Origin of the sequence: Klebsiella planticola ATCC 33531, assembly GCF_000735435.1 — a bacterium.
GTDB lineage: Bacteria > Pseudomonadota > Gammaproteobacteria > Enterobacterales > Enterobacteriaceae > Klebsiella > Klebsiella planticola.
Genome location: NZ_JMPP01000017.1, coordinates 57,672 through 113,486 on the forward strand (window position 1 = coordinate 57,672; position 55,815 = coordinate 113,486).

59 protein-coding genes and 2 tRNA genes (2 of these 61 running past the window's edge) are annotated in these 55,815 nt (G+C 54.5%); 37 read left to right on the forward strand and 24 right to left on the reverse strand.

Annotated features, from left to right (window positions below; all coding sequences use genetic code 11):
* The 8 genes in view from hpf to GRPL_RS18540 are tightly spaced (at most 47 nt apart) and all read right to left on the reverse strand, a layout consistent with a single transcriptional unit that may run on beyond the window.
* A protein-coding gene (gene hpf, locus GRPL_RS18575; RefSeq protein ID WP_004868168.1) for a ribosome hibernation promoting factor crosses the window boundary here: on the reverse strand, positions 1–100 show its beginning. The gene continues 188 nt to the left of window position 1, outside the view; the window shows 100 of its 288 coding nt (coding positions 1–100); its start codon is at positions 98–100; its stop codon lies beyond the left edge, outside the window.
* A gap of 22 nt (positions 101–122) precedes the next feature.
* Positions 123–1,556, reverse strand: a complete 1,434-nt coding sequence (gene rpoN, locus GRPL_RS18570) for an RNA polymerase factor sigma-54 (RefSeq protein WP_032697433.1) — start codon at positions 1,554–1,556, stop codon at positions 123–125.
* 47 nt (positions 1,557–1,603) lie between these two features.
* Entirely contained in the window at positions 1,604–2,329 is a 726-nt protein-coding gene (lptB, locus tag GRPL_RS18565; protein WP_004206203.1) for an LPS export ABC transporter ATP-binding protein, read from the reverse strand.
* Between the two features lie 6 nt (positions 2,330–2,335).
* Positions 2,336–2,881 (reverse strand): lipopolysaccharide ABC transporter substrate-binding protein LptA, encoded by a 546-nt coding sequence (gene lptA, locus GRPL_RS18560; protein WP_032690564.1) that lies wholly within the window; start codon positions 2,879–2,881, stop codon positions 2,336–2,338.
* Positions 2,850–3,425 (reverse strand): LPS export ABC transporter periplasmic protein LptC, encoded by a 576-nt coding sequence (lptC, locus tag GRPL_RS18555; protein WP_032690565.1) that lies wholly within the window; start codon positions 3,423–3,425, stop codon positions 2,850–2,852. The genes lptA and lptC overlap by 32 nt, the downstream gene beginning before the upstream one ends.
* Positions 3,422–3,988, reverse strand: coding sequence for a 3-deoxy-manno-octulosonate-8-phosphatase KdsC (kdsC, locus tag GRPL_RS18550; protein WP_032690566.1), 567 nt, complete (start codon positions 3,986–3,988; stop codon positions 3,422–3,424). Before kdsC ends, lptC begins: the two co-directional genes overlap by 4 nt.
* A gap of 14 nt (positions 3,989–4,002) precedes the next feature.
* Positions 4,003–5,007, reverse strand: a complete 1,005-nt coding sequence (gene kdsD / locus GRPL_RS18545) for an arabinose-5-phosphate isomerase KdsD (protein WP_417657243.1) — start codon at positions 5,005–5,007, stop codon at positions 4,003–4,005.
* Positions 5,004–5,981, reverse strand: coding sequence for a calcium/sodium antiporter (locus GRPL_RS18540; RefSeq protein WP_032690568.1), 978 nt, complete (start codon positions 5,979–5,981; stop codon positions 5,004–5,006). Before GRPL_RS18540 ends, kdsD begins: the two co-directional genes overlap by 4 nt.
* Before the next feature lie 211 nt (positions 5,982–6,192).
* Here GRPL_RS18540 and mlaF point away from each other — a divergent pair, with 211 nt between their 5' ends.
* The 7 genes from mlaF (at position 6,193) to murA (ending at position 10,998) form a co-directional block, all read left to right on the forward strand.
* Positions 6,193–7,011, forward strand: a complete 819-nt coding sequence (mlaF, locus tag GRPL_RS18535; RefSeq protein WP_004868142.1) for a phospholipid ABC transporter ATP-binding protein MlaF — start codon at positions 6,193–6,195, stop codon at positions 7,009–7,011.
* A complete protein-coding gene (gene mlaE, locus GRPL_RS18530) occupies positions 7,011–7,793 on the forward strand; it encodes a lipid asymmetry maintenance ABC transporter permease subunit MlaE (protein WP_032690569.1) in 783 nt (260 codons plus the stop codon). The genes mlaF and mlaE overlap by 1 nt, the downstream gene beginning before the upstream one ends.
* 4 nt (positions 7,794–7,797) lie before the next feature.
* Complete coding sequence (gene mlaD / locus GRPL_RS18525; protein ID WP_032690570.1) at positions 7,798–8,349, forward strand: outer membrane lipid asymmetry maintenance protein MlaD; 552 nt, start codon at positions 7,798–7,800, stop codon at positions 8,347–8,349.
* Between the two features lie 18 nt (positions 8,350–8,367).
* On the forward strand, positions 8,368–9,003 hold the full coding sequence (gene mlaC / locus GRPL_RS18520; protein WP_032690571.1) for a phospholipid-binding protein MlaC: 636 nt from the start codon (positions 8,368–8,370) through the stop codon (positions 9,001–9,003).
* Complete coding sequence (gene mlaB, locus GRPL_RS18515) at positions 9,003–9,293, forward strand: lipid asymmetry maintenance protein MlaB (RefSeq protein WP_032690572.1); 291 nt, start codon at positions 9,003–9,005, stop codon at positions 9,291–9,293. The genes mlaC and mlaB overlap by 1 nt, the downstream gene beginning before the upstream one ends.
* Positions 9,294–9,429: 136 nt before the next feature.
* A complete protein-coding gene (gene ibaG / locus GRPL_RS18510; protein WP_015585657.1) occupies positions 9,430–9,684 on the forward strand; it encodes a BolA family iron metabolism protein IbaG in 255 nt (84 codons plus the stop codon).
* A 54-nt stretch (positions 9,685–9,738) separates the two neighbouring features.
* Complete coding sequence (murA, locus tag GRPL_RS18505) at positions 9,739–10,998, forward strand: UDP-N-acetylglucosamine 1-carboxyvinyltransferase (protein WP_032698730.1); 1,260 nt, start codon at positions 9,739–9,741, stop codon at positions 10,996–10,998.
* A gap of 79 nt (positions 10,999–11,077) precedes the next feature.
* On the opposite strand, the gene sfsB is transcribed toward murA, so the two are convergent.
* Both sfsB and ispB read right to left on the reverse strand, forming a co-directional pair.
* Positions 11,078–11,350, reverse strand: coding sequence for a DNA-binding transcriptional regulator SfsB (gene sfsB, locus GRPL_RS18500; RefSeq protein WP_032690574.1), 273 nt, complete (start codon positions 11,348–11,350; stop codon positions 11,078–11,080).
* 200 nt (positions 11,351–11,550) lie between these two features.
* Complete coding sequence (ispB, locus tag GRPL_RS18495; protein WP_032690575.1) at positions 11,551–12,522, reverse strand: octaprenyl diphosphate synthase; 972 nt, start codon at positions 12,520–12,522, stop codon at positions 11,551–11,553.
* A 260-nt stretch (positions 12,523–12,782) separates the two neighbouring features.
* On the opposite strand from ispB, the gene rplU reads away from it, so the two are divergent.
* The 4 genes from rplU to cgtA all read left to right on the forward strand — a co-directional run bounded on the left by rplU (position 12,783) and on the right by cgtA (position 15,626).
* Positions 12,783–13,094 (forward strand): 50S ribosomal protein L21, encoded by a 312-nt coding sequence (gene rplU, locus GRPL_RS18490; RefSeq protein WP_004106123.1) that lies wholly within the window; start codon positions 12,783–12,785, stop codon positions 13,092–13,094.
* A gap of 19 nt (positions 13,095–13,113) precedes the next feature.
* The gene (gene rpmA, locus GRPL_RS18485) at positions 13,114–13,371 is read left to right on the forward strand and encodes a 50S ribosomal protein L27 (protein ID WP_003861831.1); all 258 of its coding nucleotides are present in this window, start codon (positions 13,114–13,116) and stop codon (positions 13,369–13,371) included.
* A 95-nt stretch (positions 13,372–13,466) separates the two neighbouring features.
* Complete coding sequence (locus GRPL_RS18480; protein WP_015585658.1) at positions 13,467–14,432, forward strand: DMT family transporter; 966 nt, start codon at positions 13,467–13,469, stop codon at positions 14,430–14,432.
* Between the two features lie 15 nt (positions 14,433–14,447).
* Positions 14,448–15,626: an Obg family GTPase CgtA gene (cgtA, locus tag GRPL_RS18475; RefSeq protein WP_032690576.1), complete on the forward strand. Its 1,179-nt coding sequence runs from the start codon at positions 14,448–14,450 to the stop codon at positions 15,624–15,626.
* A gap of 118 nt (positions 15,627–15,744) precedes the next feature.
* Here cgtA and dacB read toward each other — a convergent pair whose 3' ends face one another.
* Positions 15,745–17,178 carry a serine-type D-Ala-D-Ala carboxypeptidase gene (gene dacB, locus GRPL_RS18470; RefSeq protein WP_032690577.1) on the reverse strand — a complete coding sequence of 478 codons (1,434 nt, stop codon included), beginning with the start codon at positions 17,176–17,178 and terminating at the stop codon, positions 15,745–15,747.
* 235 nt (positions 17,179–17,413) lie between these two features.
* Here dacB and greA point away from each other — a divergent pair, with 235 nt between their 5' ends.
* Entirely contained in the window at positions 17,414–17,890 is a 477-nt protein-coding gene (greA, locus tag GRPL_RS18465) for a transcription elongation factor GreA (protein WP_004868107.1), read from the forward strand.
* A 152-nt stretch (positions 17,891–18,042) separates the two neighbouring features.
* Here the strand turns inward: greA and yhbY are convergent, their stop codons facing one another.
* Positions 18,043–18,336, reverse strand: a complete 294-nt coding sequence (gene yhbY / locus GRPL_RS18460; protein WP_004139797.1) for a ribosome assembly RNA-binding protein YhbY — start codon at positions 18,334–18,336, stop codon at positions 18,043–18,045.
* Between the two features lie 124 nt (positions 18,337–18,460).
* Between yhbY and rlmE the strand changes: the two genes are divergently transcribed.
* The 7 genes from rlmE (at position 18,461) to GRPL_RS18425 (ending at position 24,687) form a co-directional block, all read left to right on the forward strand.
* Positions 18,461–19,090, forward strand: a complete 630-nt coding sequence (rlmE, locus tag GRPL_RS18455) for a 23S rRNA (uridine(2552)-2'-O)-methyltransferase RlmE (RefSeq protein WP_004106110.1) — start codon at positions 18,461–18,463, stop codon at positions 19,088–19,090.
* A 99-nt stretch (positions 19,091–19,189) separates the two neighbouring features.
* A complete protein-coding gene (gene ftsH / locus GRPL_RS18450; RefSeq protein ID WP_015585660.1) occupies positions 19,190–21,124 on the forward strand; it encodes an ATP-dependent zinc metalloprotease FtsH in 1,935 nt (644 codons plus the stop codon).
* A gap of 100 nt (positions 21,125–21,224) precedes the next feature.
* Entirely contained in the window at positions 21,225–22,073 is an 849-nt protein-coding gene (gene folP / locus GRPL_RS18445) for a dihydropteroate synthase (RefSeq protein WP_032690578.1), read from the forward strand.
* The gene (glmM, locus tag GRPL_RS18440) at positions 22,066–23,403 is read left to right on the forward strand and encodes a phosphoglucosamine mutase (RefSeq protein WP_032698731.1); all 1,338 of its coding nucleotides are present in this window, start codon (positions 22,066–22,068) and stop codon (positions 23,401–23,403) included. Before folP ends, glmM begins: the two co-directional genes overlap by 8 nt.
* A 305-nt stretch (positions 23,404–23,708) precedes the next feature.
* The gene (gene secG, locus GRPL_RS18435) at positions 23,709–24,038 is read left to right on the forward strand and encodes a preprotein translocase subunit SecG (RefSeq protein ID WP_004868090.1); all 330 of its coding nucleotides are present in this window, start codon (positions 23,709–23,711) and stop codon (positions 24,036–24,038) included.
* A 13-nt stretch (positions 24,039–24,051) separates the two neighbouring features.
* A tRNA-Leu gene (locus tag GRPL_RS18430) sits at positions 24,052–24,138 on the forward strand.
* A gap of 147 nt (positions 24,139–24,285) precedes the next feature.
* Positions 24,286–24,687, forward strand: coding sequence for a hypothetical protein (locus tag GRPL_RS18425; RefSeq protein WP_032698732.1), 402 nt, complete (start codon positions 24,286–24,288; stop codon positions 24,685–24,687).
* Between the two features lie 37 nt (positions 24,688–24,724).
* Here GRPL_RS18425 and GRPL_RS18420 read toward each other — a convergent pair whose 3' ends face one another.
* From GRPL_RS18420 to argG, 3 genes are all read right to left on the reverse strand, one after another.
* On the reverse strand, positions 24,725–25,276 hold the full coding sequence (locus tag GRPL_RS18420) for a YfaZ family outer membrane protein (RefSeq protein WP_004868084.1): 552 nt from the start codon (positions 25,274–25,276) through the stop codon (positions 24,725–24,727).
* A gap of 689 nt (positions 25,277–25,965) precedes the next feature.
* Positions 25,966–26,595, reverse strand: coding sequence for a winged helix-turn-helix transcriptional regulator (locus GRPL_RS18415; protein ID WP_032690581.1), 630 nt, complete (start codon positions 26,593–26,595; stop codon positions 25,966–25,968).
* 168 nt (positions 26,596–26,763) lie between these two features.
* A complete protein-coding gene (gene argG, locus GRPL_RS18410; RefSeq protein ID WP_032697437.1) occupies positions 26,764–28,107 on the reverse strand; it encodes an argininosuccinate synthase in 1,344 nt (447 codons plus the stop codon).
* A 454-nt stretch (positions 28,108–28,561) separates the two neighbouring features.
* Between argG and GRPL_RS18405 the strand changes: the two genes are divergently transcribed.
* From GRPL_RS18405 to mtr, 12 genes are all read left to right on the forward strand, one after another.
* Positions 28,562–28,638 (forward strand) — tRNA-Met (locus GRPL_RS18405).
* A gap of 206 nt (positions 28,639–28,844) precedes the next feature.
* Positions 28,845–29,297 carry a ribosome maturation factor RimP gene (gene rimP, locus GRPL_RS18400; protein WP_004868075.1) on the forward strand — a complete coding sequence of 151 codons (453 nt, stop codon included), beginning with the start codon at positions 28,845–28,847 and terminating at the stop codon, positions 29,295–29,297.
* A gap of 27 nt (positions 29,298–29,324) precedes the next feature.
* Complete coding sequence (gene nusA / locus GRPL_RS18395; RefSeq protein WP_032690584.1) at positions 29,325–30,812, forward strand: transcription termination factor NusA; 1,488 nt, start codon at positions 29,325–29,327, stop codon at positions 30,810–30,812.
* A 24-nt stretch (positions 30,813–30,836) separates the two neighbouring features.
* Positions 30,837–33,521: a translation initiation factor IF-2 gene (infB, locus tag GRPL_RS18390; RefSeq protein WP_004868071.1), complete on the forward strand. Its 2,685-nt coding sequence runs from the start codon at positions 30,837–30,839 to the stop codon at positions 33,519–33,521.
* 218 nt (positions 33,522–33,739) lie between these two features.
* Complete coding sequence (gene rbfA / locus GRPL_RS18385; RefSeq protein ID WP_004106092.1) at positions 33,740–34,141, forward strand: 30S ribosome-binding factor RbfA; 402 nt, start codon at positions 33,740–33,742, stop codon at positions 34,139–34,141.
* Positions 34,141–35,085 carry a tRNA pseudouridine(55) synthase TruB gene (truB, locus tag GRPL_RS18380; protein ID WP_032690585.1) on the forward strand — a complete coding sequence of 315 codons (945 nt, stop codon included), beginning with the start codon at positions 34,141–34,143 and terminating at the stop codon, positions 35,083–35,085. Before rbfA ends, truB begins: the two co-directional genes overlap by 1 nt.
* 147 nt (positions 35,086–35,232) lie before the next feature.
* The gene (rpsO, locus tag GRPL_RS18375) at positions 35,233–35,502 is read left to right on the forward strand and encodes a 30S ribosomal protein S15 (protein ID WP_004868066.1); all 270 of its coding nucleotides are present in this window, start codon (positions 35,233–35,235) and stop codon (positions 35,500–35,502) included.
* A gap of 242 nt (positions 35,503–35,744) precedes the next feature.
* On the forward strand, positions 35,745–37,880 hold the full coding sequence (gene pnp, locus GRPL_RS18370) for a polyribonucleotide nucleotidyltransferase (protein WP_004868062.1): 2,136 nt from the start codon (positions 35,745–35,747) through the stop codon (positions 37,878–37,880).
* Positions 37,881–37,988: 108 nt separating this feature from the next.
* On the forward strand, positions 37,989–38,873 hold the full coding sequence (gene nlpI / locus GRPL_RS18365) for a lipoprotein NlpI (RefSeq protein WP_004868058.1): 885 nt from the start codon (positions 37,989–37,991) through the stop codon (positions 38,871–38,873).
* A 102-nt stretch (positions 38,874–38,975) separates the two neighbouring features.
* Positions 38,976–39,056 carry a protein YrbN gene (gene yrbN, locus GRPL_RS27700; RefSeq protein WP_099001532.1) on the forward strand — a complete coding sequence of 27 codons (81 nt, stop codon included), beginning with the start codon at positions 38,976–38,978 and terminating at the stop codon, positions 39,054–39,056.
* A complete protein-coding gene (locus GRPL_RS18360) occupies positions 39,049–41,016 on the forward strand; it encodes a DEAD/DEAH family ATP-dependent RNA helicase (protein WP_004868054.1) in 1,968 nt (655 codons plus the stop codon). Before yrbN ends, GRPL_RS18360 begins: the two co-directional genes overlap by 8 nt.
* 142 nt (positions 41,017–41,158) lie before the next feature.
* Positions 41,159–42,403 (forward strand): tryptophan permease, encoded by a 1,245-nt coding sequence (gene mtr, locus GRPL_RS18355; RefSeq protein WP_032690586.1) that lies wholly within the window; start codon positions 41,159–41,161, stop codon positions 42,401–42,403.
* A gap of 84 nt (positions 42,404–42,487) precedes the next feature.
* Here the strand turns inward: mtr and GRPL_RS18350 are convergent, their stop codons facing one another.
* The 3 genes from GRPL_RS18350 to ubiU form a co-directional block, all read right to left on the reverse strand.
* Positions 42,488–43,495, reverse strand: a complete 1,008-nt coding sequence (locus tag GRPL_RS18350) for a luciferase-like monooxygenase (RefSeq protein WP_032697439.1) — start codon at positions 43,493–43,495, stop codon at positions 42,488–42,490.
* A 142-nt stretch (positions 43,496–43,637) separates the two neighbouring features.
* Positions 43,638–44,516 (reverse strand): U32 family peptidase, encoded by an 879-nt coding sequence (locus GRPL_RS18345; RefSeq protein ID WP_032698733.1) that lies wholly within the window; start codon positions 44,514–44,516, stop codon positions 43,638–43,640.
* 8 nt (positions 44,517–44,524) lie between these two features.
* Positions 44,525–45,520: a ubiquinone anaerobic biosynthesis protein UbiU gene (gene ubiU / locus GRPL_RS18340; protein ID WP_032698734.1), complete on the reverse strand. Its 996-nt coding sequence runs from the start codon at positions 45,518–45,520 to the stop codon at positions 44,525–44,527.
* Between the two features lie 221 nt (positions 45,521–45,741).
* Here ubiU and ubiT point away from each other — a divergent pair, with 221 nt between their 5' ends.
* Both ubiT and GRPL_RS18330 read left to right on the forward strand, forming a co-directional pair.
* The gene (ubiT, locus tag GRPL_RS18335; protein ID WP_032690592.1) at positions 45,742–46,266 is read left to right on the forward strand and encodes a ubiquinone anaerobic biosynthesis accessory factor UbiT; all 525 of its coding nucleotides are present in this window, start codon (positions 45,742–45,744) and stop codon (positions 46,264–46,266) included.
* Entirely contained in the window at positions 46,260–46,763 is a 504-nt protein-coding gene (locus GRPL_RS18330) for a GNAT family N-acetyltransferase (protein WP_032690593.1), read from the forward strand. Before ubiT ends, GRPL_RS18330 begins: the two co-directional genes overlap by 7 nt.
* Here the strand turns inward: GRPL_RS18330 and GRPL_RS18325 are convergent.
* A complete protein-coding gene (locus GRPL_RS18325) occupies positions 46,750–47,043 on the reverse strand; it encodes a GIY-YIG nuclease family protein (RefSeq protein ID WP_172619961.1) in 294 nt (97 codons plus the stop codon). The two genes, GRPL_RS18330 and GRPL_RS18325, sit on opposite strands and share 14 nt — an antisense overlap.
* A 46-nt stretch (positions 47,044–47,089) precedes the next feature.
* Here GRPL_RS18325 and GRPL_RS18320 point away from each other — a divergent pair, with 46 nt between their 5' ends.
* From GRPL_RS18320 to GRPL_RS18310, 3 genes are all read left to right on the forward strand, one after another.
* A complete protein-coding gene (locus GRPL_RS18320; protein ID WP_032690595.1) occupies positions 47,090–47,527 on the forward strand; it encodes a YhbP family protein in 438 nt (145 codons plus the stop codon).
* A 93-nt stretch (positions 47,528–47,620) separates the two neighbouring features.
* A complete protein-coding gene (locus GRPL_RS18315) occupies positions 47,621–48,265 on the forward strand; it encodes an NAD(P)H-binding protein (protein WP_032690596.1) in 645 nt (214 codons plus the stop codon).
* 42 nt (positions 48,266–48,307) lie between these two features.
* Positions 48,308–49,345: a permease gene (locus tag GRPL_RS18310; RefSeq protein WP_032698738.1), complete on the forward strand. Its 1,038-nt coding sequence runs from the start codon at positions 48,308–48,310 to the stop codon at positions 49,343–49,345.
* A gap of 81 nt (positions 49,346–49,426) precedes the next feature.
* Here GRPL_RS18310 and dolP read toward each other — a convergent pair whose 3' ends face one another.
* The 4 genes from dolP to GRPL_RS18290 are packed head-to-tail and all read right to left on the reverse strand — an operon-like array spanning position 49,427 to position 53,077.
* Positions 49,427–50,002, reverse strand: a complete 576-nt coding sequence (gene dolP, locus GRPL_RS18305; RefSeq protein WP_032690598.1) for a division/outer membrane stress-associated lipid-binding lipoprotein — start codon at positions 50,000–50,002, stop codon at positions 49,427–49,429.
* Between the two features lie 9 nt (positions 50,003–50,011).
* Complete coding sequence (gene diaA, locus GRPL_RS18300; RefSeq protein WP_004868024.1) at positions 50,012–50,602, reverse strand: DnaA initiator-associating protein DiaA; 591 nt, start codon at positions 50,600–50,602, stop codon at positions 50,012–50,014.
* 22 nt (positions 50,603–50,624) lie between these two features.
* Positions 50,625–51,011 (reverse strand): YraN family protein, encoded by a 387-nt coding sequence (locus GRPL_RS18295; protein WP_004868021.1) that lies wholly within the window; start codon positions 51,009–51,011, stop codon positions 50,625–50,627.
* Positions 50,969–53,077, reverse strand: a complete 2,109-nt coding sequence (locus GRPL_RS18290; protein WP_032698739.1) for a penicillin-binding protein activator — start codon at positions 53,075–53,077, stop codon at positions 50,969–50,971. Before GRPL_RS18290 ends, GRPL_RS18295 begins: the two co-directional genes overlap by 43 nt.
* A 63-nt stretch (positions 53,078–53,140) precedes the next feature.
* On the opposite strand from GRPL_RS18290, the gene rsmI reads away from it, so the two are divergent.
* The gene (gene rsmI / locus GRPL_RS18285; RefSeq protein WP_032698740.1) at positions 53,141–54,001 is read left to right on the forward strand and encodes a 16S rRNA (cytidine(1402)-2'-O)-methyltransferase; all 861 of its coding nucleotides are present in this window, start codon (positions 53,141–53,143) and stop codon (positions 53,999–54,001) included.
* A 32-nt stretch (positions 54,002–54,033) separates the two neighbouring features.
* Here the strand turns inward: rsmI and GRPL_RS18280 are convergent, their stop codons facing one another.
* Positions 54,034–55,815 carry the 3' portion of an alpha-galactosidase gene (locus GRPL_RS18280; protein WP_032698742.1) on the reverse strand. Its footprint extends 108 nt past the window's final position, so only the last 1,782 of its 1,890 coding nucleotides appear in the window; the start codon falls outside the window, past its right edge; the stop codon is at positions 54,034–54,036.

Genomic DNA, 55,815 nt, shown 5'->3' on the forward strand with positions numbered 1-55,815 from the left:
TCCTGTCGAAAAACTGCTCCAGCTTGCTGAACTTCGCATTAACGAATTCACGCAGTGCAGGGGTGATCTCGACGTTGTGTCCTGTAATGTTGAGCTGCATAGTGTCTTCCTTATCGGTTGTATCAAACCAGTTGTTTACGCTGGTTAGATGGCGGAATGGATAAAGACTCTCGGTACTTAGCGACGGTACGACGTGCCACCATGATACCCTGTTCGGACAGGATGGTGGTCAGCTTACTGTCACTCAACGGCTTCGCGGGATTCTCCGCGGCGATTAACTTCTTCACCAGCGCACGAATGGCCGTCGACGATGCCTCGCCGCCGCCTTCCGTATTCACGTGGCTGGAAAAGAAATATTTCAGCTCAAAAATACCGCGCGGACTGTGCAGATATTTTTGGGTGGTAACGCGTGAAATGGTGGATTCATGCATTTCGACGGCCTGAGCAATATCCGCCAGCACCATCGGTTTCATGAACTCTTCACCCTGATCGAAGAAGGCCTGCTGCTGTTCGACGATGCAGCGGCTGACGCGCAGCAGCGTATCATTGCGGCTTTCCAGACTCTTGATCAGCCAGCGAGCTTCCTGCAGGTTGCTGCGGATAAACTGGCTGTCTGCATCATTGCGCGCGCTGTTGCCCATGGCCGCGTAATGCTGATTAATCTTCAGGCGTGGGATGCTGTCGGAGTTAAGCTCCACTACCCAGCGACCGCTGACCTTACGTACCAGTACGTCGGGAATGACGTATTCCGGTTCGCTGGTCTGGATCGACTGACCGGGGCGCGGATCGAGGGACTGGATGAGATTAACGGCTTCTTTCAGCACCTCTTCTTTCAGTCGGGTGACGCGCATCAGGGAGCGGAAATCATGGTTGGCGAGCAGATCGAGATGATCGCTGATGATCAGTCGCGCTTCATCCAGCCACGGCGTCTCTTTGGCATATTGGGAAAGCTGAACCAGCAGACAGTCGCGCAGATCTTTTGCCGCGACGCCGACCGGGTCAAAGCGCTGAATACGCTTTAGCACCGCTTCAACTTCTTCGAGACCAATTTCGTCATCGTCGATACTCTCGACAATATCTTCCAGCCGAATGGTGAGATAGCCGGTGTCATCAACGGCATCGACAATCGACGTGGCGATGGCGCGGTCGGTGTCGGTAAACGGCGTCAGTTCAACCTGCCACATCAGGTAATCCTGCAGGCTTTGGGTCGTTTCGCCTTGATAGACAGGCAGTTCGTCGTCCTGGTAGTCAACGCCGTTTCCGGACGGGGTGCCAGCGGTGTAGATTTCATCCCAGCTGGCGTCGAGCGGCAGCTCTTCCGGCATATCTTTTTGTTCAAGAGCGTCGACGGTGTCCAGCGATTCGCGGTCCTCGACCTCTTTGGTTTCTACCTCTTCGTGAAGATCGGTTTGCTCAAGCAGCGGATTACTCTCCAGCGCCTGCTGGAGTTCTTGCTGGAGTTCTAACGTGGACAGCTGCAGCAAGCGAATAGCCTGTTGCAGTTGTGGCGTCATGGCAAGCTGTTGGCTTAGCCTTAATTGCAAACCTTGCTTCATATTCAGGGCTAATATCTCCGGCTAAAACGTCTGTAACCTCTACCCTATCAGAGTCTGAAGTCTTCCCCAAGATACACGCGCTTAACCTGCTCGTCTTCAAGGATTTGCTGCGGGGTGCCGTGGGCGATCAGATGACCCTGGCTGACGATATAGGCGCGTTCGCAGACGGCCAGCGTCTCCCTGACGTTATGGTCGGTGATCAGCACGCCAAGACCACTGTCGCGCAGATGCTCGATGATGCGTTTGATATCAATAACGGAAATGGGGTCAACCCCGGCAAAAGGCTCATCCAGCAGAATGAATTTCGGATTAGCGGCCAGCGCGCGGGCGATTTCAACGCGGCGGCGTTCACCGCCGGACAGCGCCTGACCGAGGCTGTCGCGCAGATGCTCGATGTGAAATTCTTCCATCAGCTCTTTCGCGCGGTCTTCACGCTGCTCGCTGCTGAGATCGTCACGAATCTGCAACACCGCCATTAAATTATCGTACACGCTCAGGCGGCGGAAAATGGAGGCTTCCTGCGGCAGATAGCCGATACCCCGACGCGCGCGGGCATGCAGCGGCAGCAGGCTGATATCTTCATCGTCGATGATAATGTTGCCAGCGTCGCGCGGTACAATGCCGACCACCATGTAGAAGGTCGTGGTTTTACCGGCGCCGTTCGGCCCGAGGAGGCCAACGATCTCGCCAGAGTTGACGGTCAGACTGACATCTTCCACCACGCGGCGGCCTTTATACGCCTTGGCGAGATTCTTTGCGGTTAATGTTGCCATAACGAATTAGTTACCCTTCTTTTGCTGGTTGGTGCTTTTGTCTTGCAGCTGCGAAGGAACCAGAACCGTCGTCACGCGTCCGCCTTTATTGCTGAACGCCTGCATTTTCTGCTCTTTCACCAGATAGGTGATTTTGTCGCCCTGGATGTTGCTGTCGAGCTGATCCAGGTGCGCGTTGCCGGTCAGCACCACAAAATCATTCTGCAATTCATAGTGCATTTTCTGCGCGCGGCCTTTCACCGGCTTGCCGTTGTCCTGCATCTGGTAGAAGGTTGCCGGATTACCGTAACCGTCGATCACTTCTTTACCTTTTTCACCGCCAGGACGGGTCACCACCACCTTATCGGCGTTGATTTTAATGGTCCCCTGGGTGACGACGACATTACCGGTGAAGGTAACGACATTACCCTGCATATCCAGTGACTGCTGATCGGATTCGATGTGAATCGGTTGATCGGTATCGCCGGTTTTTGCCAGTGCCGGCAGGCTGGCGGCCAGTAAGGCGCTGGCGAGCGCAATCTTAAGGCTGAGTTTGTTTGTTCTGAATTTCATAAGAGGTTCTAACCTTTTCAATCAGCTCGGCAGTTTTGCTGCGTAAATTTCCGCGCATTTTCAGGCCGCTGGAATTAAATGTCGTCCCGTACAACGTCACCATGTCATCAGAGGTAACATCTTGCGTCACCAGGTTTATCTGGGCGTTATCCGTCGTAATTTTGCGCAATTGAGAGTCCGCGCTCAGCGCGTCCACCTCGACGTTTCCGTAAAGATACAGCATGCGATCTTTAGTCAGTTTGGCTTTATCCGCTTTGATAGACCAGGTGGGTACCTTGTTGGTATCAAACGTGGTCATCACCGGTTTGGTGAACCACGATACTTCCTGGGCGGAAAAATACTCCACATGCTCAGCGATTAAGCGGTAGTTAAGCGCCCCTTCCGGGCTGTAAACAACGGTGTCGGTATGTTCACTGGTATAGGTCGGGTCATCAGGACCGATCTCTTGCTGAATGGTATCGTCCGTACCCGCCAGATTCAGGCCGATCAGAATAAGCGCGACCAGCGATAGTAAAATGATAACCCAACGTCTGGTTTTACTCATATTGATTGCCCTTTGGCCTCATCCAGCTTGCCCTGCGCCAATAGTAACAAATCGCAGACTTCGCGTACCGCCCCGCGTCCACCGTCGATGCGGGTAACATAATCCGCTCGCGGTATCAGTAGCGGGTGCGCATCCGCCACTGCCACGCTTAAGCCGACCTCGGCCATCACCGGCCAGTCGATAAGATCATCGCCGATGTAGGCCACTTCGTCCGGACGAACGGCCAGCTTGCTCAATAATTCGCGAAATGCCAGCAGTTTATCGGACTGCCCCTGATACAGGTGCGTAATGCCCAGCGTCTGACAACGATCTTCTACCAGTTTAGCTTTTCGTCCGGTAATAATCGCGACTTCAATGCCTGAGGTCAGCGCGCAGCGAATCCCGTAACCGTCGCGAACATTAAACGCCTTCAGCTCTTCACCGCTGTTGCCCATGTAGATAAGACCGTCGGACAGCACGCCGTCTACGTCGAGAATCAATAAACGGATCTTCGCCGCCCGATCGATAAACTCAGGGCTTACTGGCCCGTAGCAGGTTTCCTGCAGAGCATCAGCATTATTCATTATTTTATCCTTACTTACACTACGCCTGCGCGCAGGAGATCGTGCATATGTACCACACCCAACAGGCGGTCGCCATCGGCAACTAACACACAGGTGATATGGCGAGATTGCATCAGGTTCAGCGCATCGACGGCAAGAATACCGGGGCGAATGCGAATGCCGCCCGGCGTCATGACGTCAGCGATACGGGCATTACGCATATCGACACCGGTATCAAATACCCGGCGCAGGTCGCCATCGGTGAAAATACCGATGATGTTCATGTCATCATCACAGATAGCCGTCATGCCTAAATTTTTACGCGTGATTTCCAGCAGCGCATCACGCAAGGTGGCCTGCACATTGACGTGCGGGATTTCATCACCGGTATGCATAATATCATTGACCCGCAGCAACAGCTTACGGCCCAGTGTGCCGCCAGGGTGCGACAGCGCAAAATCTTCAGCGGTAAAGCCGCGCGCTTCCAGCAGAGCAACCGCCAGCGCATCGCCCATCACCAGCGCGGCGGTGGTGCTGGAGGTGGGCGCCAGCCCTAACGGGCAGGCTTCTTTCAGTACCTTCACGCAAAGGTGGATGTCCGCCGCGCGCGCCATGCTGCTTTCCGGGCGGCTGGTGATGCAGATAAGGGGAACCTGCTGGCGTTTGAGCACCGGAATCAGCGCCAGGATCTCGTTCGACTCGCCGGAGTTCGAGAGCGCGATAACCACATCCTTCGGCGTCACCATGCCTAAATCGCCGTGGGCCGCTTCGCCAGGGTGAACGAAAAATGACGGCGTACCGGTGCTGGCAAACGTCGCCGCCATTTTACGCCCGATATGGCCGGATTTGCCCATCCCCATCACCACGACTTTACCCGCGCAGCGGAAGATCTTCTCGCAGGCATGGGTGAAATCTTCATTAATGTACTGATCGAGTTGAGCCAGACCTTCACGTTCAATTTCCAGGACCTCGCGTCCTACCCGTTGAAAGTCAAAATCCGTTGGCAAATCTATTTGCGACATAGTGTTATCCCGATTCATTCAACGAAGAGCGGTGCTGCCCAGTACAGCATCGCCAACCAAACCACAAAACCGCCGACCAGCAGCGCACCGACCAGGCGACCGGGTTGCCATTTGCGACGCCAGCATAGCAGGGCGAATATCACGCTGACGAACAGCATCACGGTGTAGTCGCGCGTAAAGGCCTCAGGTGCGAACGCTCCCGGGGCGATCAGTGCGGGTAATCCGAGAACCAGGGCGATATTCAGGATATTGGCGCCTATAATATTCCCGATAGCGATATCGTCTTCCCCTTTTCGTGCCCCGGCAATCGTCGTTGCCAGTTCCGGCAGGCTGGTGCCGATCGCCACCACCGTTAAGCCGACGGTGAGCTCGCTGATAGCGAAGTAGTTTGCCAGCACGGTAGCATTATCCACGACCATTCGGGTTGCCATAGGCATCACAATCATGGCTACGCCCAGCCAGAGCAGGGCCACGGGAAGCGAACCTTCTCGTGGAAGCTCTGCCATCTGTTCCCGGGTCAGGCTATCGCTGCCCTGACGTTCCGCCAGCCGGGCGATTTTAATCGTAAACAGCAGCCACAGCAGGGCGAGCGCCAGTAAGAAAAGACCGTCCATTCGGGACAGCTGCCCATCGTACAGCACAAAGCTTGCCAGCAAACTGACCAGCAACATTAGCGGTAACTCGCGGCGCAGGATATCAGAATGCACGGTAAATGGACGCAACAAGGCAGCGAGGCCGAGTATTAATAATATATTGGTAATATTGGAACCGAGCGCCGTGCCGATCGCCAGATCGGTCTGTCCGTGCAGAGACGCGGCGGCGGAAACGATGATCTCCGGCAGGCTGGTGCCGATACTGACCACCGTCATCCCGATAATGAGCGGGGGGATCCCTATCATGCGGCAAAGTATTGAAGCGGCGTAGACCAGACGATCGGCGCTGTAAACTACCAGCAGTAAACCAATTATTAACAGAGCCGTCGCTAAGAGCATCTAAAGTCCTTTCTTCAGGTATAATCGTCGATTCGCTGTACCGGTCCATCTGCAGCGTAACGAATTCTTAATTTTGACTTTATGTTTGTCAAAAGTAAAACAAATGCCAGCTTTCGCTAACCCAGGCAGGTAAGATTCTGTAAAAATGTTGGGTTTGTGGCGAAGGTACGCGCCATGCTTAGCCCGAGGGATGTTTAGTAAGGATGATTTTATGAGCCAAACTCTGGCGAATTTGGTCGAAGTACGCGGTATCCGCTTCTCTCGCGGCGATCGCGTCATCTTTGACGATATCTCGCTGTCAGTACCGCGCGGTAAGATCACGGCGATTATGGGACCATCGGGGATCGGTAAAACGACGCTGCTGCGCCTGATCGGCGGGCAGATCCCGCCGGATAAAGGTGAGATTCTATTCGATGGTGAAAACGTGCCGCAGATGTCACGCTCGCGCCTGTATACCGTGCGTAAGCGGATGAGCATGCTGTTCCAGTCCGGAGCTCTGTTCACCGATATGAACGTGTTCAATAACGTAGCCTATCCGCTACGTGAACATACGCGTTTGCCGGAGGCGCTACTGCATACGACCGTCATGATGAAGCTTGAAGCGGTCGGGCTGCGCGGAGCGGCGAAATTGATGCCCTCTGAACTCTCAGGCGGGATGGCGCGTCGCGCCGCCCTGGCCAGAGCCATCGCGCTGGAGCCGGACCTGATTATGTTCGACGAACCGTTTGTCGGACAGGATCCCATTACCATGGGGGTGCTGGTCAAGCTGATTTCAGAACTCAACAGCACGCTGGGCGTGACCTGTATCGTGGTGTCACACGACGTGCCAGAAGTGCTGAGCATTGCTGATTACGCGTATATCGTGGCGGACAAAAAAATCGTGGCTCACGGCAGCGCGCAGTCGCTGCGTGAAAACGGCGACCCTCGGGTTCGCCAGTTCATTGATGGTATTGCCGATGGTCCGGTACCGTTCCGCTATCCGGCCGGTGACTATCAGCATGATTTATTAGGCAAGGGAGCGAGCAACTGATGCTGCTAAACGTGCTGGCATCACTCGGACACCGGGGAATTAAAACGACCGCGGCTTTCGGGCGTGCCGGATTAATGCTTTTCAATGCGGTGGTGGGCAAGCCGGAATTTCGTAAGCATGCGCCGCTGCTGGTTCGCCAGCTCTACAACGTTGGCGTGCTATCGATGCTGATTATCATCGTGTCGGGGCTGTTTATCGGCATGGTTCTGGGGCTGCAGGGCTATCTGGTGCTCACCACCTATAGTGCGGAAACCAGTTTAGGCATGCTGGTGGCGCTATCCCTGCTGCGCGAACTGGGTCCGGTGGTCGCTGCGCTGCTGTTTGCCGGGCGTGCGGGTTCAGCGCTGACCGCGGAAATTGGCCTGATGCGCGCGACCGAACAGCTCTCCAGCATGGAAATGATGGCGGTCGATCCGCTGCGTCGCGTGATTTCACCTCGCTTCTGGGCCGGGGTTATCTCGCTACCGCTGTTGACCATTATTTTTGTCGCCGTGGGTATCTGGGGCGGTTCGCTGGTGGGCGTAAGCTGGAAGGGTATCGACAGTGGCTTCTTCTGGACCGCGATGCAAAATGCCGTTGACTGGCGAATGGACCTGGTTAACTGCCTGATTAAGAGTCTGGTGTTTGCCATTACGGTGACATGGGTTGCGTTATTTAATGGTTATGACGCTATCCCCACTTCCGCCGGGATTAGCCGGGCAACGACGCGTACCGTGGTGCATTCGTCGCTGGCGGTTCTGGGGCTGGATTTTGTGCTGACTGCGCTGATGTTTGGGAATTGAGTTCATGCAAACGAAAAAAAGTGAAATCTGGGTAGGTGTGTTCTTACTGGTTGCGTTGCTGGCTGCGCTGTTTGTCTGTCTCAAAGCCGCCAACGTGACCTCTTTACGTACCGAGCCGACGTATCGTATCTATGCCACCTTTGACAATATTGGTGGGCTGAAGGCGCGTTCTCCGGTCCGCATTGGCGGCGTGGTCGTGGGCCGGGTGGCGGATATTACGCTTGACCCGAAAACCTACCTGCCGCGGGTCGCGCTCGATATTGATGAGAGCTACAACCATATTCCTGATTCCAGCTCGCTGGCTATTCGTACCTCAGGTCTGCTGGGAGAACAGTATCTGGCGCTGAATATCGGTTTCGACGATCCGGAACTGGGGACGTCTATCCTTAAAGATGGCAGCACTATTCAGGACACCAAGTCTGCCATGGTTCTGGAAGACCTGATTGGTCAGTTCCTTTATAGCAGTAAGGGCAGTGACAATAAGAATTCTGGCGATGATTCGGCAGCGACAGATAGTCATACTAGCGCGACGCCACCGGCCGCCACGACGCATTAATTTCAGGAGAGACACCCTATGTTTAAACGTTTAATGATGATCGCCATGCTGGTGATTGCTCCCTTGACGGCTGCTACGGCGGCGGATCAGTCCAATCCCTATAAGCTGATGAACGAAGCGGCGCAGAAGACCTTCGATCGTCTGAAAAATGAACAGTCGAAGATTCAGGCTAACCCGAACTATCTGCGTGATATCGTTGACCAGGAGCTGATGCCGTATGTCCAGGTGAAGTATGCCGGCGCGCTGGTGCTGGGCCGGTATTACAAAGATGCGACCCCGGCGCAGCGCGAAGCCTACTTTGTCGCCTTCCGTGAATACCTGAAGCAGGCCTACGGCCAGGCGCTGGCTATGTACCATGGTCAAACCTATCAAATTGCTCCGGAACAACCGCTGGGCGATGCAACTATCATCCCTATTCGCGTGACGATCATCGATCCCAATGGCCGCCCTCCGGTGCGCCTGGATTTCCAGTGGCGTAAAAACACCCAGACCGGTAACTGGCAGGCTTACGATATGATTGCCGAAGGGGTGAGCATGATCACCACCAAACAAAACGAGTGGAGCGACCTGCTGCGCACCAAAGGCGTTGATGGCCTGACCGCGCAACTGAAAGCGATCTCCGCGCAGCCGATCACTCTGGAACAGAAAAAATAATGACCGGGCAGCTGAGCTGGACTCGCGACGGCGAGCGACTGGCGCTGCACGGGGAGCTGGACCAGGATCTGCTGGTCCCGCTCTGGGAAGCCCGTGCACAAGCGACCGATGGCGTATCGACTATCGACCTGAGCGCGCTGACCCGGGTGGATACCGCCGGCCTGGCGCTGCTGATGCACTTTGTGGCGTTAATTCGCCACCAGGGCCGGGAAGCGAAACTGATTGGCAAGAGCGACAACCTGCAAACTTTAGTCAGTCTTTACAACCTTCCCGCCGATATGATCCCATAGTTTTTCAGTGCGTTACTGCTGAGGTTATCCTGAAAGCCCCATCAATATCTTCGATGGGGCTTTTTGCTTATTTAAGACCGCGCCACTTTCCTCTAAGATGTTGGGCTATTTTCACTACCAGATAAAATTTGAACCCATGGAAAATCATGAAATTCAGACCGTGCTGATGAACGCACTCTCCCTTCAGGAAGTCCACGTCTCTGGCGATGGCAGTCACTTTCAGGTTATTGCTGTGGGTGAGATGTTTGACGGCATGAGCCGGGTAAAAAAACAGCAGGCAGTCTACGCTCCGCTGATGGAATACATTGCCGACAACCGCATTCATGCTCTGTCGATCAAAGCATTTACCCCGCAAGAATGGGCCCGGGACCGCAAACTCAACGGCTTTTAAGCTGCAGGGATGTTCCCCGCAGCGTATGTGAATTCTTAACAGAGAACAGAATCAATGGATAAATTCCGTGTTCAGGGGCCGACACGCCTCCAGGGGGAAGTCACCATCTCCGGTGCAAAAAATGCCGCCCTGCCGATCCTCTTTGCTGCACTGCTGGCAGATGAGCCGATTGAGATCCAGAACGTACCAAAACTGAAAGACATCGATACCACGATGAAACTGCTGAGCCAGCTCGGCGCCAAAGTGAAACGCAATGGGTCAGTCTGGATCGATGCGGGTCCGGTCGACGTCTTCTGCGCGCCGTACGATCTGGTCAAAACAATGCGTGCTTCTATCTGGGCGCTGGGCCCGCTGGTGGCGCGCTTTGGTCAGGGACAGGTTTCACTGCCGGGCGGTTGTGCTATCGGTGCGCGTCCGGTCGATTTGCATATTATCGGCCTTGAGCAGCTGGGCGCAGAGATCAAACTGGAAGAAGGTTATGTGAAGGCGTCGGTTAACGGACGTCTTAAAGGCGCGCATATTGTGATGGATAAGGTCAGCGTCGGCGCGACCGTGACCATTATGAGTGCCGCGACGCTGGCGGAAGGCACCACCGTTATTGAAAACGCCGCTCGCGAGCCGGAAATCGTCGATACGGCGAACTTCCTCAACACGCTGGGCGCGAAAATTAAAGGTCAGGGGACTGACCGCATCACCATCGAAGGCGTAGAGCGTCTGGGTGGCGGCGTATACCGCGTTCTGCCTGACCGTATCGAAACCGGTACTTTCCTGGTCGCTGCGGCAATCTCCGGCGGTAAAATTGTTTGCCGCAACGCACAGCCTGATACCCTGGATGCCGTACTGGCCAAGCTGCGCGATGCGGGCGCTGATATCGAAACCGGCGAAGACTGGATCAGCCTGGATATGCACGGCAATCGTCCGAAAGCCGTCAATGTACGCACCGCGCCACACCCGGGGTTCCCGACCGACATGCAGGCGCAGTTCACGCTGCTGAACCTGGTTGCGGAAGGGACCGGCGTGATTACCGAAACGATCTTTGAAAACCGTTTCATGCACATTCCGGAACTGATCCGTATGGGTGCACACGCGGAGATCGAAAGCAATACGGCGATATGCCACGGCGTGGCGCAGCTCTCCGGTGCACAGGTGATGGCGACTGACCTGCGTGCGTCAGCAAGTCTGGTCCTGGCCGGCTGTATCGCGGAAGGCACCACGATTGTCGATCGTATCTACCACATCGATCGTGGATACGAGCGCATCGAAGATAAACTGCAGGCGCTGGGCGCAAATATCGAACGCGTAAAAGGCGAGTAACTCTGTAGTGATAACAGCCCCTTGACGTGTGTCCGGGGGCTGTTTTTTATTCCGTCCTGTTGCACTCAGCGAACCGCTTTCATTCGCTCTCTTTCTTCTGGCGTATCATTTGCGTTCTGTCGATAAACTGATGCGTTACCGGGTCATGATAGCGTGAGGGCCAGATAATCCACGGCTTCGTATCCAGCGCATGAGCAATAATCAGCTCGCCTTTTGGCCATGGCCGGGTCAATGCATTCGCCAGCGTTGAAGAACTCAAGCCGTTACGCCGCGACTCCGCTGCCAGCGAAGTCCCTTTTTTGCGCAATCCAGCAATGATATCTGCCGGATGCCAGTCGATGAACTTTTCCATAAATTCTCCTGGTGGTGATGATCCCGCTTGCCTGATATATGAGCAACGGAATGACTATACTCCCAGGTTTAATTAAGTTCTAACAAGTTCTTGTAAGGTGTCTTGATATTCGGAATATACCAGGAAATAAGGCGAGAAATGAATTTTACTGGAACTTTATGGCCTGTTCCCGCGCCATCGCGGGAACAGGGGAGGGGGAATCAGTGGTCGCGTTGTACCGCAATATGGGCAAGACCGATAAGCGCTTCACGCCATGGGGAATCCGGTAAGACCTGAAGCACCGCAATGGCTTTGTCCGCTTCCTCTTCCGCGCGTTTACGGGTCCACTCCAGTGAGCCGCAGGTCGCCATCGTCTCGAGAACCGCGTCGAGAAGGTGACGCCCGTTGCCTTGCTCAATCGCTCCGCGAATCATCGCTGACTGCTCTGGAGTGCCATGACGCATGGCATGCAATAACGGTAACGTTGGTTTGCCTTCGTTCAGGTCATCACCCACGTTTTTGCCGAGACGCTCACCATCAGAGCTGTAGTCCAGTAAATCGTCGATCAGCTGGAATGCCGTGCCGAGATAACGACCATAGTCCTGAAGCGCTTGCTCCTGTTCTGCGGTACAACCGGCCAGGATGCCGGAACACTGTGCGGCGGCTTCAAACAGACGGGCTGTTTTGCTGTAAATTACCCGCATATAGTTTTCTTCGGTGATGTCCGGGTCGTTGACGTTCATCAACTGCAGCACTTCGCCTTCGGCAATGACGTTAACGGCTTTAGACATCACTTCCAGCACTTTTAACGAGCCGAGGCTGGTCATCATCTGGAAAGAGCGGGTATAGATAAAATCACCAACCAGCACGCTGGCTGCGTTGCCAAAAGCGGCGTTTGCCGTCGCCTTGCCGCGGCGCATATCGGATTCATCAACGACATCATCATGCAACAAGGTGGCGGTATGAATAAATTCGATCAGTGCGGCAATAGTGACATGCGCGTCGCCCTGGTAACCCACTGCCCGGGCGGCAAGAACCGCAATCATCGGACGAATACGTTTACCGCCTCCGCTAACGATGTAATAGCCTAATTGATTGATAAGCTGAACATCTGAGTCAAGTTGCTCAAGGATTGTCGCATTGACACCCGCCATATCCTGCGCGGTTAACTCATTGATTTTTTCTAAATTCATCGCAAAAGCCGGGCCACATGTCCTGTTACCGCGAATCCAGGTGGGTTCACAGAAGGATTAAGATAGAATTAAACGAAGCTATGATTGTACTGAAAAATTGCCATAGATAAACGTTAGCGTGAAAGTTGTGTTTTTTTTCTGCGTTGATCGCTAATCGCTCTTGTCAAAGGCTCGCGTTTTGCGTAATATTCGCGCCCTATTGTGAATATTTATAGCGCACTCTGAATCACACGAAGAGGTGCGCGGAAGCGGAGTTTTATATGTACGCGGTTTTCCAAAGTGGTGGTAAACAACACCGAGTAAGCGAAGGTCAGACCATTCGCCTGGAAAAGCTGGACATCGCAACTGGCGAAGCTGTTGAGTTCGCTGAAGTGCTGATGATCGCAAACGGTGAAGAAATCAAGATCGGCGTTCCTTTCGTTGAGGGCGGCGTAATCAAAGCTGAAGTTGTTGCTCACGGTCGTGGCGAGAAAGTTAAAATCGTTAAGTTTCGTCGTCGTAAACACTACCGTAAGCAGCAGGGCCATCGTCAGTGGTTCACTGATGTGAAAATTACTGGCATCAGCGCCTAAGACCTGAGGAGAGATTTAAATGGCACATAAAAAGGCTGGCGGCTCAACTCGTAACGGTCGCGACTCAGAAGCTAAACGCCTGGGCGTTAAGCGTTTCGGTGGCGAATCCGTTCTGGCGGGTAGCATCATCGTTCGTCAGCGTGGCACCAAATTCCACGCAGGCACCAACGTAGGTTGCGGTCGTGACCACACTCTGTTTGCTAAAGCAGACGGTAAAGTGAAATTTGAAGTTAAAGGCCCGAACAACCGTAAATACATCAGCATCGTTGCTGAGTAAGTTTTTCGTGGTCCGGTAACGGATTAAAGCCCCGCAACGTGTTGCGGGGCTTTTTACATTAGAATCCCGGATATTTTTCTGCAGGGAAAACGGGTATGAAGCAGCAGGCCGGCATTGGCATTCTTTTGGCCCTCACCACCGCGATGTGCTGGGGAGCGTTGCCCATTGCCATGAAGCAGGTTCTTGAAGTGATGGCGCCGCCGACGGTGGTGTTTTATCGCTTTTTGATGGCAAGTATCGGCCTTGGCACAATCCTCGCTATCAGAGGTAAACTGCCGCCGCTGCGCCTCTTTCGCAAACCGCGCTGGCTGGTTCTACTGGCCATTGCGACGGGCGGCCTGTTTGGTAACTTCATTCTGTTCAGCTCTTCCCTGCAATATCTTAGCCCCACGGCTTCTCAGGTGATCGGACAGCTATCTCCGGTCGGTATGATGGTGGCCAGCGTATTCATCCTTAAGGAGAAAATGCGTGGTACCCAGGTCGTGGGAGCACTGATGTTGATTTGCGGGCTGGTGATGTTCTTTAACACCAGCCTGATTGAGATTTTTACCCGCCTGACGGATTACACGTGGGGGGTAATTTTTGGCGTTGCAGCGGCTGCGGTTTGGGTCAGCTACGGCGTCGCGCAAAAGGTGTTATTACGCCGCCTGGCGTCACAGCAAATCCTCTTTTTGCTGTACACTTTATGTACGATAGCGTTGCTGCCGTTGGCGACGCTCTCACAAGTTCTGGCGTTAAGCAACTGGCAACTGGCGTGCCTGATTTTCTGCGGGTTAAATACCCTGGTAGGCTACGGTGCGCTGGCGGAAGCCATGGCGCGCTGGCAGGCAGCTCAGGTGAGCGCGTTGATTACCTTAACGCCATTGTTTACGCTGCTTTTTTCAGATTTATTATCACTGGCCTGGCCCGATGTTTTCGCCAGACCGATGTTAAACCTGTTAGGTTATCTCGGTGCGTTTGTCGTGGTTGCGGGCGCGATGTATTCCGCCATAGGCCACCGTCTTTGGGGTGGCTTACGTAAGCGTGAAGCGGTTGTACCGCTGCCCCGCTCAGGCGAATGATTTTCGGAGAGTAAAATGAAGTTTGTTGATGAAGCAACAATCCTGGTCGTAGCAGGTGATGGCGGCAATGGTTGCGTTAGCTTCCGCCGTGAAAAATATATCCCGAGAGGCGGCCCGGACGGCGGCGACGGTGGTGATGGTGGTGATGTCTGGCTGGAAGCGGACGAAAACCTGAACACCCTGATCGATTACCGTTTTGAAAAATCCTTCCGCGCTGAGCGTGGACAGAATGGCCAGAGTCGCGACTGTACCGGTAAACGTGGTAAAGACGTGTCGGTCAAAGTGCCTGTAGGGACCCGCGTTATCGATCAAGGGACCGGCGAAGTCATGGGCGATATGACTAAGCATGGTCAGCGTCTGATGGTCGCTAAGGGTGGCTGGCACGGTCTGGGCAACACCCGTTTCAAATCGTCCGTCAACCGTACTCCGCGTCAGAAAACGATGGGGACGCCGGGTGACAAGCGCGATCTGCAGCTGGAGCTGATGCTGCTGGCAGACGTCGGGATGCTGGGTATGCCGAATGCCGGTAAATCCACCTTCATCCGCGCCGTTTCTGCGGCGAAGCCGAAAGTGGCTGATTATCCGTTTACCACGCTGGTGCCGAGCCTTGGCGTTGTGCGTATGGATAACGAGAAGAGCTTCGTTGTTGCGGATATTCCTGGGCTTATCGAAGGCGCCGCGGAAGGTGCAGGTCTGGGTATTCGCTTCCTGAAACACCTTGAACGCTGCCGCGTGCTGCTGCACCTCATCGATATCGAGCCGATCGACGGTTCCGATCCGGTTGAGAATGCGCGCATTATCATCGGTGAACTGGAAAAATACAGCGAGAAGCTGGCTGAAAAACCACGTTGGTTGGTCTTCAATAAGATTGACCTGATGGATAAAGCGGAAGCTGAAGCGAAGGCGAAAGCCATTGCCGATGCGCTGGGCTGGGAAGATAAGTTCTACCTGATCTCCGCGGCAAGCCAGCAGGGCGTGAAAGATCTGTGCTGGGACGTGATGACCTTTATCATCGAGAACCCAATCGTTCATGCACAGGAAGAGAAAGCGCCTGAAAAAGTCGAGTTTATGTGGGACGACTACCACCGTCAGCAGCTTGAAGAAGCCGAAGTTGAAGTCGAAGATGACGAAGACTGGGATGACGACTGGGACGAAGACGACGAAGAAGGCGTCGAGTTCATCTATAAGCGTTAAGTTGCTGGAGCGCCCCGGTACATTGCCGATCGGGGCGACGGCAGGACTGCTGCCCGGATATGCCGGAAAGCGGTGCAGAACGCACTAAAAAGGGCCGCATTTGATGCGGCCCTTTGTATTAGTTGTTCTGGTACAAATCCTTATACAATCGACTCTCGAAGCGTACCAGCGGGATCCGGCGGTTGCGCTGATCCGCAGGCGGTACCGCATAGCCTGATAAGTATTGTACGAAGGCGATTTTTTGCCCGCTGGCGGCGGTGATGAAACCTGCGAGGTTGTAAACGCCCTGCAGAGAACCCGTTTTGGCCGACACTTTACCATCGACCCCTGCCTGATTCAGGCCTGCACGATACTGCAGCGAGCCATCGTGGCCAGCCAGCGGCAGCATGGAGATGAAGTTGAGTTCATTATCGTGCTGGGCGATATATTGCAGCACCTGCATCATGGTTGCCGGAGCAATCAGGTTATGCCGCGACAGACCGGAACCGTCGGCAATAATCGTATTACCGAGATCAATGCCGGCCTGTTGACGCAGGATCTGGCGCACCGCATCCGAACCGGCACGCCAGGTACCTGGTACCCCGAGACGAGCGTGACCAATGGTGCGAAAGACGGTGTCCGCGATCATGTTGTCTGATTTTTTTAACATGATCCGCAGGAGGTCGTGCAGCGGAGCTGATTGCGTCGTAGCCAGCACGGTTCCCGGATCGTTCGCCAGAGTCTGGCGCAGCAGCGTACCGCTATAGGTAATCCCTGCCTGGGTCAGTTCGGACTTCAGGATCACGCCAGCATAGCTTGCGCCATCCTGAATGGCGAAAGCCAGCGGTAAGGGCTCACTACGCTGTGGCAGGCAACCTGTCAGGGTATAGCGGTTCAGGTCGCCGGTCACCACGTCGAGTTCGCAGTACTGGGCCTCCGCGGAGCCGCGGGCCAGCGTTCTCACCTGGCTAAACATCGTCACCGGGTAGTACGACGCGACGCGAATAAAGGCCAGATCGCCAGGTTTTTGCGCGCTATAAAGTGAGACAGAAAAACAGTTACGATCGACGATAGCGGCCGCAGGCGGGGCGCTAAAGCATTGGGTCATGTCGTTCCACGGCCAGCCCGGCGCTTTGTCGTGGCTGGCGAAGACCGAGGTATCAATCAAGACGTTCCCCTCGATCCGCTGGACGCCCGCTTTTTTTAGCGTCGCCACCATATTGCGAATATCCTGACGTTTCAGCGTGGGATCACCGCCAAAACGGGCAATCAGGTCGCCTTTTAGCACGCCGCCATCAAGGCTGCCTTTGGTTTCCAGCGTGGTGGTAAAACGAAAGTTCGGCCCGAGCTGCAGCAGAGCGGCCAGCGCAGTGATCACCTTCTGGGTACTGGCGGGGAGTGCCATCTGCTGGCTGTGGAAATCTATCTCCGGCGTCGGGGAGCCAACCTTCTGCGCCATGAAGGCGAGGTTAGCACCCGCAGGCAGCTGGGTGATATATTCGTCAATGTTCGCCGCCTGAGCGCTAAACGCTATACCGGCGGTCAATCCGATGATAAATCTGGGAAATCGCATAATCTCGCGCTAACAACCTGAAACCAGGTCGTCATACTACGGTGCAACACCCTGTAAAGTAAACGATGACCCATAGTGAACTTCAGGGTAAAATACGTATCAAATTGAAAATTGCTGCTGACCTGGGGAATGTTTTCCGGGTCGGTTTTCTTTTTGCTCCTGTCCTGCTCAATGCCTGACTGGTGGCGGAACGGCGGCGTCCGTTCTATGAAGGAATGATAAAGAGGTATAACAAATGCAAGCTATTCCGATGACCTTACGTGGTGCTGAAAAACTTCGCGAAGAACTGGATTTTCTGAAGTCCGTTCGTCGTCCTGAAATCATCGCTGCTATTGCCGATGCGCGCGAACATGGCGATCTGAAAGAGAACGCTGAGTACCACGCAGCCCGCGAGCAGCAAGGTTTCTGCGAAGGCCGCATTAAGGATATTGAAGCTAAGCTGTCCAATGCACAGGTTATCGATATCACCAAAATGCCGAACAACGGGCGGGTGATTTTTGGTGCAACCGTAAAGGTCCTGAACCTTGATACCGATGAAGAACAGACTTACCGCATCGTGGGTGATGATGAAGCTGATTTTAAGCAAAATCTGATCTCTGTGAATTCACCGATTGCCCGTGGTTTGATCGGTAAAGAACAGGACGATGTAGTGACAATCCGCACACCAGGCGGTGAAGTAGAATACGAAATTATCAAGGTCGAGTACCTTTAATCCGTATTTCCCGCTACCATGTTGATGGATTGTAAAGAAAGGAAAAAGGCCGCATAGCGGCCTTTTATCAACGTCCGGAGCATGGCATTTTGCTCGTCTACCCGTAGAAATCCCTCGTTTTACACAAAGTTGTGTCGAGATTCAGGATATTCTTAGCGTGGCAGCGAGATTTTACGCTCTTTAGTTGGGCGATACAGGACCAGCGTTTTACCGATGACCTGTACGTTACAGGCGCCGGTTTCGCGCACGATAGCTTCCACGATCAAGGTTTTAGTTTCGCGGTCTTCCGATGCGATTTTCACCTTGATGAGCTCATGGTGCTCTAACGCTTGTTCGATCTCGGCCAGTACCCCTTCGGTCAAACCATTGTTGCCAAGCATAACTACCGGCTTGAGCGGATGTGCCAGACCTTTCAGGTGCTGTTTTTGTTTAGTACTCAGATTCATCGTATTTTTTTGCTTACGTTGGGATTGAAAACGGTTCATTCTACCGCCATCTCCCATATATCGCCAAACTACCGTGTCGATTTTTACGTCGCAAAGTATGATGAACCCGAAACGGGAATGTTAAATGACAGGTAAAAAGCGTTCTGCCAGCTCAAGCCGCTGGCTTCAGGAACACTTTAGCGATAAATATGTTCAACAGGCACAGAAAAAGGGGTTACGTTCCCGTGCCTGGTTTAAACTTGATGAAATACAGCAAAGTGACAAGATTTTTAAACCGGGGATGACCATTGTTGACCTCGGCGCTGCACCCGGTGGCTGGTCGCAATATGCGGTTACGCAGATCGGAAACAGCGGCCGCATCATCGCTTGCGATCTTTTACCTATGGATCCAATCGTTGGTGTGGACTTCCTTCAGGGCGACTTTCGTGATGAATTAGTTCTGAAAGCGTTACTTGAACGCGTAGGTGACAGTAAAGTGCAGGTTGTCATGTCCGATATGGCACCAAACATGTGTGGAACACCGGCGGTGGATATTCCCCGGGCCATGTATTTGGTGGAGCTGGCGCTTGGAATGGCTCGTGATGTATTAGCGCCGGGTGGTAGTTTTGTAGTGAAGGTGTTCCAGGGCGAAGGCTTCGATGAGTATCTAAGAGAAATTCGCTCCCTGTTTACGAAGGTCAAAGTTCGTAAGCCGGACTCTTCTCGCGCACGTTCGCGTGAAGTGTACATTGTAGCGACCGGGCGTAAACCATAACCGGTAGATTTCAAACGAAAGTTTGAAAGACGCTGGATATAGAGTATCCTGACGCTGTTTTTAACACAGTTGTAATAAGAGGTTAATCCCTTGAGTGACATGGCGAAAAACCTAATACTCTGGCTGGTCATTGCCGTTGTGCTGATGTCAGTATTCCAGAGCTTTGGGCCCAGCGAGTCTAATGGCCGTAAGGTGGATTATTCAACCTTCCTGCAAGAGGTCAACCAGGACCAGGTTCGCGAAGCGCGTATCAACGGACGTGAGATCAACGTTACCAAGAAAGATAGTAACCGTTACACGACTTACATTCCGGTCAACGATCCGAAGCTGCTCGATAACCTGTTGACGAAAAACGTCAAAGTGGTTGGCGAACCGCCGGAAGAACCTAGCCTGCTGGCTTCCATCTTTATTTCCTGGTTCCCGATGCTCTTGCTGATCGGTGTCTGGATCTTCTTCATGCGTCAAATGCAGGGCGGCGGCGGAAAGGGCGCGATGTCCTTCGGCAAAAGCAAAGCCCGTATGCTGACGGAAGACCAGATCAAAACCACTTTTGCTGATGTTGCCGGTTGCGACGAGGCGAAAGAGGAAGTGGGTGAACTGGTTGAATACCTGCGTGAACCGAGCCGCTTCCAGAAGCTGGGCGGTAAAATCCCGAAAGGCGTCCTGATGGTCGGCCCTCCGGGTACCGGTAAAACGCTGCTGGCAAAAGCTATCGCCGGCGAAGCGAAAGTACCGTTCTTCACCATTTCCGGTTCTGACTTCGTAGAAATGTTCGTTGGCGTGGGCGCATCTCGCGTGCGTGACATGTTCGAACAGGCCAAGAAAGCGGCACCGTGCATTATCTTCATCGATGAAATCGACGCCGTCGGTCGCCAGCGTGGCGCTGGTCTGGGCGGTGGTCACGATGAACGTGAACAGACGCTTAACCAGATGTTGGTTGAGATGGATGGCTTCGAAGGTAACGAAGGCATTATCGTTATCGCGGCGACCAACCGTCCGGACGTACTTGACCCGGCGCTGCTGCGTCCAGGCCGTTTCGACCGTCAGGTTGTCGTGGGGCTGCCGGATGTCCGCGGTCGTGAACAGATTCTGAAAGTTCACATGCGTCGCGTACCGCTGTCGCCGGATATCGACGCGGCAATCATTGCGCGCGGTACCCCGGGCTTCTCGGGTGCTGACCTGGCGAACCTGGTCAACGAAGCCGCTCTGTTTGCTGCCCGTGGCAACAAACGCGTGGTATCGATGGTCGAGTTCGAAAAAGCGAAAGACAAAATCATGATGGGTGCGGAACGTCGCTCCATGGTGATGACCGAAGCGCAGAAAGAATCCACCGCTTACCACGAAGCGGGCCATGCGATTATCGGCCGCCTGGTACCGGAACACGATCCGGTGCATAAAGTGACGATTATTCCGCGCGGTCGTGCGTTAGGTGTGACCTTCTTCCTGCCGGAAGGCGATGCTATCAGCGCCAGCCGTCAGAAGCTGGAAAGTCAGATTTCGACCCTGTACGGCGGTCGTCTGGCGGAAGAGATTATCTACGGCGTAGAACATGTTTCTACCGGGGCGTCGAACGACATTAAAGTCGCGACCAACCTGGCGCGTAACATGGTGACGCAGTGGGGCTTCTCTGACAAACTCGGTCCGCTGCTGTATGCAGAGGAAGAGGGCGAAGTGTTCCTCGGTCGTAGCGTCGCGAAAGCGAAACATATGTCCGATGAGACAGCACGTATCATCGACCAGGAAGTGAAATCGCTGGTTGAACGCAACTACAACCGTGCTCGTCAGATTCTGAATGACAACATGGACATCCTGCATTCGATGAAAGATGCGCTCATGAAATATGAGACCATCGACGCACCGCAGATTGATGACCTGATGGCTCGTCGCGAAGTTCGCCCACCTGCGGGATGGGAAGATCCGAACGGCACCAATAATTCTGGCAACAATGGCACCCCGAGTGCGCCGCGTCCGGTCGATGAACCGCGTACGCCGAACCCGGGTAACACCATGTCAGAGCAACTGGGCGACAAATAAGTTAGCCGCTATTGATGTTGTTATGTCTATTGAAACCCCGGGGCGCCAGCCGCTCCGGGGTTTTTCTTTTTATTAACCTTCCGGATTCATGGATTTCGCGATGAAACTCGTAGCCCAGGGCTCAACCCTCGACCTCTCCCATCCTCACGTAATGGGTATCCTTAACGTGACGCCAGATTCATTCTCCGATGGCGGCACACATAACTCGCTCGTGGAGGCGGTTAAGCATGCCAATCTGATGATAAACGCGGGAGCGACTATCATCGATATCGGCGGCGAATCGACCCGTCCGGGAGCGTTGGATGTGAGCGTCGAGGAAGAGCTGGCGCGCGTGATTCCGGTTGTGGAGGCGGTTGCCCAGCGTTTTGAAGTCTGGATTTCGGTAGACACGTCGAAGCCAGAAGTGATCCGTGAGTCCGCACGGGCAGGCGCACATATTATTAACGATATCCGTTCGCTGACCGAGCCTGGGGCGCTGGAAGCCGCGGCGCAAACCGGGCTACCGGTGTGTCTGATGCATATGCAGGGACAGCCAAAAACGATGCAGGAAGCGCCGAAGTACGATGATGTTTTTGCCGACGTCGCGCGCTTTTTCACCGAGCATATCGTGCGCTGTGAGCAGGCCGGTATCGCAAAAGAGAAATTGTTGCTCGACCCGGGATTCGGTTTCGGTAAAAATCTTGCCCATAATTATGAGCTACTTGCCCGACTCGGCGAGTTCCACCAGTTCGGTCTCCCGCTGCTGGTCGGCATGTCGCGTAAGTCGATGGTTGGCCAACTGCTTAACGTCGGGCCGGCGGAACGCCTCAGCGGTAGCCTGGCGTGTGCAGTGATTGCAGCGATGCAGGGCGCGCAGATTATTCGCGTCCATGACGTCAAAGAAACGGTAGAAGCGCTACGCGTGGTGGAAGCCACCCTGAGCACAAAGGAAAATAAACGTTATGAGTAACCGCAAATATTTTGGCACCGATGGTATCCGTGGCCGCGTAGGCGATGCGCCCATCACCCCGGAATTCGTGCTCAAACTGGGCTGGGCCGCGGGCAAGGTGCTGGCGCGTCACGGTTCACGCAAAATCATTATTGGTAAAGATACCCGTATCTCTGGCTATATGCTGGAATCGGCGCTGGAGGCAGGACTGGCTGCGGCGGGGCTTTCCGCTTCTTTTACCGGCCCGATGCCCACTCCGGCGGTGGCTTACCTGACGCGAGCCTTCCGTGCTGAAGCCGGGATTGTCATTTCAGCTTCGCATAACCCGTTTTATGACAACGGGATCAAATTCTTCTCTATTGAAGGCACCAAGCTGCCGGATAACGTAGAAGAGGCGATTGAAGCGGAAATGGAAAAAGAGCTCACCTGCGTTGATTCTGCTGAGCTGGGGAAAGCCAGCCGCATCGTGGATGCCGCGGGGCGTTATATTGAATTCTGCAAAGGCACCTTCCCGAACGAACTGAGCCTGAATACGCTCAAAGTGGTTGTCGACTGCGCCCATGGCGCGACCTATCACATCGCCCCGAATGTGTTCCGCGAGTTGGGTGCTCAGGTGATCGCGATGGGTTGTGAGCCGAACGGGCTCAACATCAACGAAGAGGTCGGGGCAACCGACGTACGCGCCCTGCAGGCGCGCGTGCTGGCCGAAAAAGCCGATCTGGGTATCGCCTATGATGGCGATGGCGACCGCGTCATTATGGTCGACCATGAAGGTAATAAGGTCGATGGCGATCAGATTCTGTATATCATCGCCCGGGAAGGTCTGCGGCAGGGCCAGCTGCGCGGCGGCGCGGTGGGAACGTTAATGAGTAACATGGGGCTGGAGCTTGCGCTCAAGCAGCTGGGCATTCCGTTTGCCCGGGCTAAAGTGGGTGACCGCTATGTCCTCGAGAAGCTACAGGAGAAAGGCTGGCGTATCGGGGCGGAAAATTCCGGCCACGTTATCCTGCTGGATAAAACCACCACCGGTGACGGTATCGTCGCCAGCCTGCAGGTTGTGGCAGCGATGGTGCGTAACCACATGAGTCTGCATGACCTGTGTAGCGGCATGAAAATGTTCCCACAAATTCTGGTCAACGTCCGTTTCACTGAAGGCAGTGGTAACCCGCTGGAACATGAAAACGTGAAAGCGGTGATGGCTGAAGTGGAAGCGGCATTGGGCAATCGTGGTCGTGTGCTGCTGCGCAAATCGGGTACTGAGCCACTTATTCGCGTCATGGTCGAAGGCGAGCATGAAGAGCAGGTACATGAGTTCGCGCATCGTATCGCCGATGCGGTGAAAAACGCCTGATTAAGCCGGTTATTTATTTTCTCGTCTGCGCAGTGCTGCCGTCAGCGCCAGGCAATGTGAAATAATCATGCGGGCTGACAGGGTGCTAAGTGTTTAAAAAGGCGGCGCTTGCCGCCTTTTTCTTCGCCAAAAAATAGTTTTTTGCTGTTTTTTTCCGCAGTTGATACAATGCACCGAAATTGCCCTTGCGAAGGTCATTCGCTTTGGTTAGTATTCACACCCGCTTCAGTGGGAAACATTAAAACCTCCCGCTTTATTGGTTGAAGCAATTGGTATGCGGCGAATCCGCAAGGAACAGGTTGATTATGCAAGAAGCTCTTTTAGTTGTTTTCCTTATTGTAGCGATTGGCCTCGTTGGTCTGATCATGCTGCAGCAAGGTAAAGGCGCTGATATGGGAGCCTCCTTCGGAGCAGGCGCTTCCGGCACGTTGTTTGGATCCAGCGGTTCTGGTAACTTCATGACCCGCATGACTGGTATTCTGGCAGCGTTGTTCTTCATCATCAGTCTGGTGCTGGGCAATATCAACAGCAACAAGACCAATAAAGGAAGTGAGTGGGATAATCTGAGCGCGCCGAAAACCGAGCAGACTCAGCCAACAGCACCGGCACAGCCGAGCAGCGATATCCCGCACTAATAGTTATATCCGTGCCGAGGTGGTGGAATTGGTAGACACGCTACCTTGAGGTGGTAGTGCCCGATTGGGCTTACGGGTTCAAGTCCCGTCCTCGGTACCAATATTCCGAAAAAAAGACGCTGAAAAGCGTCTTTTTTTTTTGCCTTCGACAGGCGCTTATTTATTTATAAATAACTCTTCACTGGTCTTGAACCCACCGCAATCGCTAAAGTCGCGCTCATCTATTCAGAAGAGGTGAAGTGACGCCATGAAAAAAATCAGGTCGTTTATCATTGCCGGCGCCCTGTGTTTGTCCGGATGCAGTGCTACGCCGTCGGGGGATACCGTGGACACCATTAATACCTTAACGGTGCCGGTATTGCAGAGTGGCGCGCAGCCTTCAGGGCAGAGTGCTCAGGCGGTGGTCAGTTGTTTCCAGGATAATAGCGCGATTATCGGCAACCTGAGCCAGTCGTTAAAAGACAACTACCTGCAGGATGTCTCTAAAAAAGACATATTTGATAAAGACAGCGAGGCGTTCCACGTCTACAGCGCTCTGACCAAACTGGAACAGATGTCAGCGATGAATGAGGTTTATCGTAAAGAGAACAACATTGCAGGACTACAGGTGATCAACCGCTTGCTGAAAGGCGTTCCTGTGGCGGCATAAATGAATGAGGGATTGCCGGCGGCAATCCCCTTTTGCATCAGAAACGGAAGTTGAAACCTGCATAAGCGCCATCAGCCAACGTGTTGTCATGATGGGCGTCTTTCCCCGCCATATCAATATAGCGATATCCGGCTTCAATATTCAGCGATTTAATCACGTTAATCCGCACGCCGGCGTTAGCTTCCACGTAGTCATCGACGCCGCTGGACATGGAGTCCGGAGAATAATAGGTTTCACCGAAAAGCGTAAAGTATTGGCCCAGTGGGAGCTGTGCACCGCCGCCCAGTGCGACGGCGTAACCCTCATCGCTATCTTGCGGATTCAGATAGAGCGCTTTGCCTCCCAGCGTCAGGAGAAACGGACCGAGGTTAAAGTTATAGCCCATGCCTAACCCGGCGACGTCGCCGTCATTATCGCTGTGTGCCCAGTTGCCGTTAAAGGTCATACCCGGTTCTTCTGCACCGAAGCTGGCGGAAAGGTTAGTGAACTCTTCCCCCGCCTCTCCGTGTAAGTTTACCGATGCGCAGGCGGCGCTGCTGGCACCGAGAGCGGCAACTAACAGAACTGATTTCGGAGTGATCATGCTCATTGTTGAATTCCTTCAGGTAAAAAAATGCCCGATACGGGCGTTCGGGCAAAAATTTAACGGGTTTTTGGGTTTAATCGTTATTTACTGAAGCGCGAAACCATTGCCACGATTGCGGTAGAGGTATCGACACTTACGCTTTGCTGATTATTGCCAGCGTTGCTGGCGTGCTAAAACATCGCACGACCAGCCCAGTCTGGTGTGACATACGGATAGCGCCCCCTCTGCTGACGGACGGCCCATCCATCAGGCGTTTCAGGGACAGCTGAAACACCTGATTGCTCCCCATCCTCGTGCCTGAAGGGGCATAAACGCCTGCAGCAGCCAGATGAGGGTTAATCCTCACATCAGACATCTTTTCCCAACGCATCGGCCACCAGGCTGATTAATTGCGGTCAAAGAAGAGAGTCATAGTGCCAGCTGCAGAAACAGGTATTGTCGTACCGTGCACCGGGACACAAGGAGACCAACCTGCGCACGAAGCAGGCATTGACGGTGAACGGCATAAGGAGAACCATCTTCATTCCTGAGCTTGTTGTTCAGTTTTCAACACACAATCAGTGTGATAAATACAGGAGCCCAGAATAAAATTATTTATCGCTTGTCGTTATCATTTGTTTGTTTAAATTTAAATTCTTCAGTCGACCCGGCGCCGACAACAATAGATAAGCGATAAATAGTACGATGGATGATTAGAATTTTTCAGGAAGTGAGCTTACGCTTTGTAAATAACCACCGCGGGCGAACTCAATATATCCCCCTTTTTTTAACGCCGACAGCACATTGAGAATACTGCTGCGTGAAAGATGGGTGCGGTCCTGAATATATTCGAGGATGGAGACCCGCAGGCGCGTCTCTTGCGGCAACAGCAGCATCTCCAGCAGATGATTGCGAATCACCGAGTAGGTACGTTGCTGCAACACCAGATCGTCCCGGTACACCAGATAGGAAGTATGGTATGCCAGCAGGCGGGTCACCTCTTCCCACAGGTTATGCTCGCGGAACAGTTTGATGGCATGCTCGCTGTCGATACGCAGAACCTCGGAGGCGACCTCAGCACGCAGAGCGTGGCTATGGCTTGGCTGAAGTATCTCGGCGACGCCAAACAGATGAGGTTCATAGACGGTAACGATCAATAATTTATCAGATGAACGAATGATGGACAGCTCACCTTTTTTTAAAAGATAGAGCTGCGCTTTACCTTTATAGTTCGGCGTCAGCCTTTTTCTGGCAACGACATTCATTGGTGTAGCATACGGTTCGAGCGTTTCCAGAAGGCGGTTGATCGCCTGGTTTGGCCTGACCGGGGGATTAATATTCATCGCGATCCTCACGGGGTCAAGGATAAATGTATTCGGGTGATTATAGACAGTAATTATAAGAAATTGCGACAGGTAAAAATTAACAGGCTAAGATTTTTCTGGCGTTGAGTGTTGACCAAAAAAAAAGCCGACGGATTAACGTCGGCTGAAAGCGTAGTTGAAAACAGATTATTTTTCTCTGTTTTCCAGGTTTTCTACCTGCGGCAGGCCGGTAGCCGAAGAGGCGCTCAGCAGGCCCGATTGCGCGTAACCAAACAGCTTGTCACGGGTATCGGTAATATCCAGATTACGCATGGTCAGTTGACCAATACGGTCCTCCGCCGAGAACATGGAGTCGCCTTTTTCCATCGTCAGACGTTCGGCTTTGTAGGTCAGATTATCGGAGACGGTGTTCAGGATGGAGTAGTCGTTGCCGCGACGGAGCTCCAGCGTCACCTCGCCGGTAATGGCGCTGGCCACCCAACGCTGCAGCGCATCGCGCAGCATCAGAGCCTGGGAATCAAACCAACGGCCCTGATACAGCAGGCGGCCCAGCTGGCGACCATGGGCATGGTACTGCTCGATGGTATCTTCGTTGTGAATACCGGTCAGCAGACGCTCATAAGCAATATGCAGCAGCGCCATCCCCGGGGCTTCATAAATACCGCGGCTCTTCGCTTCGATGATACGGTTCTCGATCTGATCGCTCATGCCCAGACCATGACGGCCGCCGATGCGGTTCGCTTCCAGCATCAGCTCGACGTCATCGCTGAAGGTTTTACCGTTCAACGCCACCGGATGACCCTGCTCAAAACGGATAGTCACTTCCTCGGCCGGGATTTTGACGCTTTCGTCCCAGAACTTGACGCCCATGATCGGGTTAACGATTTTCATGCTGGAGTTGAGGAATTCCAGATCTTTCGCTTCGTGCGTTGCGCCCAGCATATTGGAGTCGGTGGAGTAGGCTTTTTCAACGGACATTTTGTAGTCAAAGCCGCAGGAAATCATGAATTCGGACATTTCCTGACGGCCGCCCAGCTCATCGATAAAGTCGCTATCCAGCCACGGTTTGTAAATTTTCAGCTCGGCATTGGTCAGCAGACCATAGCGGTAGAAACGCTCGATATCGTTGCCTTTGTAAGTGCTGCCGTCGCCCCAGATGTTTACGCCATCTTCTTTCATCGCTGCAACCAGCATGGTGCCGGTCACCGCGCGGCCCAGCGGGGTGGTGTTAAAGTAGGTCAGACCGCCAGTAGTATTGTGGAAAGCACCGCACTGAATCGCGGCGATACCTTCTGCGACCAGCTGTTTACGGCAGTCGATCAGACGAGCGCCTTCTGCACCGTACTCTTTGGCGCGACGAGGGATTGCATCGTAATCTTCTTCGTCAGGCTGGCCCAGGTTTGCAGTATAGGCATAAGGAACTGCGCCTTTTTTGCGCATCCACAGCAGTGCGGCGCTGGTATCCAGACCACCAGAGAAAGCGATACCAATACGTTGACCAACCGGGAGATGCTTAAGAATCGTCGTCATAAAATAAAACCCTGCTAGATAGACTGTTGTGAGTTCGGTTTATCAAGTCGTAGAACCTGTCCCATTTGACTATTCTGCCTGCCGTTTTTTCTGCGGACAAAGTGCATAATCTTCACGAGCTTTGACGCTGCTCTGGCGACTGCGCGCTTTCCGTACCCAAATATACGGTAGCAATGGCGTCAAATGGAACAAGTTCTTATTGCATGTTTATGCATTAATTGTGAGTTTTCATTTAATCATCTTTTGCGGATGACAGGAAGTGCTTCATTGCTTTTTTGCTAAAAAATAGCGAGATGGCAGCACAAACGAGAACAGGGAGAGACGAAATACAGGTTGACAAAATATAGAGTTTATCAATAAACTTTACCACGATTTTATGTCCCGTCCTCGGTACCAAATCCCAGCAGTATTTGCGTCTTTTGCTCAATAAGAGTAAAATATGCCACGTTTCAGGCGCGGGGTGGAGCAGCCTGGTAGCTCGTCGGGCTCATAACCCGAAGGTCGTCGGTTCAAATCCGGCCCCCGCAACCACTTTCCCATTGAGTACTTTTTCAAATATACTGTGAGGACCTGGTCCTTCGTATCCGAATTTGAAAGAATTCTCCTGGAAGGTGTTCCAGATCGCAGTTGCGATCGCAGGGTTCAGTTATCTAAAACCCCGATTTATCGGGGTTTTTTGTTATCTGACTTCAGAATAACTGGGCTATACGCCCTTTTTTTATGTCTTGGGGGTGGGTTTGTCCACATTAGAGCAAAAATTAACAGAGATGCTCACGGCGCCGGTTGAAGCGCTTGGCTTTGAGCTGGTCGGCATCGAATTCATTCGCGGTCGCACATCCACACTGCGCATCTATATTGATAGTGATGATGGCATCAATGTTGATGATTGTGCTGATGTGAGCCACCAGGTCAGCGCTGTCATGGATGTCGAAGATCCAATCACCGTAGCTTACAACCTGGAAGTATCTTCACCTGGTCTCGATCGCCCGATGTTTACCGCCGAACACTATGAGCGTTTTTCCGGTGAGGAAGTCGCGCTGGTATTGCGTATGGCGGTACAGAACCGTCGCAAATGGCAGGGCATTATCAAAGCGGTAGACGGTGAAATGATCACGGTAACCGTCGAAGGCAAAGATGAAGTGTTCGCGCTGAGTAACATCCAGAAGGCGAACCTGGTTCCCCACTTTTAACAGTCTGGATTGAGGTGAAAGGCCCCGATGAACAAAGAAATTTTGGCTGTTGTTGAAGCCGTTTCCAACGAAAAGGCGCTGCCGCGCGAAAAGATTTTCGAAGCGCTGGAAAGTGCTCTGGCAACGGCAACCAAGAAAAAATATGAACAAGAGATCGACGTTCGCGTAGAAATCGACCGTAAAAGCGGTGATTTCGACACCTTCCGTCGTTGGCTGGTCGTTGAAGAAGTGACCCAGCCGACGCGCGAAATTACGCTGGAAGCGGCGCGCTACGAAGACGAAAGCATGAATCCTGGTGACTACGTTGAGGACCAGATTGAATCCGTCACCTTCGACCGTATCACTACGCAGACCGCGAAACAGGTTATCGTACAGAAAGTGCGTGAAGCTGAACGCGCTATGGTTGTCGATCAGTTCCGCGAGCACGAAGGTGAAATCATCACCGGCGTGGTGAAGAAAGTAAACCGCGACAACATCACTCTGGATCTGGGCAGCAATGCTGAAGCCGTGATCCTGCGTGAAGATATGTTGCCGCGTGAGAACTTCCGTCCGGGTGACCGTATCCGCGGTGTCCTGTATGCGGTTCGTCCGGAAGCGCGCGGCGCTCAGCTGTTCGTGACCCGTTCTAAGCCGGAAATGCTGGTTGAATTGTTCCGTATTGAAGTACCGGAAATCGGCGAAGAAGTTCTCGAAATCAAAGCCGCCGCTCGCGATCCGGGCTCTCGTGCCAAGATTGCGGTGAAAACCAACGATAAGCGTATCGACCCGGTTGGCGCTTGCGTAGGTATGCGTGGCGCACGCGTTCAGGCGGTTTCAACCGAGCTGGGCGGCGAGCGTATCGATATCGTCCTGTGGGATGATAACCCGGCGCAATTCGTGATTAACGCGATGGCACCGGCTGACGTCGCCTCTATCGTGGTGGATGAAGATAAGCACACCATGGATATCGCGGTTGAAGCGGGCAATCTGGCGCAGGCGATTGGCCGTAACGGTCAAAACGTCCGTCTGGCCTCACAGCTGAGCGGCTGGGAACTCAACGTGATGACCGTTGACGACCTGCAGGCGAAGCATCAGGCTGAAGCCCACGCGGCTATCGATACCTTCACGAAATATCTTGATATTGATGAAGATTTCGCCACGCTGCTGGTTGAAGAAGGTTTCGCGACGTTGGAAGAACTGGCCTATGTGCCGGTGAAAGAACTGCTGGAAATCGACGGTCTGGATGAAGCCACCGTTGAAGCACTTCGTGAGCGTGCGAAAAATGCGCTGACCACGTTGGCGCTGGCTCAGGAAGAAAGCCTGGGAGATACTAAACCTGCCGATGATTTGTTAAATCTGGAAGGTTTAGAACGTTTGATGGCTTTCAAACTGGCTGCCCGTGGTGTTTGTACGCTGGAAGATCTCGCCGAGCAGGGCATTGATGATCTGGCTGATATCGAAGGGTTGACCGACGAAAAAGCCGGAGAGCTCATCATGGCCGCCCGTAATATTTGTTGGTTCGGCGACGAAGCGTAATAAACTGTAGCAGGAAGGAACAGCATGACAGATGTGACCATTAAAGCGCTGGCCTCAGAGATTCAGACCTCTGTGGATCGCCTGATACAGCAATTTGCTGATGCAGGGATTCGCAAATCGGCTGATGATTCTGTGACGGCGCAAGAGAAGCAGACCTTGTTGACGCACCTGAACCGTGAACACGGTTCGGCGCCCGACAAGCTGACGCTGCAGCGCAAAACGCGCAGCACGTTAAATATTCCAGGTACCGGTGGTAAAAGTAAATCGGTACAAATCGAAGTCCGCAAGAAGCGCACCTTTGTGAAACGCGATCCGCAAGAGGCAGAACGCCTTGCCGCGGAAGAGCAGGCGCAGCGTGAAGCGGAAGAGCAAGCCCATCGCGAGGCAGAAGAAGCTGCCAAGCGAGAGGCGCAATTAAAAGCTGAACGTGAGGCCGCAGAACAAGCTAAACGTGAAGTCGCTGAGAAAGCGAAACGTGAAGCTGCGGAAAAAGACAAAGTGAGCAATCAACAAACCGACGACATGACAAAAAGCGCCCAGGCTGAAAAGATCCGCCGTGAAAACGAAGCAGCAGAGCTGAAACGTAAAGCGGAAGAAGAAGCACGTCGCAAGCTTGAAGAAGAAGCGCGCCGCGTAGCGGACGAAGCACGCCGTATGGCTGCAGAAAACGAAAAGAACTGGACCGAAACACCAGAAGCTCCAGAAGAAACCAGCGATTATCACGTGACGACGTCTCAGCACGCCCGTCAGGCTGAAGATGATAACGATCGCGAAGTTGAAGGCGGTCGTGGCCGCGGTCGCAACAGCAAAGCTGCGCGTCCGAAGAAAGGCAACAAACACGCCGAATCCAAAGCCGATCGTGAAGAAGCCCGTGCAGCCGTTCGTGGCGGCAAAGGCGGCAAGCGTAAAGGTTCTTCTCTGCAACAGGGCTTCCAGAAGCCTGCGCAGGCTGTAAACCGTGACGTTATCATCGGTGAAACCATCACCGTTGGCGAGCTGGCTAACAAGATGGCGGTCAAAGGCTCTCAGGTCATCAAAGCGATGATGAAGCTGGGCGCGATGGCGACCATCAACCAGGTCATCGACCAGGAAACCGCACAGCTGGTTGCCGAAGAGATGGGCCACAAAGTTATCCTGCGTCGTGAGAACGAACTGGAAGAAGCGGTAATGAGCGACCGTGATACCGGCGCGGCGGCAGAAGCCCGTGCACCGGTTGTGACCATCATGGGTCACGTTGACCACGGTAAAACCTCTCTGCTGGACTATATTCGTTCAACCAAAGTGGCATCCGGCGAAGCGGGTGGTATTACCCAGCACATCGGTGCATACCACGTTGAAACTGAAAACGGGATGATCACCTTCCTGGATACCCCAGGCCACGCCGCGTTTACCTCAATGCGTGCTCGTGGTGCGCAGGCAACGGATATCGTTGTTCTGGTTGTCGCTGCCGACGATGGCGTGATGCCACAGACTATCGAAGCTATCCAGCACGCAAAAGCGGCTCAGGTGCCGGTAGTGGTTGCGGTCAACAAGATCGACAAACCTGAAGCGGATATGGATCGCGTTAAAAACGAACTGTCTCAGTACGGCGTTATGCCGGAAGAGTGGGGCGGCGAATCTCAGTTCATCCCTGTTTCTGCGAAAGCGGGTACCGGTATTGATGACCTGTTGAATGCTATCCTGCTGCAGGCTGAAGTTCTGGAGCTGAAAGCGGTACGTAACGGTATGGCCAGCGGTGCGGTTATCGAATCCTTCCTGGATAAAGGTCGTGGTCCGGTGGCAACCGTTCTGGTTCGCGAAGGTACTCTGCACAAGGGCGACATCGTTCTGTGCGGCTTCGAATACGGTCGCGTTCGTGCGATGCGTAACGAACTGGGTCAGGAAGTTCTGGAAGCGGGTCCGTCCATTCCGGTGGAAATCCTCGGTCTGTCCGGTGTTCCGGCTGCGGGTGATGAAGTGACCGTGGTTCGTGACGAGAAGAAAGCGCGTGAAGTTGCGTTGTATCGTCAGGGCAAATTCCGTGAAGTCAAACTGGCGCGTCAGCAGAAATCTAAACTTGAGAACATGTTCGCTAACATGACTGAAGGCGAAGTTCACGAAGTGAACGTCGTACTGAAAGCGGACGTTCAGGGTTCCGTGGAAGCGATCTCCGACTCTTTACTGAAACTGTCTACCGACGAAGTCAAAGTGAAGATCATCGGCTCTGGCGTAGGTGGTATCACCGAAACCGACGCGACCCTGGCTGCGGCATCCAACGCTATCCTGGTAGGCTTCAACGTACGTGCCGATGCATCAGCGCGTAAAGTTATCGAAGCGGAAAGCCTGGATCTGCGCTACTACTCCGTCATCTATAACCTGATCGACGAAGTGAAAGCGGCGATGAGCGGTATGCTCTCTCCGGAACTGAAACAGCAGATCATCGGTCTGGCTGAAGTGCGCGATGTCTTTAAATCGCCGAAATTCGGCGCTATCGCGGGCTGTATGGTTACCGAAGGGACGATTAAACGTCATAACCCAATCCGCGTACTGCGCGACAACGTGGTTATCTATGAAGGCGAGCTGGAATCCCTGCGCCGCTTCAAAGATGACGTTAACGAAGTCCGTAACGGCATGGAATGTGGTATCGGCGTGAAGAACTACAACGACGTTCGCGTTGGCGATATGATCGAAGTGTTCGAGATCATCGAGATTCAGCGTACCATCGCGTAATCTTCGTCGACTTTTGGGCCGCCACTGCGTTGGCTGCGCTCGTTCACCCCGGTCGCATCGTTATCTATGCTCCCGGGGATTGATGAGCCTGCCGCCTGTGTTGCCCCCAAATCCTTAGACGATTGACTAGCGTTGGCCGGGTTAGCATAGCGCCACCCGGCAATAATTCTAAAAAGGGGCTTATGGCCCCTTTTTTGTCTTTATCTGGAGAATTTATTATGGCGAAAGAATTTGGTCGCCCGCAGCGCGTGGCTCAGGAGATGCAAAAAGAGATTGCTATCATCCTGCAACGCGAAATTAAAGACCCGCGTCTGGGCATGATGACCACCGTTTCTGGCGTTGAAATGTCTCGCGATCTGGCTTATGCCAAAGTCTTCGTGACCTTTCTGAACGACAAAGACGAAGCCGCGGTGAAAGCCGGCATCAAAGCATTGCAGGAAGCATCCGGCTTTATCCGTTCCCTGCTGGGGAAAGCAATGCGGCTGCGTATCGTGCCGGAACTGACCTTCTTCTACGACAACTCGTTGGTTGAAGGGATGCGTATGTCTAACCTGGTGACCAGCGTGGTGAAGCATGACGATGAGCGTCGTGTGAACCCGGACGACAGCAAGGAGGACTGATGAGTCGTCCTCGTCGTCGCGGTCGCGATGTGCATGGCGTGCTGTTGCTGGATAAACCTCAGGGCGCGTCCAGCAACGATGTACTGCAGAAAGTCAAACGTATCTATAATGCGAACCGCGCAGGGCACACCGGGGCGCTGGATCCGCTGGCAACCGGCATGCTGCCGATTTGCCTCGGGGAAGCCACCAAGTTTTCCCAGTATCTGCTGGATTCCGATAAGCGTTATCGTGTGATTGCGAAGCTCGGACAGCGTACCGACACCTCTGATGCCGATGGCCAGGTGGTGGAAGAGCGCCCGCTGACCTTCAGCGACGAACAGCTGGCGGCGGCGCTGGACAGTTTCCGCGGCGAAACCCAACAGGTACCGTCGATGTATTCGGCGCTGAAATACCAGGGGAAAAAGCTCTACGAATATGCCCGTCAGGGGATTGACGTTCCGCGTGAAGCCCGGCCGATTAACGTCTATGAGCTGCTGTTTATCCGCCACGAAGGGGATGAGCTGGAGCTGGAAATTCATTGCTCCAAAGGCACCTATATCCGGACGATTATCGACGATCTGGGTGAGAAACTGGGCTGTGGCGCCCACGTTATTTATCTGCGCCGTCTGGCCGTCAGCAAATATCCGGTTGAGCGGATGGTGACGCTGGAGCAGCTACAGGCGCTGGTTGAACAGGCGGCGGCACAGGATATTCCCGCCGCGCAGCTGCTCGATCCGCTGCTGATGCCTATGGACAGCCCGGCGTCAGATTATCCGCTGGTTAATATTCCCGAAACATCGGCGGTTTACTTTAAGAATGGCAACCCGGTCCGTACAACAGGTGCCCCGCTACAGGGCCTGGTGCGAGTCACTGAAGGTGAAGACGGTAAGTTTCTCGGTATGGGTGAGATTGACGATGAAGGCCGCGTGGCGCCGCGTCGTCTGGTTGTCGAATACCCTGCTTGAGTGCTGTTCTTGCGATAAAAGCCGGCTGCGGGTAGAATATCGCCGCTTAACGTCCGCAAAAGTGTTTTAACATTTTCGGGCGTTGCATCAGGGGTCGCTGAATTAGAGATCGGCACCCTTTCTTTCTTTTAAATCTGGAGTTTTAAAATGTCTCTAAGCGTTGAAGCTAAAGCAAAAATCGTTTCTGAGTTTGGTCGTGGCGAAAACGACAGCGGTTCTACCGAAGTTCAGGTTGCACTGCTGACTGCACAGATTAACCATCTGCAGGGTCACTTCTCCGAGCATAAAAAAGATCACCACAGCCGTCGTGGTCTGCTGCGCATGGTTTCCCAGCGTCGTAAACTGCTCGACTACCTGAAACGTAAAGATGTTGCACGTTACTCTTCGCTGATCGAGCGTCTGGGTCTGCGTCGCTAATTCTGCGAGTTTCAGAAAAAGGGGCCTCAGGGCCCCTTTTTTCGACCAGGCGGCAGCAATTCACTAAAAACTCATGTATTGTTGCTATTAATGATCTTCGTGCAGAGGTTCGCGCGGCTAATGAGAGGCTTGATCCGCAGGGGCGGGTAAAGGTTGTCATTAGTCGCGAGGATGCAGGAGATCGGGTCAACTGACGCTATGTCGTGGATATCGCGTCACCTATTGATATAAAGGATAGAATTTTGCTAAATCCGATCGTTCGTAAATTCCAGTACGGCCAACATACCGTAACGCTGGAAACCGGCATGATGGCTCGTCAGGCCACTGCTGCTGTCATGGTTAGCATGGATGACACTGCGGTATTCGTTACCGTTGTTGGTCAGAAAAAAGCGAAGCCAGGTCAGGACTTCTTCCCGCTGACCGTTAACTATCAAGAGCGTACTTACGCAGCAGGTAAAATTCCGGGTGGTTTCTTCCGTCGTGAAGGCCGTCCAAGCGAAGGCGAAACCCTGATCGCGCGTCTGATTGACCGCCCGGTTCGTCCGCTGTTCCCGGAAGGCTTCGTCAACGAAGTTCAGGTTATCGCTACCGTTGTTTCCGTTAACCCACAGGTTAACCCGGATATCGTGGCGATGATTGGTGCTTCCGCAGCGCTGTCCCTGTCAGGTATTCCGTTCAACGGTCCTATCGGTTCTGCTCGCGTTGGTTATATCAATGACCAGTACGTTCTGAACCCGACTCAGGATGAGCTGAAAGAAAGTAAGCTGGACCTGGTTGTTGCCGGTACCGAAGCGGCAGTCCTGATGGTGGAATCTGAAGCTGAACTGCTGAGCGAAGACCAGATGCTGGGTGCGGTGGTCTTTGGCCACGAGCAGCAGCAGATTGTCATTCAGAACATCAACGACCTGGTTAAAGAAGCGGGTAAACCGCGCTGGGACTGGCAGCCGGAAGCCGTCAACGAAGCGCTGAATGCGCGCGTTGCTGCCCTGGCCGAAGCGCGTCTGAGCGATGCTTACCGTATCACTGATAAACAAGAGCGTTACGCTCAGATTGACGTGATCAAAGCGGAAACCATCGCGACGCTGATTGCTGAAGACGAAACCCTGGACGCTAACGAACTGGGTGAAATCCTGCACGCTATCGAGAAAAATGCCGTGCGTAGCCGCGTACTGGCAGGCGAGCCGCGTATCGATGGCCGTGAAAAAGATATGATTCGTGGTCTGGATGTTCGTACTGGCGTACTGCCGCGTACTCACGGTTCCGCACTGTTCACCCGTGGCGAAACTCAGGCGCTGGTGACTGCGACTCTGGGTACCGCACGTGATGCGCAGAACATTGACGAACTGATGGGCGAGCGTACTGACTCCTTCCTGTTCCACTACAACTTCCCTCCGTACTCTGTCGGCGAGACTGGCATGGTGGGTTCACCGAAGCGTCGTGAAATCGGTCACGGTCGTCTGGCTAAGCGCGGCGTACTGGCCGTTATGCCGACCACGGAAGAATTCCCGTACACCGTTCGCGTGGTATCTGAAATCACCGAATCTAACGGTTCTTCCTCCATGGCTTCCGTGTGCGGTGCTTCTCTGGCGCTGATGGATGCTGGTGTGCCGGTGAAAGCTGCCGTTGCGGGTATCGCAATGGGTCTGGTGAAAGAAGGCGACAACTACGTTGTTCTGTCTGACATTCTGGGTGACGAAGACCACCTGGGTGATATGGACTTCAAAGTGGCGGGTTCCCGCGACGGTATCTCTGCGCTGCAGATGGATATCAAAATTGAAGGCATCACCAAAGAGATCATGCAGGTTGCACTGAACCAGGCGAAAGGTGCTCGTCTGCACATCCTGGGCGTAATGGAGCAGGCGATTAACGCGCCGCGCGGCGATATCTCCGAATTCGCACCGCGTATCCACACCATCAAGATCAGCCCGGACAAGATCAAAGACGTGATCGGTAAAGGCGGCTCTGTGATTCGTGCGCTGACTGAAGAGACCGGTACTACCATCGAAATCGAAGATGACGGTACTGTGAAGATCGCAGCAACCGATGGCGACAAAGCGCAACACGCTATCCGTCGTATCGAAGAGATCACCGCTGAGATCGAAGTTGGCCGTGTTTACAATGGTAAAGTGACCCGTATCGTTGACTTTGGCGCATTTGTTGCCATCGGCGGCGGTAAAGAAGGTCTGGTCCACATTTCTCAGATCGCTGACAAGCGCGTAGAGAAAGTGACCGATTACCTGCAGATGGGTCAGGAAGTGCCGGTTAAAGTTCTGGAAGTTGACCGTCAGGGCCGCGTTCGTCTGAGCATTAAAGAAGCAGCTGAACAGACACAGCCTGCCGCTGCACCGGAAGCTCCGGTTGCTGAGCAAGGCGAGTAAGGTTGCCGTTTGCCCTCCGCGTTGGCGGAGGGCGTATTACGGGCAGGACGCCCTGTTTGCAGCCGGGGAACTGGACGTTCATCCAATCGTTGTCTTCGGGAGTGGGAAATGAAGCCTTTTTTGCGCTGGTGTTTCGTGGCGACAGCTCTCACGCTGGCAGGATGCAGCAACTCTGCCTGGCGTAAGGACGCAGTCCTCGCGGTGCCATTGCAACCGACTTTGCAGCAAGAAGTGATTCTGGCGCGCATGGAACAAATTCTTGCCAGTCGGGCTTTAACCGATGACGAACGCGCACAGCTTTTATATGAGCGCGGAGTGTTGTATGATAGTCTCGGTCTGAGGGCATTAGCGCGAAATGATTTTTCACAAGCGTTGGCAATCCGACCTGATATGCCTGAAGTATTCAATTACTTAGGCATTTATTTAACGCAGGCAGGCAATTTTGATGCTGCCTATGAAGCGTTTGATTCTGTACTTGAGCTTGATCCAACTTACAACTACGCGCACTTGAATCGCGGTATCGCCCTGTATTACGGCGGTCGCGCTAAGTTAGCGCAAGATGATCTGCTGGCGTTTTATCAAGACGATCCCAATGATCCTTTCCGTAGCCTGTGGCTTTACCTCGCTGAGCGTAAACTCGACGAGAAGCAGGCGCTTGAAGCACTGAAACAGCGCTTCGACAAATCGGATAAAGAACAATGGGGATGGAACATTGTCGAGTTCTACCTTAGCGACATCAACGAAAAAACGTTGATGGACCGTTTGAAGGCAGACGCAACGGATAACACCTCGCTCGCTGAGCATCTCAGTGAAACCAACTTCTATTTAGGTAAGTACTACCTAAGTCTGGGGGACAAGGACAGCGCTACGGCACTGTTCAAACTGGCGGTCGCAAACAACGTTCACAACTACGTTGAGCACCGATACGCATTGTTGGAATTATCGCTCTTGGGCCAGGAGCAAGATGACCTGGCAGAATCGGACCAGCAATAGCTGACGAACACATCAGCCCATTTTTTTGTTTGCCATCACCTTAACGGGTGAGGGCGTTGTTGTTCGTTAATACACCTACTTTGAGCCGGTTCACACTTTTCAATGAAAATTACTCTAAATTTTCACGTTGAGTTATGTAGACTGGCCGCCATTAATTTTGAGGCACACGTACTACATGGCTGAATTCGAAACCACTTTTGCAGATCTGGGCCTGAAGGCTCCCATCCTTGAAGCGCTTAACGATCTGGGTTACGAAAAACCATCTCCGATCCAGGCTGAGTGCATTCCGCATCTTCTGGGCGGCCGCGACGTTCTGGGTATGGCCCAGACGGGTAGCGGTAAAACCGCAGCGTTCTCTTTACCGCTGCTGAACAATCTTGATCCTGAGCTGAAAGCACCGCAAATTCTGGTGCTGGCGCCGACCCGCGAACTGGCGGTACAGGTTGCTGAAGCAATGACGGACTTCTCTAAACATATGCGCGGCGTAAACGTGGTAGCCCTTTACGGCGGCCAGCGTTATGACGTGCAGCTGCGTGCTCTGCGCCAGGGACCACAAATCGTTGTGGGTACCCCAGGTCGTCTGCTGGACCACCTGAAGCGCGGTACTCTTGATCTCTCTAAACTGAGCGGTCTGGTACTGGATGAAGCTGACGAAATGTTGCGTATGGGCTTCATCGAAGACGTAGAAACGATTATGGCGCAGATCCCGGAAGGTCATCAGACCGCTCTGTTCTCTGCCACCATGCCGGAAGCGATCCGTCGCATTACCCGCCGCTTTATGAAAGAGCCGCAGGAAGTGCGCATCCAGTCCAGCGTTACGACTCGCCCGGACATCAGCCAGAGCTACTGGACTGCTTACGGTATGCGTAAAAATGAAGCGCTGGTGCGTTTCCTGGAAGCGGAAGATTTTGATGCGGCGATTATCTTCGTTCGTACCAAAAACGCGACCCTGGAAGTGGCTGAAGCGCTGGAGCGTAGCGGCTACAACAGCGCCGCGCTGAACGGCGACATGAACCAGGCGCTGCGTGAGCAGACTCTGGAGCGTCTGAAAGATGGTCGTCTGGATATTCTGATTGCGACCGACGTTGCGGCTCGTGGCCTTGACGTTGAGCGTATCAGCCTGGTTGTTAACTATGATATCCCGATGGACTCCGAGTCTTACGTTCACCGTATCGGCCGTACCGGTCGTGCGGGTCGTGCTGGCCGCGCGCTGCTGTTCGTTGAGAATCGTGAACGCCGCCTGCTGCGTAACATCGAACGCACCATGAAGCTGACGATCCCGGAAGTCGAACTGCCGAACGCAGAACTGCTGGGCAAACGCCGTCTGGAAAAATTTGCCGCCAAAGTTCAGCAGCAGCTGGAAAGCAGCGATCTGGATCAGTACCGTGCGCTGCTGGCGAAAATCCAGCCGTCTGCTGAAGGTGAAGAGCTGGATATCGAAACCCTGGCCGCAGCCCTGCTGAAAATGGCTCAGGGCGAACGTCCGCTGATTCTGCCGCCGGATGCACCGATGCGTCCTAAGCGTGAATTCCGCGACCGTGACGATCGTTTCGAGCGCCGTGGCGACCGCAACGACCGTGGTCCGCGTGGCGACCGTCCGGAGCGTAGCGGTGAAGATCGTCCTAAGCGCGAACGTCGCGACGTGGGCGATATGGAACTGTATCGCATTGAAGTGGGCCGCGATGATGGCGTTGAAGTTCGTCATATCGTTGGCGCTATCGCTAACGAAGGCGACATCAGCAGCCGTTACATCGGTAACATCAAGCTGTTCGGTACCCACTCCACGATCGAACTGCCGAAAGGCATGCCGGGCGAAGTTCTGCAGCACTTCACTCGTACTCGCATCCTGAACAAGCCGATGAACATGCAGCTGCTGGGCGATGCTCAGCCGCGTCCGGACCGTGGCGGCGAGCGTCGTGGCGGTGGTGAGCGCCGTGAAGGCGGTCGCGCATTCGGTGGCGAACGTCGTGAAGGCGGCCGCAACTTCGGTGGTGGTGAGCGTCGTGAAGGCGGCCGTGGTGATGGTCGTCGTTTCAGCGGCGAACGTCGTGACGGTGCTCGTGCTCCGCGTCGTGATGATGCAGCTGCGGCTCCGCGCCGTGATGATTCCGCTGGTCGTCGTCGTTTCGGTGGCGATGCGTAATTAGCGCACTCCGCTAGCGTAAAGTAAATAATACAGCCCCGATCGTGATGATTGGGGCTTTTTTTATTTCTTTTGTACTCGTGTACTGGTACAGTGCTGCGCGTTAACAACGAAAAGCATGAATGACTGGAGATTTCGGCAAATGGCGACACTTACCACTACGGCAACCCGACCGTCCTTATTTGGCGGCGTGGTGATAATCGGCGGGACCATCATTGGCGCAGGCATGTTTTCGCTGCCGGTGGTCATGTCCGGTGCGTGGTTCTTCTGGTCGCTGGCTGCGCTGATCTTTACCTGGTTTTGCATGCTCCATTCCGGACTGATGATTCTGGAAGCGAACCTGAACTACCGTATTGGCTCCAGCTTCGACACCATCACCAAAGATCTGCTGGGGAAAGGCTGGAATCTGGTCAACGGTCTGTCGATCGCTTTTGTGCTCTATATTCTGACCTACGCCTATATCTCGGCCAGCGGCTCCATACTGCACCATACCTTCTCGGAGCTTTCATTGCATGTGCCGGCGCGGGCAGCGGGCTTTGGCTTTGCGCTGCTGGTGGCTTTTATCGTCTGGTTGAGTACCAAAGCGGTGAGCCGAATGACGGCAATCGTACTGGGAGCCAAGGTTATTACCTTCTTCCTGACCTTCGGAAGTCTGCTGGGTCACGTTGAGCCGACGACACTGTTTAACGTCGCCGAAAAGAATGCATCCTACACGCCGTACCTGTTGATGACCCTCCCGTTTTGCCTGGCCTCCTTTGGCTATCACGGTAACGTACCGAGTCTGATGAAGTATTATGGCAAAGATCCCCGGACCATAACCCGTTGCCTGGTTTACGGCACGCTGCTGGCTCTGGGGCTGTATGTCGTCTGGTTACTGGTGACGATGGGCAACATTCCACGCCCTGAGTTTATCGGTATCGCGCAGAAGGGCGGCAATATTGATGTGCTGGTACAGGCATTGAGCGGGGTGCTCAACAGCCGTAGTCTGGATCTGTTACTGGTGGTGTTCTCGAACTTCGCCGTTGCCAGCTCTTTCCTTGGGGTAACCCTGGGCCTGTTTGACTACCTGGCGGACCTGTTTGGTTTTGATGATTCTGCTCTCGGCCGTTTTAAGACCGCGCTCCTGACCTTTGTTCCACCGATCATCGGCGGCCTGCTGCAGCCCAATGGTTTCCTGTATGCCATCGGCTATGCCGGTCTGGCCGCAACCATCTGGGCGGCGATTGTTCCGGCGCTGCTGGCCCGCGCATCGCGCAAGCGCTTCGGCAGCCCACAGTTTCGTGTCTGGGGTGGAACGCCGATGATTGTGCTGATTCTGCTGTTTGGCGCCGGTAACATTATCGTGCATTTCTTATCGAGCTTTAATCTGTTGCCTGTTTACCAGTAAACAGCATGCCCGGTGGCGCGAAGCTGACCGGGCTTGCAGGGGATGAGCAGGCCGGATAAGGCGCCGCCGTCATCCGGCAAAAAACTACCCCAGCAACTCCTCTTTCACCTGCATCGCTAAATCAAACGAATGCAAGCGCGCCTGATGATCGAAGATCTGGCCGTTCACCATCAGCTCATCGGCCTGGGTTTCCCGCAAAATGGATTCCAGCCCGTGGCGGATTTTGGCTTTATCCCCAACCAGCGACATGCTGAGCGCCTGCTGGACTCCATACTGTTCTGAGGCAGACCACAGTTGATGCATATTTTCCACCGGCGGCGGCAGCTGACCGGTTTCGCCGCGACGCAGTTTCACGAATGCCTGTTGCATCGAGGTGAACAGGAATTCGGCATCACGGTTGCTATCGGCGGCGATGATATTAATACATACCATGGCGTACGGTTTCGCTAAGCGTTCGGACGGTTTGAACTGGGTGCGGTAGAGATGCAGCGCCTGGAATAACATATCCGGCGCGAAGTGCGAAGCGAAGGCAAAGGGCAGGCCAAGCTGCGCCGCCAGCTGCGCGCTGTACAGACTGGAGCCTAACAGCCACACCGGGATCTTCTCTCCGTAACCGGGAACCGGGCGCACGTGCGGATTGGGATCGCGGGCATCAAACCAGTCCACCAGTTCGGCGACATCGCGCGGGAAGTTATCAACATCCCCGCCCATATGACGGCGGAGCGCCATCATCGTACGCTGGTCGCTGCCCGGCGCACGGCCAAGCCCCAGGTCGATACGCCCGGGATATAAGGTATTGAGCGTACCGAACTGTTCGGCGATCACCAGCGGTGAATGGTTGGGTAACATCACGCCACCGGATCCCAGATGCAGCGTCGTGGTATTCGCTGCCAGATAACCGATAAGCACCGATGTTGCGGCGCTGGCAATGCCAACCATGTTGTGATGTTCCGCCAGCCAATAGCGGTGATAGCCGCGTTTTTCAGCCAGGCGAGCGAGATCCAGAGAGTGCGAGAAGGCCGTTTTGGCGCAAGAACCCTCGGGGATCGGTGCCAGATCGAGCACCGAGAACGGAATAGATTTGTCAGTCATAAAGGCTCACTTTGTTACAGCATCGTCATCAGATTGAAGGTCTTCTTCCAGCCTGGCGCATTCAGCGAGCGCCAGCCAGAAAAGCTGCAGCTTTCATACTGCATGAAAAGACGAAGCATGCTGTTAACAAAGCGAGCTATTTTCAGGACTGCAGTTCCAGCCCGGCCAGTCGTTTCCAGTAACCGTTACAGTCACTGTTGGCGATCAGCGGCAGCGGCGAGGCGCCGTTTTCATTGGCGCGGAAAGCATCGAGCATAGCAAAGGTATCGTTGCCCAGCGGTGACAGGCGCACCATATCGACCAGCCCCTGCATCGACGTCAGTTCGTTGCCGAGGTTATAGACATAGCCGCTCATGGTCTGAATACCGTTCAGGACAAACACCTGCTGATTCTCCTGGGACAGCACGCTGCGCCCGTTCGGGTACTTGATGCAGCAGGTCTCGCATTCATCTTTCGGGCGATCTTCGGAACGTGCGGTAAAGCAGCGGGCAGAATAGGCCAGCGGCAGGTGGCCGTAGCTCAGGACTTCCACTTCGAACTGATCGCGCAGACCGAGCTCTTCGCACTGGGCGAGCAGGTTCACCAGCCAGTCGCGAGACAGCTCAACCGGCATGCACCAGCGCATCATTCCTTGTTTACGCAGCAGACGCAGGGTGACGGCGTTATAGCAGTTGAGCGCATGTCCGGCGACGAAAGGCAGTTTGCGCTCTGCGCACATATTGACGACGCCAAGGTCGCTGGCTTCGATCAGAAATTCGCCGTTATCGACATAGCGCTTCAGCTCATTGAGTTCGGAAGAGGCCTGCACCAGCGCAAGCGTGGAGAGCACCACCTGCTTACCGCTGCCCGCCAGCGCTTTCGCCATCTCCAGCCAGTCGCCCACTTTGGTGGCGCGGCGTTTGCTGCATACGGCTTCGCCCAGATAGATAGTATCGGCACTGGAACGTGCGGCCTGCTGGTAAAAATCTTCCAGCGTCTCTTTCGACCAGTAGTAAAGCACCGGCCCTAATGAATATTTCATTACTTTTCTCACTGCCATTTACGGTGGTAGGCGCCAAGGGTGGTTTGTGTCCCTTCGGACATGGCACCGAGCGTCTCCATCCATGCGGATTGCGGAATAAAGTTTTGCGGATCGGCTTTGCAGCGATCGATCGCCTGGCGCCAGACTTTCGCCACCTGGGTGACATAGGCGGGGCTGCGCTGACGACCTTCAATTTTCACCGACGCAATATTGGCCGCCATCAGTTCCGGCAGTAGCTCCAGCGTATTCAGGCTGGTTGGCTCTTCCAGCGCATGATAGCGCTCGCCATCTACCAGATAGCGGCCCTTGCACAGCGTCGGGTAACCGGCATTTTCGCCATCCTGATAGCGATCGATCAGCACTTCGTTGAGGCGTGATTCCAGACCCTGCGGCGTTTGTTGCCAGCGGACAAAGCGCGCAGGTGAACAGGCGCCGACGGTATTCGGCGATTCGCCGGTCAGGTAGGAAGAGAGGTAGCAGCGGCCTTCTGCCATGATGCACAGGCTACCGAAGGCGAAGACCTCCAGCGGAACCGGCGTCGTGCGGGCCAGCTGTTTTACCTGATGAATCGAGAGCACGCGCGGTAGCACAACGCGGGCGACATCGAAATTGCGGTGATAGAAACGCACCGCCTCTTCGTTGGTTGCCGACGCCTGTACCGAAACGTGGCGTTCAATATGCGGATAACGCTCCGCGGCGTATTCCAGCATGGCGATATCGGCAAGGATTAAGGCATCCGCGCCCAGCTGTGCCGCCATGTCTACCGCGCGCTGCCAGCGGGCATAACCGTCAGGATGTGCAAAGGTATTGATCGCGATATGCAGCTTACGACGGTGCTGACGCACAAAGCTAACGGCTTCCTGCAGTTTCTTTTCGGTGAAATTAAGGCCGGCAAAGTGGCGGGCGTTAGTGTCATCTTTCAGCCCGATATAGACGGCATCGGCACCGTTTTCGATGGCCGCCTTAAGTGCCGGAAGGTTGCCGGCTGGGCAGAGCAGCTCCATAATTTTTCCTGAAAAATGCGGCCCGTAGGGACGCTGATAGGGTTAATGAGCAGGGATTTTAGTTAACCTTCTGGTGACAATTTTTGATTTGAGGCAGTTAAAAGCGTATTGACGGCGCCAATAATAGGTATCCGTCGTTGTGATTTTGTTGATTTACGCCGCTATGTCGTTTATTTGATATGGCACAATAGCGGAACTATTGCTTTCATGGAGTAAGGCTTGTGTTGGATAAATTGCGTTCCCGGCTGGTCCACTTTGGCCCGTCTTTGATGAGCGTGCCGGTTAAGCTGGCGCCTTTTGCCCTCAAGCGCCAGGTGCTGGAGCAGGTATTAAGCTGGCAGTTTCGTCAGGCTCTGGAAGATGGCGAACTGGATTTTCTCGAAGGCCGCTGGTTAAGTATTAATGTGCGTGATATCGGTCTGCTGTGGTATACCTCGGTGAGCGAAGGGCGTCTGGTGGTCAGCTCTACGGCCGAAGCGGATGTGAGCTTCAGCGCCGATGCCAGCGATCTGCTGATGATCGCCGCGCGTAAGCAGGATCCGGATACGTTGTTCTTCCAGCGTCGGCTGGTCATCGAAGGTGATACTGAGCTGGGGCTGTATGTAAAAAACCTGATGGATGCCATTGAGCTGGAGCAGATGCCAAAAGCGCTGCGCGTGATGCTGCTGCAGCTGGCTGACTTTGTTGAAGCGGGGCTGAACGGCCCGCGGAAACCTGAACAGACATCGGTAGGTGAGGCATGCTGATTCGAGTTGAAATTGGGATTGATGCACCGGGAATCGACGCGTTATTGCGCCGTACGTTTGGCAGCGATGCCGAAGCGCAGCTGGTGCACGATTTACGTGAAGACGGTCTGATCACGCTGGGCGTGGTGGCGACAGATGATGAAGGGCAGGTTATTGGCTATGCCGCCTTCAGCCCGGTCTCCGTTGAAGGCGAAGAACTGCAGTGGGTTGGGCTGGCGCCGCTGGCGGTAGATGAAAATTATCGCGGCCAGGGAATCGGCAGCCAGCTGGTCTACGAAGGGCTGGATTCATTGAATGAGTTTAGCTATGCCGCAGTGGTGACACTGGGCGATCCGGCCTTCTACGGCCGCCTCGGCTTTGAGCCGGCAGCCCGCTTCGATCTGCGTTGCCGCTGGGCGGATACCGCCGAGGCGTTCCAGGTGCGCCCGTTGGCCGATGACGCGCTGGAAGGGGTGCATGGGCTGGTGGAGTACAGCGATCGCTTTAACCGCCTCTGAGGCTCTCCAGCAGAGTCTCAAAAGAACCATCTCCGGCAACGAGGCGCTCTTTCTGGCGCTTCGTTAGCTGCTTGATGCGATACTCCACTCGTAGTGCAAGTGAGTGTTCACCAACTTCCTGGCTGAACGCCAGCTGCAGTTCGCCTTTTCCCCGCAATGCTTTTGCTCCCTTGCCATCCTGATGCTGACAAAAACGGCGCGCAACATCGGTAGTAATCCCGGTGTAAAGGCGATTATCGGCGGTACGTATCAAATAGAGAAACCAGCGCACGGTAGAAATATCGGTATGTTAAGGTAGATGCACCATAACATACCGGAGAGTAAAGATGGATACGCTCGCTGCTATCAGCCGCTGGCTTGGCAAACAGCATGTGATTACCTGGTGCGTTGCCAGCGAGGAAGAGCTGTGGTGTGCCAATGCGTTCTATGTGTATGACTCGCAAAACGTCGCCTTCTATCTCCTCAGTGATGACAATACCCGCCACGGGCAGATGACCGGCCAGCGCGCAAAGGTCGCCGGCACCGTAAATGGCCAGCCGAAAACCGTTGCCCGTATTCGCGGCGTCCAGTTCAAAGGTGAAATTCGTCGTCTTTCAGGTGATGAGGAAGCGGTGATGCGTGCGCGGTACGTCAACCGCTTTCCGATCGCCAGGATGCTGCGGGCGCCGGTCTGGGAAATCCGTCCGGATGAGCTCAAGTTCACCGATAACACGCTGGGGTTCGGCACCAAGTTACACTGGCTACGTCATTCCGATAGCGAGTGAAAGCCCGTAACGGACGTGCAGAGTCCCATCTTTCCCACATACTCTTGTTACCGCGGCGTCCGCCGCTGAAGGGCTGATTTTTCAGGGGGCATAATGAGCCAGGTGCTAATAACAGGGGCTACCGGATTAGTTGGTGGGCACTTACTTCGAATGCTGATCCAGGCGCCGGGCATTGCGGCGATAACCGCAGCGACCCGCCGCCCGCTGGCGGATGCCGAGGGCGTGCTGAATCCTCATGCGCCTCAGTTGAGTGATGCGCTGGCGCAGGTTGTTGACCCCGTCGATATCGTGTTTTGCTGCCTGGGGACCACGTTGCGAGACGCGGGCAGTAAAGCCGCCTTCATTCAGGCTGACTACCGGCTGGTGGTGGATACGGCGCTCACCGGGCTACGGCTGGGCGCAAAGCACATGCTGGTGGTCAGCGCGATGGGGGCCAATCCGCATTCGATGTTCTTCTACAACCGCGTTAAAGGCGAAATGGAAGAGGCGCTGCGCGCGCAGCCGTGGACGCGTCTGACGATTTTGCGACCGTCGATGCTGCTGGGCGATCGAGAGCAAAAAAGGGCCAATGAAGCGGTGCTGGCGCCATTGTTCCGACTGCTGCCGGGAAACTGGAAATCTATCCATGCCCATGAGGTGGCGCAGGCGATGCTTAGCGAAGCGCTGACCCCAGGCCGGGAAGGCGTGACGATTCTGCCATCGGCAAAACTGCGTGAAATTGCGGCCAGCGAAGCGTAGTATTCTGCGCTTCACATCACCACATCTTTCCTGGGGAATGCTATGGCTGGTCAGTCTTCATCTCAGGCGGCATCACCGTTTCAATGGTGGAAGCCCGCGCTCTTTTTTCTCGTTGTCATCGTTGGCCTGTGGTTCGTCAAATGGCAGCCTTACTATGGCAAGGCGTTTACGGCCGCAGAAACGCACAGTATCGGTAAATCGATCCTCGCCCAGGCCGATGCCAATCCGTTCAAAGCGGCATGGGACTACGCGGCGGTCTACTTCCTGGCGGTCTGGAAAGCGGCGGTGCTGGGCGTCCTGCTTGGTTCGCTGATTCAGGTGCTGATCCCGCGCGACTGGCTGCTGCGTACGTTGGGCCAGTCTCGATTTCGCGGTACGCTCTCAGGCGTGCTGTTTTCTCTGCCCGGTATGATGTGTACTTGCTGCGCCGCACCGGTTGCGGCGGGAATGCGTAAGCAGCAGGTATCGATGGGCGGCGCACTGGCGTTCTGGATGGGCAACCCGTTGCTGAATCCGGCAACGCTGGTGTTTATGGGGTTTGTGCTGGGCTGGCAGTTTGCGTTGATTCGCCTGGTTGCCGGGCTGGCAACGGTGTTGATCGTGGCGACGCTGGTGCAAAAATGGGTCAAAGAGGCGGCAACGCAACCGTCAGATCTTCCGGCTGTCGGTGATACCGCGCAGGGACCTTTTTTCTCCCGCTGGCTGAGGGCGCTCTGGACCCTGTTCTGGAATACTATTCCGGTCTATATTCTGGCGGTCCTGGTGCTGGGGGCGGCGCGCGTCTGGCTGTTCCCGCATGCCGATGGCGTGGTGGGGAATACCCTGTTCTGGGTGGTGGCGATGGCGATAGCCGGCTGTCTGTTTGTCATCCCTACCGCGGCGGAGATCCCTATCGTCCAGACCATGATGCTGGCGGGAATGGGGTTTGCCCCGGCGCTGGCGCTGCTCATCACGTTGCCTGCGGTCAGCGTGCCGTCGTTGATTATGTTGCGTAAGGCTTTTCCGGCGAAAGCGCTGTGGCTGACCTGTGGGCTGGTGGCGCTATGTGGTGCGGTGGTTGGCGGACTGGCGTTACTCTGATGAAATCCCGGGCTGCGGCTAACGCCTTGCCCGGTTAGTCACCCGGCTCAGCATTGCGCGAGCCGGGACTATTTTTACTACTTACTTGATATAGGTAAAGGCGGTGGTCACGCGCGACACGCCGCTGACCCGGCTGGCGATATCTGCCGCCGCACGGCCTTCACGGTCCGTGACCAGACCCATCAGGAACACTTCGCCATTCTCGGTCGTCACTTTGACGTTTGACGATTTGACCTGATCGGTGCCCAGCAGCTGAGAGCGTACTTTTGTGGTAATCCAGGTATCGGAAGAGGCGGTACCTAAACCAATCGGCTGGCCCTGACGTACTTCGTTAAAGACTTCCGTTGTCCCTTCGACGCCCATCGCAATTTGTTTCGCGCGCGCGGAGAGATCCGCCACCGGAGACTGACCGGTCAGCAGGACTTTGCCCTGATAGGCGGTAACGTTAATCCGGGCCTGTTTCTTAATTTGCTCGTCTTTCGACAGCGCGCTGTTGACGCGCAGTTCCAGCGTACTGTCATCAACCTGAGTACCTACCGTACGCGGGTCCGTGGCGGCTTTGGTGCCGACAGCTGCCGTTCCGACTACCGCTGCGGCAACGCATCCTTGTAGCAGTAGCGCAGAAAGAATGATGGCGAGGGGCGAGAGAGCCTTCATGTGTTCTCCTTAATCGTCCTGGTGTGGAAAAAGCGTGTTATCAATCAAATCGCACAGGCAGTTAACGGTGAGCATATGCATTTCCTGAATTCGCGCGCTGCGATGAGACGGAATGCGGATTTCGACATCCTGCTGGCCCAGCAGGCCAGCCAGCTCACCGCCGTCGTAGCCGGTGAGTGCGACGATGGTCATATCGCGGGTGACGGCAGCTTCAACGGCTTTCACGATGTCCCGACTATTGCCGCGCGTGGAAATGGCCAGCAGAACATCACCTGCATGGCCTAACGCGCGAACCTGCTTGGCGTAGATTTCGTCGTGCAGGCGATCGTTGGCAATTGCGGTTAAGACCACATTATCGGTATTTAGTGCAATGGCGGGTAAACCAGGACGCTCTGTTTCAAAACGATTAATCATGCTGGCAGCAAAATGCTGTGCGTTGGCGGCAGAGGTGCCATTGCCACAACAGAGGATTTTGTTGCCATTGAGCAGCGACTGTACCAGGGTCAAGGCCGCACGGGAGATGGCATCCGGGAGAGCTTCCGCTGCTGCAATTTGGGTTTGAATGCTTTCAGTAAAGCAGGCTTTAATTCTATCGAGCACGGGATCCCTTAATTCATTTACGCTATTCGCCAAAGGCGTTTCTCAGCCATTGGATGTCGTTTCCGGTGAAGGCTACCACATCGAAACGGCAATCCACAGTGTCAAAGCTCCCATTCTGCCGGGAGAGCCACAGGCGAGCAGCCTGGAGGAGTCTTTGTTGTTTTTTTTGCGTGACGCTGGAGGCGGCATCCCCGTAGCTTGCGCTGCGCCGATAGCGCACTTCCACAAAAACGGTTACCGCGCCATCGCGCATGATGAGGTCAATTTCACCGCCCCGCTCACGGGCGTTGGCGGCGATAAAATGCAGCCCCCGGCTTTCCAGCCACCGGCGAGCCTGGTTTTCCCAGGCATCTCCGGTCTGTTTGGTTAGTTGGCTGCGACGATCTGTCCGTGTTGGTACTTGAGCCATGACAATTTCCTGTTGATCACGCAGTCCTGCGTGGCCGTCAGATCGCCGGTGTTACCGTTCAGCTCGAAGCCCGGCGTCTGGCGCATCTGGGCGAAATGGTTAGCCAGCGACCAGGCATCCGCGCCCATTGCATACAGGCGAGCCAGTGAATAATCGTTGCGCACGGCGGAGAGCGCCTGCTGCATCAGCGCCGGGTTGCTGCCGGCCAGCATCGGGATCTCACTATACTGCAAACCTTCCATCTCCAGGCGGAAATCTGGGCCGGCAGTGCCCTGGGCGCTACGGGAGCTGGCGTACAGGGTGACATTGCTCTGGCTGCCGTTGCGCAGGGCGATCATCGGTTTGATATAGGCAATCTGTTCCGGCGTCGCCAGGATCCAGGCGGAGTCGACGCCACCGCTACTGCTGACCGGGACATCTTCCGGGTTACCGAGGCTGCTGTCAGACGCTGACGGCAGCGTAGAAACGGGCGTTCCGCTCAGAGAGATACCGCTGTTGACGCTGGATTTCAGCTCAGAAGCTGAACCAAAGCGCTGCTGCAGGACGGTTCCGCCACCCAGTTTTAACCACTCGTTGGCAAAGGCGTTCACCACGCGATCGCCGAGCGCGCCGCGAGGCGCCAGCAGCAGCGGCGTTTGTTTGCCCTGATCGTGAATATGGCGCGCCGCGTCACGGGCTTCATCTTCCGGCGAGAGGGCGAAATAGCAAATATTGGCGCGATTTTCGACTTTCTCCGGCTGGTTCAGCGCCAGCACGTTGAGCGAGGTGTTGCTCTTGATGACCTCCTCGACGTTATCTTTGAGCAGCGGGCCGACGACGAGGGTGGCGCCATCCTGCTGTACCTGCGCGAGCAGCTGACTCATTGGTTGCGTGGTGGTGTCGTAAATTTTCAGTTCAGCCGAAGGATTGGCCGGGGTGGTGGCAACCGGCTGGGCCTGCGGTGCGCTGACCGCAGGTTGTGCGGTCGTCGCGGCGGTGTCGCTGGTGGCTGACTGCTCCGGCGCAGCCGCGGCCTGAGTGGCGGCCGCTGCCGTCACCGGAGCCGGCGCCCGATCGGCCGCTGGCGCCTGAACAGGGACCGGCGCGGTATTGGCTGAGGTCAGGTCGCCCACTTCCGCCTGCGAAGGGCTCACGACGTCGCTACTGGCGACATTGGCGGCCTGCGCAACCTGGGCAGGAACGGCGCTTCCGGCGACGGTCGGCGCGCCATTTTTCGCCGCTTCAAAGCCTTGCTGGATGGTACGGCCGAAGACCGCGGCCTGGCCGTTGAGCGGCAGCAGCAGCGCGATCTTATTGGTTGAAGCCGGTTTATAATTTTGCATATTCACCAGCGCCGTTGGCAGCATTTTCGCGCCAGGGTTCTGCGGATAGCGGGTTTGCCAGTCTTTCACGCCGGCTTTGAGTAGGGTGGGATCGTTACGGTTGTCAAACCACATGCGTTGCAGATCCAGCCATCCCTGCAGGACGTTTTCATCGGCATTGATGATCAGCGCGTTAGCCTGATCCTGGGTCATTGAGGTGAGCGCTTTCCAGGTCGCGTCGATATTCTGCTGCTGTTGTTTCGCCTGACTCAGCAGCGGCTGCTGGGCGATCAGGGCACGCAGCAGCGTAATTGACGGGCGGCCCTGGCTGGCATCAATCTGCGCCTGCCAGTATCGCGGCTGCTGATTGTGCTCAAAACTGGCGGGATCGAGCTTCGCCAGCAGCGCCTGAGCGCCCTGGAAATCGTTCTGCGCCAGCTTCACTTCGACGGCCAGCAGAGATTGCTCGCGGGCCTGGGTACCGTTGAGATTAGACGGCAGCTGGTTGAACAGGTCGATGGCCTGCTGCTTTTTGCCTTCCTGTAACAGTGCACGAATGGCGAGTAATTGCCAGTTGGTCTTGCTATCATTCGAGCTTTGCTGCATTTGCTGTAGGTAGTAACTGGAATCTGCCTGTGCCGTACCCTGTAAAAACGCCGTGCTTTGATCCGGGGTATGGGTGCCGCAGCCAGCGAAGATCAAAGCAGCTAGCAGTACGGGCAGACAACGCGCGGGTTTAGAACGAAGAAATGTTGACGGTACCATATGTATCCAGTGATATTTTTTTGGCTCAATGCTCAATATTAATTCGGCAATACGGACGAGACAATGAAACAACACGAATCAGCAGATAATTCTCAGGGGCAGCTCTATATTGTGCCCACTCCGATCGGAAATCTGTCTGATATCACGCAGCGTGCCCTGGAAGTGTTACAAGCCGTTGATTTAGTTGCCGCGGAAGACACCCGCCACACCGGTTTGCTGCTCCAGCATTTTGCGATTAACGCCCGTTTATTTGCGCTGCACGACCATAATGAACAGCAAAAAGCTGAAACACTTCTGGCGAAATTAAAAGACGGGCAGAACATTGCGCTGGTGTCTGACGCCGGGACTCCGCTGATCAACGATCCTGGCTATCACCTGGTACGGGCCTGTCGCGAGGCAAATATCCGCGTGGTGCCGCTTCCGGGCCCCTGTGCCGCCATTGCTGCGCTCAGCGCGGCAGGCCTGCCTTCCGATCGTTTCTGCTATGAAGGGTTCCTGCCGGCAAAATCAAAAGGGCGTCGCGATACGCTGAAGGCGCTGGAAGAAGAGCCGCGTACGATTATCTTTTACGAATCAACCCACCGTTTACTGGAAAGCCTGGAAGATATCTGCACGGTGCTGGGAGAGTCCCGCTATGTGGTGCTGGCGCGCGAGCTGACCAAAACCTGGGAATCCATTCACGGTGCGCCAATTGGCGAGCTGCTGGCGTGGGTGAAAGAGGATGAGAACCGGCGTAAAGGCGAGATGGTACTGATCGTCGAAGGATTTAAAGCGCAGGAAGAGGCCCTGCCCGCAGACGCGCTGCGTACGCTGGCCCTGCTGCAGGCGGAGCTGCCGCTGAAAAAAGCCGCCGCGCTGGCCGCTGAAATTCACGGCGTGAAGAAAAATGCGCTGTATAAATATGCGCTGGAGCAGCAGGGATAAGAGACAGGCCCGGGAACACCGGGCCATTGATCTTATTTGATCGGCGTGGCTTCAAAAACCAGCGTTTGTAGCGGCTGTAGCGTAATCACCACGGCGTCCTGATAATGCTCCGGAACCGTTGGGTTACTGCCGTAGCGAGCGGTCAGGGTGAACCGGGTTGCTTCGCCTTGAGGAATTTCAAAGTCCTTTGTCAGATTCAGGTAGTAACTTTGCGGTTTATCAGAAGGGTTACGCAGTCCCAGTATCGCCTTGTCTTTGCTCCAGGATGCCCAGCCATATACCTCAAGCGCCGTCGGATCGCCGCCGACCCAGTGTGTGTCCACCAGCACGTGGGCATTTTCACGCGACCATTTAGCGGCCTCTGCCAGAACGTCCCACTTGGCTTTGTTCAACATGGACGGCGTGATGTACAGCTCTTGTAGCTGGGTCCCCGTCGCGAAATAGCTCCACACCTGATCGGCAAAATCGCCGTCGGTCTGCACTTTTTCCAGTCCGTAATAGGCATTTTCTGCACTGACAATGCCATGGTACATCAAGGAATTAAGTGGGAATAACGGTCCCTTTCTCACGATTGAGCGCCAGGTTTCCGCGTCGCGATAGGTCATCCACTGCTGTACCGGCGTTCCGGGACCGTACAGATTGATATCATCGCCCTGGCGCCAGATCGAATCGGCATAGAACAGCCATGACGGGCTGGCATCGGTGCCGGTCGTCAGGTTGATAAACAGGTTCGGGTTTGCGCTACGCATGTTGTGTAGCAGGGCGATGGAGGCATCAAAATCGGAAGCAAACGGGCTACCCTTAATATGTGAGTTGGCGTTGCCCATGCCGTCCAGTTTGAAGGAGGTGATGTGTTCGTTCTTAATCAGACTGGCGATCTGTTCATTGAAGTTCTTGAAATAACGAGGCCCGGAGAGCGCAAATTTACCGTCGACCGTTTCAAAACCATACTCTTTGGCATGAGAGACGCGAATATCGCGCGGTTTATTGTAGCCGCCCCACGGTGAGAGCCATAAACCGACGGAACTATGCAGGCTGTCCGCTTTCTCCCTGACCTTACCGAAACCCTGACTGAATGCCGGGCCAAATAGCCATCTTCCGGTACGATCGTCCCAGCCATCATCCAGCAGGAAGGCATCGAGAGGTACGCCGCGGCCGGTAATAAACGCTTTATTCCATTCATCCATACGTCCCAGCACGTCCTGCTCGGTGTAGGTGGTAAAGAAGCCGATGTCCATCCAGCTATTGTAGTGGAGGTAGGGTTTATAAGGCCGTGGGCGAACGGCATCGATAAACTGGTTGACGCTGCGGCGCAGCTGGCTGGTTTCTGCCACGGTGCCAAACCAGGTGGTGTAGCTCACCGGCGTTTCTGGCTGAACGGGCGTTTTAAGTTCAACGTTAAGGTTGGTGGTGCCTTCATAGGCATAAGTATTGACGACAGGTTTATTCGGCAACATAAAAAACGTATCGGCAATAATCGGTGAACTGTTAATAGCGCCATCCACGTAAGGCGCCTGTGCCTGTTTTTTGGTCGGGAAGAAGGTGATTTTCGCGACATTCCGCGCTTTGCCAACCGCGGCAATGGTGTAATTGATACTGGCGTACTTGTCTTTCAGCAAATTCAGCGTCATGGTCACGTTGAAATCGGGATGGATGTACGTCACTACCAGCGTATTCTCTTTTTTCTCAACGCGGCTGATTTTAAAATCAGCCGTATGGATGACGGTCTCATCTGGTAGCGTCAGAAAGAATGGTTCCTGAGGCGACAACTGATGGCCGGAATGCGTATCTTTAACGACAACAGCCGAGCTGGC

Excerpts from the sequence above, each read along its gene's own strand:
- rpoN (WP_032697433.1), bottom strand. The coding sequence starts at position 1,556 with ATGAAGCAAGGTTTGCAATTAAGGCTAAGCCAACAGCTTGCCATGACG.
- lptB (WP_004206203.1), bottom strand. The coding sequence starts at position 2,329 with ATGGCAACATTAACCGCAAAGAATCTCGCCAAGGCGTATAAAGGCCGC.
- lptA (WP_032690564.1), bottom strand. The coding sequence starts at position 2,881 with ATGAAATTCAGAACAAACAAACTCAGCCTTAAGATTGCGCTCGCCAGC.
- lptC (WP_032690565.1), bottom strand. The coding sequence starts at position 3,425 with ATGAGTAAAACCAGACGTTGGGTTATCATTTTACTATCGCTGGTCGCG.
- kdsC (WP_032690566.1), bottom strand. The coding sequence starts at position 3,988 with ATGAATAATGCTGATGCTCTGCAGGAAACCTGCTACGGGCCAGTAAGC.
- kdsD (WP_417657243.1), bottom strand. The coding sequence starts at position 5,007 with ATGAATCGGGATAACACTATGTCGCAAATAGATTTGCCAACGGATTTT.
- GRPL_RS18540 (WP_032690568.1), bottom strand. The coding sequence starts at position 5,981 with ATGCTCTTAGCGACGGCTCTGTTAATAATTGGTTTACTGCTGGTAGTT.
- mlaF (WP_004868142.1), top strand. The coding sequence starts at position 6,193 with ATGAGCCAAACTCTGGCGAATTTGGTCGAAGTACGCGGTATCCGCTTC.
- mlaE (WP_032690569.1), top strand. The coding sequence starts at position 7,011 with ATGCTGCTAAACGTGCTGGCATCACTCGGACACCGGGGAATTAAAACG.
- mlaD (WP_032690570.1), top strand. The coding sequence starts at position 7,798 with ATGCAAACGAAAAAAAGTGAAATCTGGGTAGGTGTGTTCTTACTGGTT.
- mlaC (WP_032690571.1), top strand. The coding sequence starts at position 8,368 with ATGTTTAAACGTTTAATGATGATCGCCATGCTGGTGATTGCTCCCTTG.
- mlaB (WP_032690572.1), top strand. The coding sequence starts at position 9,003 with ATGACCGGGCAGCTGAGCTGGACTCGCGACGGCGAGCGACTGGCGCTG.
- ibaG (WP_015585657.1), top strand. The coding sequence starts at position 9,430 with ATGGAAAATCATGAAATTCAGACCGTGCTGATGAACGCACTCTCCCTT.
- murA (WP_032698730.1), top strand. The coding sequence starts at position 9,739 with ATGGATAAATTCCGTGTTCAGGGGCCGACACGCCTCCAGGGGGAAGTC.
- sfsB (WP_032690574.1), bottom strand. The coding sequence starts at position 11,350 with ATGGAAAAGTTCATCGACTGGCATCCGGCAGATATCATTGCTGGATTG.
- ispB (WP_032690575.1), bottom strand. The coding sequence starts at position 12,522 with ATGAATTTAGAAAAAATCAATGAGTTAACCGCGCAGGATATGGCGGGT.
- rplU (WP_004106123.1), top strand. The coding sequence starts at position 12,783 with ATGTACGCGGTTTTCCAAAGTGGTGGTAAACAACACCGAGTAAGCGAA.
- rpmA (WP_003861831.1), top strand. The coding sequence starts at position 13,114 with ATGGCACATAAAAAGGCTGGCGGCTCAACTCGTAACGGTCGCGACTCA.
- GRPL_RS18480 (WP_015585658.1), top strand. The coding sequence starts at position 13,467 with ATGAAGCAGCAGGCCGGCATTGGCATTCTTTTGGCCCTCACCACCGCG.
- cgtA (WP_032690576.1), top strand. The coding sequence starts at position 14,448 with ATGAAGTTTGTTGATGAAGCAACAATCCTGGTCGTAGCAGGTGATGGC.
- dacB (WP_032690577.1), bottom strand. The coding sequence starts at position 17,178 with ATGCGATTTCCCAGATTTATCATCGGATTGACCGCCGGTATAGCGTTT.
- greA (WP_004868107.1), top strand. The coding sequence starts at position 17,414 with ATGCAAGCTATTCCGATGACCTTACGTGGTGCTGAAAAACTTCGCGAA.
- yhbY (WP_004139797.1), bottom strand. The coding sequence starts at position 18,336 with ATGAATCTGAGTACTAAACAAAAACAGCACCTGAAAGGTCTGGCACAT.
- rlmE (WP_004106110.1), top strand. The coding sequence starts at position 18,461 with ATGACAGGTAAAAAGCGTTCTGCCAGCTCAAGCCGCTGGCTTCAGGAA.
- ftsH (WP_015585660.1), top strand. The coding sequence starts at position 19,190 with ATGGCGAAAAACCTAATACTCTGGCTGGTCATTGCCGTTGTGCTGATG.
- folP (WP_032690578.1), top strand. The coding sequence starts at position 21,225 with ATGAAACTCGTAGCCCAGGGCTCAACCCTCGACCTCTCCCATCCTCAC.
- glmM (WP_032698731.1), top strand. The coding sequence starts at position 22,066 with ATGAGTAACCGCAAATATTTTGGCACCGATGGTATCCGTGGCCGCGTA.
- secG (WP_004868090.1), top strand. The coding sequence starts at position 23,709 with ATGCAAGAAGCTCTTTTAGTTGTTTTCCTTATTGTAGCGATTGGCCTC.
- GRPL_RS18425 (WP_032698732.1), top strand. The coding sequence starts at position 24,286 with ATGAAAAAAATCAGGTCGTTTATCATTGCCGGCGCCCTGTGTTTGTCC.
- GRPL_RS18420 (WP_004868084.1), bottom strand. The coding sequence starts at position 25,276 with ATGAGCATGATCACTCCGAAATCAGTTCTGTTAGTTGCCGCTCTCGGT.
- GRPL_RS18415 (WP_032690581.1), bottom strand. The coding sequence starts at position 26,595 with ATGAATATTAATCCCCCGGTCAGGCCAAACCAGGCGATCAACCGCCTT.
- argG (WP_032697437.1), bottom strand. The coding sequence starts at position 28,107 with ATGACGACGATTCTTAAGCATCTCCCGGTTGGTCAACGTATTGGTATC.
- nusA (WP_032690584.1), top strand. The coding sequence starts at position 29,325 with ATGAACAAAGAAATTTTGGCTGTTGTTGAAGCCGTTTCCAACGAAAAG.
- infB (WP_004868071.1), top strand. The coding sequence starts at position 30,837 with ATGACAGATGTGACCATTAAAGCGCTGGCCTCAGAGATTCAGACCTCT.
- rbfA (WP_004106092.1), top strand. The coding sequence starts at position 33,740 with ATGGCGAAAGAATTTGGTCGCCCGCAGCGCGTGGCTCAGGAGATGCAA.
- truB (WP_032690585.1), top strand. The coding sequence starts at position 34,141 with ATGAGTCGTCCTCGTCGTCGCGGTCGCGATGTGCATGGCGTGCTGTTG.
- rpsO (WP_004868066.1), top strand. The coding sequence starts at position 35,233 with ATGTCTCTAAGCGTTGAAGCTAAAGCAAAAATCGTTTCTGAGTTTGGT.
- nlpI (WP_004868058.1), top strand. The coding sequence starts at position 37,989 with ATGAAGCCTTTTTTGCGCTGGTGTTTCGTGGCGACAGCTCTCACGCTG.
- yrbN (WP_099001532.1), top strand. The coding sequence starts at position 38,976 with ATGAAAATTACTCTAAATTTTCACGTTGAGTTATGTAGACTGGCCGCC.
- GRPL_RS18360 (WP_004868054.1), top strand. The coding sequence starts at position 39,049 with ATGGCTGAATTCGAAACCACTTTTGCAGATCTGGGCCTGAAGGCTCCC.
- mtr (WP_032690586.1), top strand. The coding sequence starts at position 41,159 with ATGGCGACACTTACCACTACGGCAACCCGACCGTCCTTATTTGGCGGC.
- GRPL_RS18350 (WP_032697439.1), bottom strand. The coding sequence starts at position 43,495 with ATGACTGACAAATCTATTCCGTTCTCGGTGCTCGATCTGGCACCGATC.
- GRPL_RS18345 (WP_032698733.1), bottom strand. The coding sequence starts at position 44,516 with ATGAAATATTCATTAGGGCCGGTGCTTTACTACTGGTCGAAAGAGACG.
- ubiU (WP_032698734.1), bottom strand. The coding sequence starts at position 45,520 with ATGGAGCTGCTCTGCCCAGCCGGCAACCTTCCGGCACTTAAGGCGGCC.
- GRPL_RS18330 (WP_032690593.1), top strand. The coding sequence starts at position 46,260 with ATGCTGATTCGAGTTGAAATTGGGATTGATGCACCGGGAATCGACGCG.
- GRPL_RS18320 (WP_032690595.1), top strand. The coding sequence starts at position 47,090 with ATGGATACGCTCGCTGCTATCAGCCGCTGGCTTGGCAAACAGCATGTG.
- GRPL_RS18315 (WP_032690596.1), top strand. The coding sequence starts at position 47,621 with ATGAGCCAGGTGCTAATAACAGGGGCTACCGGATTAGTTGGTGGGCAC.
- GRPL_RS18310 (WP_032698738.1), top strand. The coding sequence starts at position 48,308 with ATGGCTGGTCAGTCTTCATCTCAGGCGGCATCACCGTTTCAATGGTGG.
- dolP (WP_032690598.1), bottom strand. The coding sequence starts at position 50,002 with ATGAAGGCTCTCTCGCCCCTCGCCATCATTCTTTCTGCGCTACTGCTA.
- GRPL_RS18295 (WP_004868021.1), bottom strand. The coding sequence starts at position 51,011 with ATGGCTCAAGTACCAACACGGACAGATCGTCGCAGCCAACTAACCAAA.
- GRPL_RS18290 (WP_032698739.1), bottom strand. The coding sequence starts at position 53,077 with ATGGTACCGTCAACATTTCTTCGTTCTAAACCCGCGCGTTGTCTGCCC.
- rsmI (WP_032698740.1), top strand. The coding sequence starts at position 53,141 with ATGAAACAACACGAATCAGCAGATAATTCTCAGGGGCAGCTCTATATT.